Source organism: Bradyrhizobium sp. MI1.3 (assembly GCF_055811695.1).
In genome coordinates this window covers 1-57671 of sequence record NZ_JBVVPQ010000033.1, presented here as the reverse complement: position 1 = coordinate 57671, position 57671 = coordinate 1, and the positions used below count along the sequence as shown (strand labels likewise).

Sequence of the window (57671 nt, the reverse complement as noted above, 5' to 3'; positions counted from 1 at the left end):
ATGTGCAGGTGCTGTTGAGGCCATAGAGGCCGCCGGCCCACAGGATCATCATCAGGTCGGCTGCGATCCGCTCCGGCGGGATCAAGTGCGAGAATGCGACCGTCGAGACCACGAGCTTAGGCATGCCGAGCGGTAGCGCCAGCGCTACGTCGAGCGCAAGATCGGTCCCCATGGTGCCGCCGATGGCGATGACCGCATCGATTGCGTCGACCTCAGTGAGCTCTCGGGCAAGGATCGCGGCACCGCGTGCCATCGCTGACATCGCGGAGTTCTCGTCACCGCTGGCGAGGATCGCGGAGATGGTCGTCTGCGCGGCCGCGGCGACGGCATGCTTGTCGTGCTGCGGGCGGTAGGGCGGATCGCCGAGCACGCTGATGTCCATCATCACGGTCTCTCCGCCGGCCCGCGTGATACGGTCGCGCATGAAGAGTAGCTCGTCGGCCTTAGTGTCGCCGGTGCCGATCAGCAGGATTCGGGGTTTCATGGTTTCGGGCATGACCTGGCAGCTCTCACCGACGGCTGTGGGTAGAATGGAACGACGTGCCTGCATCAGAAGGCAGGACATCAAGGCTTGGCCGCACGCTATAGGCGGCGGCCGCGGGACGACATCCACCCATCGGTTGATTGCCGCTCGGCCGTCGTTTTGGCGAGGATCAGACCATGCGAGCGGCGCACCTGACGCTGCTCATGCCAGTGGACAATTCACCCGACATGCAGCAAGTCCAGATCAATCAATTGAGGTCGGCGGTCATTCCGCCCCAGCAGCTCTTTCTCGGGGGCCGGCCGACGGATGCGCTCGGTGACGCGCGGCTCGACGTGCTCTCGCCGATCGATGGCCGGTGCCTGACCACCATTGCCGACGGTGACACCCGCGATGTCGATCTGGCCGTGAAACTAGCGCGACAGGCGTTCAGCCATGGCGGCTGGTCGCGGTCGGCGCCGGCGCATCGGAAGAAAGTGTTGCTGCGCCTTGCTGAGCTGATCGAGCAACATGCGCTCGAGATCGCTGTGCTCGGCGTCCGCGACAACGGCACCGAGATCGGCATGGCCTATAAGGCGGAGCCGCTGTCCGCTGCCGGCACCTTCCGCTACTATGCCGAGGCGATCGACAAGCTCTACGGCGAGATCGCGCCGACCGGCCGCGACGTGCTCGGCCTCGTCCATCGCGAGCCGCTCGGTGTCGTCGGCGTGATCGTGCCCTGGAATTTTCCGCTGATGATCGGCGCCTGGAAGATCGCGCCGGCGCTGGCGGCCGGGAATTCGGTCGTGGTGAAACCGCCGGAGATCGCCTCGCTCAGTTTGCTGTATCTCGCGCGGCTCGCCAGCGAGGCCGGTTTGCCCGACGGCGTGTTCAACGTCGTTACCGGCCGTGGCGCCTCGGCCGGGGAGGCGCTGGCCTTGCATATGGATGTCGATGCGCTGGCGTTCACCGGCTCGGGTGCGGTCGGGCGACGGCTGCTGGAGTCCTCGGCACGCTCCAACCTGAAGCGCGTCCATCTTGAGCTGGGCGGCAAGTCCCCGAACATCGTCTTCGCCGATGCGCCCGATATCAGTCACGCGGCAAAAGTGTCGGCGAATGGCATCTTCCGGAATTCAGGCCAGGTTTGTGTCGCCGGATCGCGGCTGCTGGTGCAATCATCGATCTATGACCGGTTCATGGATGAGCTGCTGAGCGCGACCGCGCGCCTTAGGGTCGGCGATCCCCTCGATCTGAGCTCGGACATCGGCGCAATCTCCAGCGCCTCGCAATTGCGCCGCAATCTCGATGCCGTTGCGCTGGCGCAGGAGCAGGGCGCCCGGCGACTGACCGGTGGCGAGCAGATCCTGGTGGATAGCGGCGGTCACTTCATGTCGCCGGCGATCTTGGCCGATGTCGCGCCCCGGATGAATCTCTGGCGCGAGGAGGTGTTCGGCCCGGTTCTCGCCGTGGCACAATTCGAATCCGAGGAGAATGCCGTGGCACTTGCAAACGAGTCCCCCTACGGGCTCGCGTCGGCCGTGTGGACCGGCAACCTCTCTCGCGCGCACCGCATGATTCGCGCCATTCATGCCGGGGTCGTGCACGTGAACACCTATGGCGGGGCAGATATCACAGTGCCGCTGGGCGGCTTCAAACAATCCGGCTTCGGGCGCGACAAGTCGCTGCACGCGCTCGATGCCTATACCGACCTCAAGACAGCCTGGATCGCACTATGAACATCACTACCGAAGAGCGTGCCGGAGTCATCGATCGCCTGATCGATGCAGAGCAGGAACGCTTCCGCAAGATGCATCCGCGCTCCGCGGACGCCTGGCAGGAAGGCAAGCGGCACTTCCTTTACGGCGGCCCTTCGCACTGGATGCGCCGTTGGGCCGGCGGTTTCCCCGTTTATGTCGATGAGGCCAGGGGCGCACATATTCGTGACATCGACGGCCATGACTACATCGACTTCTGTCTCGGCGACTCCGGCGGCATGTGCGGCCACGCGCCTGAAGCGGTGACCGACGCGGCACTGCGTCAGTTCAAGCGCGGCGCGACGATGATGATGCCGACCGAGGACAGCCTGTGGGTCGGTGCCGAGCTGTCGCGTCGGTTTGGGCAGCGGCATTGGACGCTGACAACCTCGGCGACAGATGCCAATCGTGCGGCGATCCGGATCGCGCGGATGATCACCGGACGTCCCAAGGTGCTGGTGTTCTCGGGTTGCTATCACGGCGGCGTCGAGGAGGCGCATGTCGAAATCCGCGATGGCCGCGTCGGCTTGCGGAATATGATTCATCCCAACGGAATCGATCACGACGCCGTCACGCGCGTGGTGGAGTTTAACGATGTCACAGCGCTCGAGGCGGCGCTTGCGCATGGCGACGTCGCCTGCGTTCTGGCCGAGCCACTGATGACCAATTTCGGCATGATCCCAGTCGATCCGGGGTTTCATCTTGCACTGCGCGAGCTGACGCGGCGGAGCGGCACGGTGCTCGTGATCGACGAGACCCACACCCTGTCCTGCGGCCCTCGCGGCTACACCGGAATCCATGCCCTGCAGCCCGACATCTTCGTCGCAGGCAAGGCGATCGCGGGCGGCATTCCGGCCGGCGTGTTCGGGCTGAACCAGGAGATCTCCGAACGTCTCTGGGCCATAGTGCCCCATGTCAATCCGCGCGAGCGCCAATCCGCCCATCTCGGTTTTGGCGGAACGCTCGCCGGCAACGCACTAACGATCGCAACCATGCGCGCGGTGCTGGAAAAGGTGCTGACCGACGAGAACTATGGCCGCATGATCGCGACCGCGACCCGGCTTGCCGACGAGATCCGTGGCTTGATCGAGGCTAATCGTTTGCCCTGGCATGTCACCCAGATCGGCGCGCGTGCGGAAATCATGTTCATGGCGCAGCAGCCGCGCAGCGGCGCCGATGTTATCGCCGGCCGGCAAGCCGGCCTCGAGACGCTGCTGCACGCGTTCTACATGAACGAGGGCATTTTGGTCACGCCGTTCCACACCATGCTGCTGATGTGTCCAGCGACGTCGGATGCGGACATTGCACGGCACACCGCGGTCTTCGTCCGTTTCATCGATCTCCTGCGCAACTCCGGAGTGATCTGACCATGCCGCGTCCCTTCGACCTCTCAGGCAGGATCGCCATCGTGACCGGCGGAGGCAGAGGCATTGGCGCGGCCATTGTCACGCGCCTGGCGGAGGCCGGCGCCACCGTCGTGATCGCCAACCGCACGCGGGAAGTTGCGGAAGCCCTCGCCGCGGAGCTAGCGATCAATGGATTGACGGTGCATTGCGTGCCGTTCGATGCCCTTGACCGTGCCAGCCTGCACGCCATGGTCGACCGCGTCGCGGGACGATATGGCCGTCTCGACATCGTCGTTCACAATGCTGGCGGCTGTCCGTGGTCGTCGCTGGAGGAACTGAACGAAGCCAAGCTGGAGGAAGCGCTGGCGCTGAACCTCAATGCCAGTTTCTGGCTGGCGCAGGCCGCGATCTCGCACATGCGCGCCAATCGCTTTGGGCGCATTCTCGTGACGTCCTCGGTGTCCGCGCGTGTTGCGATGGGTGGTGGCGCGCATTACTCGGCGGCGAAAGCCGGCGTCAACGCCTTCATCCGCGGCGCGGCGTTCGAACTGGCGCGCGACGGCATCACCGTCAACGGCGTCGAGGCAGGGTTCATTGCCAAGCCCGGCCGCGGCACGATGAGTGCGCCGGAGACGCGAGCGAAACTCGAGCGTTTCGTCCCGGTCGGTCGGATGGGGAGTGCCGACGATATCGGTTACGCGATGCTCTATCTGGCTTCCGTCGAAGCGGGATACATGACCGGGCAGACCATCGTCGTCGATGGCGGCAGCACGCTGCCCGAGACCGGTTTTGCGGTGGAGCGGCAATGGGGCCTTGGATGACGGCGCGGCTCGCGGGAAAAACCGCATTGATCACAGGAGCGGCGACCGGCGTCGGTCGCGCGACCGCGCTGATGTTTGCGCAGAACGGTGCACGCGTCGTGTTGTTCGGCCTCGGTGATGCCGAACTTGACGCGGCCGCTGCCGAGGCGGGTGGAGAGCCGGTCCCGGGCGACGTTACCGAGAGCGCCGATATCGTGCGGGCCATCGAAAGCTGCGGCCAACGGCTCGACATCGTGGTCAATGCCGCGGGTCTCATTATTCCGGACCAGCCGCTGGACGTATTAGATGATGTCTGGGCGAAGACGCTCGAGGTCAACCTGACCGGAACTATGCGGGTGTGTCGCGCCGCCTTGCCGCTTTTGAAGCAGCAGGGAGGGGCGATCATCAACATCGCGTCCGTCGCAGCCTTCAATGCGAGTCCAGATAGCACGAGTTACGCGGCGAGCAAGGCGGCTGTGGTCGCCTATACGCGCTCGCTGGCTTACGCGCATGGCGCCGATTCCATCCGCGCCAATGCGGTAGCGCCGGGCTGGGTGCGGACGCCGATGAGCGCCTACGAGATGCAATTGCTGGCGGAGCAGAATGACACGACGGCCGATGCCGAATTCCGGTCTGTCGAACGGCGGATCGCGCTGGGGCGTATGGCCGCGCCTGCCGAGATTGCTGCCTGCTGTCTGTTCTTAGCGTCGGACGAGGCTTCCTTTGTCACGGGCGCTGTTCTCGTGGTGGACGGCGGTGGCCGCTCTCCCACACACAGTCGCGCTATTTGATGCAGGTAATCAGGCGAGCATGGGAGAAGAGAGTTCAGCAGGCGCTTGGGGGGGCGACCTCCTTCGCTATATGAGCGCCTCGATCGCCGACCTTGCGGACGCCTGCAGGCTGTCGCGCGGCGCGCTCTGCTATAGACCACTTTGGGTCTCTTGGTGAGGCGAGCTTGGTCAGGAGGAATTCTTGGATCTCGGGCTCCGGGTCGCGGCGGCTAGACCAGGTCGTAGTTCCAGCCACGGTCTTGAAGCCGGAGCGCGCAAGGCCTCGCAAAATACATGGATAGCTATCGATACAAACTGGTCTTCGCCTATTGCGGAAGACTGAAGCCAGTCGAGATGACCAGATCCGAGTAGTTGTGCGAGGCCGTGCCCTGCAGACCAAAGTATGCTGGTCATGATTTCGAGAGGCGCCGCCGGCAACAGGCCGGCTGTTTGACAGGCTACGATTGTCTTTGCGAACTGGCCGAATGATGTGTCCAATGCCGTTCTGACATTCTCGAGCTCGGTCCAACGCTCCCGCATAGTGGGGTCGAACATGACAATGTAAGCCGCCCTGTTGGTTCGGGCGAAATTCACATAGACAAGCCCCGCCGCAATGAGCCGTTCCCAAGGGTCATCGCCGGCTAGGTCCATTTCCCGACCCTGAATTTGGGCGAGTTCGGCAAAACCGCGGGCCGCGATATCGGCGAGCAGGGCATCCTTGCTGGCGAAATGCCGGTACACGGCCGAGTGCCCCACGCCCGTCATCTTCGCGATCTCGCGGAGATTGAACGACGGAGTCTGCCGTTGCCGCAGGAGCGACATCGCGGCTGCTAACACGGCCTCGCGCAAATTGCCGTGGTGGTGGGCGTCCGGCGTCTTCTTTCGGATTTTCATCGTCGGTCCCGCTGTGAAAACCGTTTCTGCGATACTTGACAGCCACTGTCAAAACGGCAACCCTTAGAAAGTGACCAGTGGTCACTTAACCTTGAACCTTGAGAGAGGCCGATGCGAACCGTAATTCATGGAGGTGAAATCCTTACGCTAGATGCGGCATCGCCCATGGCCGAAGCCATGGTGATCGATGGTGACACCATTCTCGCGACCGGAGATTTGGGCTCGATGCTCACAGTCGCGGGCAAAGGGGCGGGGCGTTTGGACTTGCGCGGCTCGACCGCCATGCCCGGTATTATCGACACACATCCTCATTTCATTCACTTTGCAGCCGTCCTTGGCATGTGTGTCGATATTCTCGACGCCAAGAATCATGACGACATTGCCCAACGTATCCGAGAACGTGCACGGACAGTGCCAGCAGGCGAATGGATTATTACCACCCCGGTCGGCGAGCCTCATTACTTCACCAGGAGGAGCTGGCGCGACCTCGCCGAGGGTTGCCTGCCGAACCGTACGCTACTCGACGCGATCGCGCCGAGCCATCCGGTCATGATTGCCGCGTGGGGTCCGCGCATTCCCAATGTCTGTGCCATGAATACCGTGGCGATGCGCCGTTTAGGGATAACCGCTTCACTACCGTCCCGCGTGAGCGATGTCTGGATCGAAAAAGAGCCGGACGGAGAGCCCAGCGGCATTTTTCGCGGCAGCGTCACCAGCTACTACAATCCTGATCCCTTCTGGCTGTCCCTGACGGTCAACTTTCCCATGCCGACTGCTGATGATTGGAACCGTGGTGCGCGGCTGGGACAGCTCATTGCCAACAGCCGTGGTGTGACAGCAGCCTATGAGGGGCACGTCATGGCCCCGGAGCACATCGACGCGTATCGGCTTATGCGCGAAGCCGGTGAAAGCACGCTGCGCGTCATGAGCTCGCTTGAAGCAGCGCAGTACGGCTTCGATTATGGGCTGGGGTTGTCGGAAGAGGACTGTCGCTCCAACTTTGCTTTAGCGCTTCGCTCGAGGTCTGTGGAGGACGATCTCTTTCGCATCAACGGTCTTACGCTTTCGCGCGGAGGTCCGTGCTGGCCAGGGTTTCTTCGCGCGGACCAAACGATTCGAGATCCCTACGGTCGTGCAACGCGGGGACACACCTTCGTGCCTCAGAACATCGAGCGCGAGGCGATCGAGTTCTGCCTGAAGAACGATCTACGGCTGAACATGGTTCAAGGAGCATACCAGGACCATCGCGAGTTTCTGGAATCGCTCCAGCCCTTCCTGAGTTCTTACGACATTCCATCCAAAGGGTGGATCATGCAGCACAACATCCTCATCAGGCCGGAGACGATTCGGCGCTATGCGGAGCTTGGCTTCCATCTGTCGACAAGCATGAGTTTCACTTGGGGGAAGGGCGACCTCTTCGCTGAGCGAATTGGAAGAGACTGCTTGAGCGACCTCATCCCACTGGGTCGGATGATGGACTCAGGAGCGAACGTAACGCTCGGCAGTGATTGGGGGCCGGCAAGGCCTTTCGAGCATATCGCTTTCGCTGAGACGCACGAGTTTGCAGGTTCAGGCCATCGGAACCTTCAGCCTGGCATGGCGGTGTCGCGGCTCCAGGCTCTGAAAGCCTGGACCAGCTCGGGCGCGACGCTGATGAATTGGAGCGGGATCGGCGCATTGCGCGCAGGCTATAAGGCCGACATTGCGGTCGTCGATCGCAACCCGCTGACCTGTGACAACGATGCGCTTCCCAAAATCCGGGTGCTGAAGACGATGCTCAACGGCCGCGAAGTCTACGATACAGGCGATTTGTCCTTTGTCGCAAAGGTCGACCTTCCAGAAGAGAGGCGTTCGCCGCAGGTCGACACCTTCGCTCGCGCGGCGGGTCCGGCTGCCTGGAAACATATCTGCGGTCCGGCTTGTTCCCACAGCGCGCGAGCATCGGCGGGATCGATGTCAAGTCAAGAAGTGCAGTGAGGGTGAGGGGCGACATGAAGACAATTGAACGCGTGAACGGCGTCGGCATAGTTCTGCTGTTCGGCAGCTGCATGACCATCTTGGCATCCATCCTGGTGGTCCCTATCCTGGTCAAGTTCCAGGCGGCCTACGCCTCGGTCAAACACGTCGAATTGTTGGTGGCGTTGGCGCTGATGGCGCCTGCATTCGTCACGGCGATCGCTTCACCCCTCATCGGCACAGTCATTGACCGTTGGGGGAGCCGCAAATTGTTGGTGTGGGGCACAGCGCTATACGCCGTCTCCGGCGTCGCTCCGCTCTGGCTCGATGGTATAACTGAAATCGTCGTCTCTCGGTTCATTTTCGGTGCCGCTGAAGCCATCGTGATGACGTGCTGCACGTCCATCATCGGTACTCACTTCAGAGGACAGGAGCGCGAACGTTATCTTAATCTGCAAATGCGCTTTATCGGCGTTGCCGGCACAGTTCTCTTTTTTATCAGTGGTGCTCTCGGCGAAATGAACTGGCGGCTGCCGTTCGCGCTCTATGGTCTCGCGCTGCTCCTGATTCCCTTCCAACTGCGACTGCCCCCCCCACAATACGCGCCGCGCACCGATACGCTGGGGTTCGCAGCTACACGGCCGCCAAAGTCCGCGCTGCTTCCCCAGATTACAGTCATGCTGGTTGGTATGATCGCCGTCTACTTACCGCCGGTCCAGTACCCGTTTCTGCTCGCAGATCTGGGTATAACGTCGACACAAGCCATCGGAATGGGGGCCGCTTTCGGAATTCTTTCGGCTACCGCGGGAACGTTGCTGTGGCCCGTCTTACGGAGGCGGTTCAATACGCAATCGATCAACGTCTTGGTCTTTGCGCTGCTGGCAGTGGGGATTTGGTGGCTGTCGCGCATCACCAGCTATGCCGAGAGTTTCGTCGTCCTCGCAGTACATGGACTTGGTGCCGGGATGCTGGTTCCTAATGTCATGGCCTGGACGATGGCCGCCGCAAAACCCTGGCACATGGGCAAGGCAACCGGCCAGGTATACTTCGGTCTGTATTTCGGTCAGTTCTTGAGCCCACTGCTCGTTGCGCCGCTGGCCGCGTCGGTCGGCGGTCTTCGCCCCGCATTGGTCGTCGTCGCCGCCGCGATGGCATTGTTTGCCTTAATCGCCCTCGCCATCGCGCGCGAGTCGACCTTACGCGAGCGGCGAGATACCGCAGCCTCACTCAAATGGTAACTCGACTGCATAGCCATGAAGCATCATTGGCGTCGCGTCGGCGCGATGGACGGGCGTGGCGGTCTTCGCTCAAGGTGGCTGTCACTTCGGCCGATCGGGCCGCCCCGGGAGCGCTCCGCGAACATGTGGAAGAGCGAACTGTCCGGGTGTTCTGCGCATACTTCAGGTCAAGCCGTCGTCTGCCGCTGAGTGGCTGGCATCGCCCTCGAAGTCGGATCCGACAAATCCGCGTTCGGTCGGCCGCAGCGTGACAGATCGCCGTTTAGAAGCTCAGAGCCGTAGCAGGGCTTCGCAACAGGCAGGACCAGCTGTATTCGCATAAACGCCCTTCCGGCCCGGCCCGTCACTAGGAAGCGGACAGGGATGTGATGATGCTTTCTACCTTTCTCGCCGCCGCGCCCCGATCACGTGTTCGGCCGCGCCGATCCGAAGCATGACACGCCCCTCTCTGAGGGGATGGCTACCTGGGTTTGATTCGTCGGCTGCATCTAGTTGGTTACGCTGGAAAAGCAGTGGCGGCGGCATGATGATGATGATGCAGAATTCTCGGAACGGACCGTATTTTGCTGATCTCAAACTTCTGTTCGTCACCTGTGCATGGGACAGACGCGAATCAAGTCCACTAGTAGTTTGGCTCTGAGGCGGTCGCCGGTCGAAACTTACTGCCAAATTAGAAAGGCGGGCGTTAATGGATAATCATCTGTCGCTTGATCAGATCCGCGAACTCATCAAGCCGATTTCGGGACCCGACGGGCGAGGAACCAAAGATGCCGATGTCTTGGTCGTTGGTGCGGGTCCGATCGGCCTGACGGTCGCTAACATTCTCGGCTCGCTCGGGATTTCCACAATCTTGCTGGAGCGGAATGAACTGACGTCGGACTTGCCCAAAGCACTCGTGATCGACGACGAGTATCTCCGTCTTCTTGATAGCCTGGATTTGCTCGACGACATGGAAGAGCACCTCTCGCCGCCTTTTGGAATTTTCTTTTATTCTATGCGGGGCAAGCCGGTGGTGAAGGTCAACCCCTTCTTGACGTCGAATGGATTTGGCAACCGCGCGGGATTGATGCAGCCAGTCTTCGAGAAGAAGCTGCTGCATGGCGCACGGCGCTATCCCTGCCTCGATCTGCAGTACCGGTCTACTGTCGCAGGCCTAGATCAGGATGAGAATGGCGTCAGGTTGAAGGTCGTTCGTGCCGGGCGAGAGCATCTAGTGACTGGACGATTTGTACTCGCCTGTGATGGCGCGCGAAGTTTCATCCGCTCGGCTGTCAATATTTCTTTCGCCGGAAATCGCATTGATCAACCCCATTTAGTGGTCGACCTCGCCGAGTTCCCCGACCGGTCCCCCTTCTCGCGTTTTTTTTGCAATCCTGAGCGGCCGTTCAACAGCGTGCCTGCGCCATATGGCGGGCGAAGACTGGAGTTCATGCTCAACCCAGGCGAAGATCATCACAAGATTGCCACGGCGGACAGCGTCCGTGATCTCGTGGACAGACATACTCCGTACAAAGGAACACCCCTCAAAATCATCCGGTCGGTGGTCTATGGATTTTCGGAGCGCATCGCCGAGCGAATGGGATCGAAACGGGTCTTCTTGCTCGGCGACGCAGCGCACGTCATGCCGCCGTTCGGCGCGCAGGCCATGAACACGGGCGCTCGCGATGCCAACAACATTTGCTGGAAGATTGCGGCGGTACTGCAAGGGAGGCTCAACCCCACGATCCTTGAGACCTACGAGACAGAAAGGAGGCCGCAGGTTGAGGCGATTATTCGATATTCGGTGATGATCGGAAGAATGGCAAACATTCGCAACCGCATTATTGCTGCGGCGAGGGACGCCTTCTTCCAGACATTGAACCTTATCCCCGCGATCCAGCGTTTCTTTGCCGAGATGCGCTATATGCCTCGACCATGGATTAAGGCCGGCTTCATGGTGCGGTCCAGGCGGCAGGAACTCGTTGTTGGACGGACATGTCCGCGTGTTTCGCTTTTCCTGGATGGTGGTAGCACGAAGTCAATTGATGCGATTTCGGACGGTTGGTTCCTGGTGGTAGGGATCGCTGTACCCCCCAACGATTTGCTCTTGCTTGCCGATTCGCGAGTGTTGAGCCCGCGGTTTTTGTCTATTTGCTTCAATCAAATGCAGCGTGTGAAAGTTAGTGGTGTGCACCACGCTAGACCGGCCTCGCCGGAGGCGGAAGCGTTTTTGAGACCGCTCACCGGTCGGGTGCTGCTTGTGCGGCCTGATCGATATGTCGCGGCTGTGTCGACGCTAGATGGGATTGGTGCGGTCTTGGCAGAGCTTGAGAAATCGTTTGGCCCGCTGCGGGAAGACGTCAGTTCGTCACCTATTCGCTCGAGCTAACGGAGACGCAAGTCGCTTGCGGACTTCGCAAGCGGCGGAGCGGCGAGCGCGGCGCCTCTGGATCGCAAAGCTTTGGCCGCGCCATAGCGACAGTCGGGTTTGCCGCCACTGCCGCTACGCGGATCACCGCCTGCTTCTCGCGGTTGATTACCAGCCGCACTGCGTCGGTGCGCGAATAGCGGCCGGCTGGATCCGCAGTGGATTTTGCGACCGCAAGCGCTCCGGGATGGAGATCGGCGTTGAGGATGCCTCTTGGTGGTCAGGAATACGCTCACAGAGTTTGCGGGCGTCCGGTCCATTAATCATTGAAAATCCCGCGCCTGGTTTGGACGTGCGCGGATTGAGCTAAAAGGCTTTCTGCGGCGTATCCACGACCATGCCGAACATTTCCTGGCTCACGACGGCGCAGGCGGCGAGGACATAGCGTGACCCTTCGACCGCGTAGCGAGGCTTGAGCGAGGGACCCCGCCGGCATCACCTGACCGGAGCCGATGTAGGATCGAATTTCTTTGCAAGGTCGGTCCAGCACTCGGCGTAGTCGTCGTCTCTTTCCGCCAAGTCGGCCGCATATTGCGTCAGCTTTTGCGGAAAGCGCGACTCGAACATGAAGGCGAGTGTATTGGCGATCTTGTGCGGTTTCAGTTCGACGGTGCTCGCCTTCTCGAAGGCGACGGCGTCCGGTCCATGCGGAAGCATCATGTTGTGGAGGCTCATGCCGCCTGGCACGAAGCCCTCGGGCTTCGCGTCGTATACGCCGTAAACAAGGCCCATGAATTCGGACATAATGTTGCGGTGATACCAAGGCGGCCGAAACGTGTTCTCGGCGACCGCCCAGCGCTCCGGGAAGATGACGAAGTCGATATTGGCGGTGCCCGCACTTTCCGACGGCGAGGTCAGGACGGTGTAGATTGATGGGTCCGGGTGGTCGAAGGCGATTGCGCCGACCGGCGAGAAGTGCCGTAGGTCGTACTTGTAGGGCGCGTAGTTGCCGTGCCAGGCGACGACGTCAAGCGGCGAATGCCCGATCTTGGTCGCGAACAGTTCGCCGCACCATTTGAAGGTCACGACGCTCGATGAATCAACGTCATCATAGGCTGCGACCGGCGTAAGGAAATCGCGGGAATTGGCCAGGCAGTTCGCGCCGATCGGCCCCCTTTCCGGAAGGGTGAACGACCCTGCGTAGTTTTCACATACATAGGCGCGAGCGGGCCCGTCCATAAGCTCCACGCGGAAGATGATTCCGCGCCGGATCACGCAGATCTCGCCGGGTGCGATTTCAATGATGCCGAACTCCGTACAGAAGCGCAACGCGCCATGCTGCGCCACGACGAGCAGTTCTCCGTCGCAGTCGCAGAAATACTCGTCCTTCATCGAGTGGGTGATGAAGGACAGATGGGCGGCCATGCCGCCTTGTGCTTCGGCATCGCCGGCAGTCGTCACCGTTCGCAGTCCGCTGACGAAGGTCAGTTCGTCGGCGGGGATGGCGACCGGCTGCCAGCGGTATTGCCCGATCGGCAGCTTCGATTGTCCCGTGTTGGGAGCGGTGCGGAGGAAGCCCGGCTCGACCGGCGTGAAGCGGCTGGTGTGCTTGACGCTGGGGCGGATACGGTAAAGCCACGATCGTTCGTTGGTGCCGCGCGGTGCCGTGAACGCCGAGCCACTCAACTGTTCGGCATATAGTCCGTAGGTGGCCCGCTGCGGCGAATTCCGCCCGACCGGCAGCGCGCCGGGGAGCGCCTCTGTTTCGAAGCTGTTGCCGAATCCAGACATGTATTGCGGTGTGTTCATGTTCGAGGAACCTTGCTCGTTGCCTGGCGCGTGGCGCTGCCAATGGCACGAGCATAAGCCGCCCTGTCCGCGATCCCCGTCCCATCGGCGTGTGACATGGCCTCTCTTCCGGACGGCGGTGCCGTTCTGTCAATTCAACGCAACCCACGACGGCTCACGCCGCAGTTTGATGGAGTCCGCCAATTCCGGCAGCGCCTTCCAATACAGAACCTGCCGTTCGGCGTGTTCCGGCGCACCGACCCGGCCGAAGCTCCGCCAGGTGGCATCGCGATCGGCGACATGATCCTCGATGTAAGCACATGCGCCGCCAATTTCACTGGCCTCGCGGCCTGGGGCGGTCGCCTTAGGCGGATCGAGCCTGAATGGTTCATGGTGTTGGGACCGGACAAGGTCTGAAGTTCGGCTGCAGATTTTCCGGCTACAGTATACGCAGAACGTCGCCGCCCGCGAGGGACTGTCGCCGCACTTGGTCGCGATGGCTGATGCGGAACTTCTACTAGCTGTGCGGATTGCGGTCTCCATCGATGAGGCGTGGCAGCACATCTTCGGCTTCTGCGTTCTCAACGACCGAATGTCTCGCCGTGGATCGTCACGGCGGAAGTGCTGCTTCCGTTCCGCGTGACTGCATTCCCGCGTGACGAACAAGACCCGCGTCCTTTGCCGCATCTGCACGCCCAGGCCGATAAGCAGTCCGGCGCGATCGACATCGACGTGCGTTGCGCTCTACGTGCGGCAGGCATGACCGCGGCTCTGACGGTCAGCCCCGCCTGCACTCGCGGCCTGTATTGGAGGCCTGCCCAGTTCGTCACGCACCAGACGAGCAACAGATGCAATCTAGAGACCGGCGATCTGCTTGGATCCGGCACCGTCTCCGGAACGACGCTGGGTAGTCTCGGCAGCCCGCTCGAGATCACCGCGTGCGGCCACCAAGCCGTTTGATCTCGGCGGCGAGCCCCGATCGTTCCTGGCGGACGGCGACGAAGTTCGATGATGGGATAGTGCAATCGCGACGGCTTCGCCACGATCGGCTTTGGTGAATGCACGGGGAGGGTGACACCTGCGGTCTGAGGCTTCCCTGCGCGCAGGTTTAATCCATGACAAGGCGGAGCAATTCGTTCTGCGACGAGATGCCGAGGCGGGCATAGGCGCGCTTGCGATAGGTCAGCACCGTGTTGATGCCGATGTCGAGCCGCAGCGCAATGCCTTCCGAGGTCAACCCCTCCATGATGCCGGCACAGACGTCGGCTTCCCGCGTGGACAACACGGGCGCAACCCGCAGCAATCGCGCGCGAACGTCTTGGGCGGGGCCGCGCTGGGCCGCTCGGGCATCGCGGGCATGGCGCCCGATCAACGCCAAGAGCATGTCGGCGCCACGCGCGATCAAGGCCTCGTCGGAATCCGAAAACGCGTTCCCACCGGAACGGTACAGATTGATGCGGATGGTCCGGTTCGCCGGCGCGCCGGCGATGCAGATGCGGTCGCCCAGTCCGACCGACGTGTAGCAGGCGCTGCGATAGTCGGAATGCTTAATCTCGGAGGCGCGCGTGCGGATGCACCAGGTCGCGCTCCCCGATGTTGGCGTACCGGCCATCACCTGATTGGCCAGGTCGTGACGCCAGTAGGTGCTGCGGTAATGGTTCGCAACGTCTCTGGCCACCGGTCGTTGCCCGGCGTTCTCTGCGATCAGCACAAGTGGATCAGCATCGCGGTCGAATGCGAACGCCGTAAGGTGGCCGCAGCCGGTCATCGCATGAGCCATCTTGAACAACGTGCCGGGAAACGTTTCCGCGCCTGCGAGATCGATCAGTCCAATCAGCGCCGGCGTCATGTCGTAGACGCCGGTCGGATGGTCCACCTTGTAAGCCTTCATCCCGGAACCTCGGCCAGCGGCTCTCTGTCCGCGCGCCTGCCACTTAAAGGCAAATTCGGGGTGCAGGCAATCGGCGCTTCGGCTTGGATAGTGTCCCCTATTCATGTGACTGGGCGACCGGTGGCAGCGTGTTAGCCTCCCCCCGGATCAGCGCGTGACAAGCGCCTTGCGGCGTTGTCACAAATTCAGGGTGGAACCATCGATGAACGACGCCAAACCGCTGCGCGACCGGGTCGCCGTGATCACGGGCGGCAGCAACGGTATCGGCGCCGCCGCCGTGCGTGAAATCGCCATGCTCGGCGCCAACGTCGTGATCGGCTACCACAGCAGCGAAGAGCGGGCGCGAAAGCTACTGGAAACACTCCCGCCGGCCGACCACGCGGTAGCGCGCCTGGAACTGAAGGACGAGACCTCGTTCGCAGCCTTGGCGGATGAACTCGGAATCCGCTATGGAAAACTCGACATCCTGGTCAATTCCGCAGGCTTCACCCGTGCGATACCGCATGGCGATCTCGACACGCTGACGGACCAGCTGTTCGAGGACATCCTGATCGCGAACGTGTGCGGTCCGTACTCCGCTGTCCGGGCGCTCCGCCCCTTGCTACGCGCATCGGGTGACGCCGTCGTCATCAACGTCTCGTCCATCTCGGGCTTCACCGCGTCCGGCAGTAACGTCGCCTACTGCGCATCGAAGGCCGCCCTGGACAACATGACCGCCTCTTTGGCACGCGTGCTCGGCCCGGAAATAAGGCTACTGGCGGTTTCGCCCGGCGCCGTTGCAACCGACTTCGTTCCGGGTCGCGATCGCAGCGCTCTCGAGGCGGGCGCCAAGGCGACGCCGCTCAAGCGCGTCATCGAACCGGATGACGTGGCCGCCGCCATCGTTGCCTGCATCACCCATCTCAAGGCCAGCACCGGCACGCGCATCGTCGTCGATGGAGGGCGTCACCTGTGATCGCCGCCCGATTGCAATCTCGTTCGCGTTGGCCTGTGCGTCGTCCCAGGACGCCCAGCAGACCAAGATCGTCGCTGGCTTCGCGGCGGGCGCCGTCGCGGACGTTCTGGCGCCCATCTATGCGGATTCAAAGAGGTGTCTCAACAGCGTCACCATGTCGAGAACCGGCCGGGCGGTGTCGGGCATGGTCGTGGTCGCCGCGGTGTCCCTCTCGCGATTGCGGACAGCGCGTACTTGCTTGCCGCGCGCCAACCGGTGTTTTGCCGTTGCTCCGCCCACTTTTCCCGTAATTTCCAGTACCCATACATGCGTTTTTTCCTGATCCTGGGGGACAATACGATGCCCCGGTTGGTTCAGTGGATGAGTGGCATAATGGCGCGGATACCACAAAGATATCCAACACGTGGCCGAGCACTCGTGGGGAAAGACCAAGTCTCCGACCAATTCATTTAGGGCAAAGTAAATTGGAATATAGATGAGGTTAGCCGATCGATACGTCTCAATTACGGAACGGGGCATTCCAGTCGCGGAACTGGACGAGCAATATCGAAACGCTGTTGAGTAGGCCGCAAGCGACCTTCGGCGCCGGAAGCAAAGTTGGCAATGCCGGGCGACGCAGACGTGGCACCCGAGACACGCAGGAGGTGCAGAGAGTCGAAAGCCGTTCTGATGGTTGTATGCGTCTGATCCGGGGCTAGCTTCGGCGTTGAATTGTTGGAGACGAGAAATGGTTGGAGTTGAGCGCAGCGTGGATCATATCGAGTTGGAAACACCTTTCGGCTGCCTGCGGGGCATCACGGTGGACGGTGTTACCGCGTTTCATCGAGTGCCATACGCAGAGGCTCCGATCGGGCCGCGGCGTTTCGAGTTGGCGGGATCGGCTCTCCGATGGCGAGATACTCGCGACGCGACCGTACCTGGCCCCGTTCCCCCACAGTTACCCTCGCGCCTGGACAGCGTTATGGGTACCTACGAGGTGGAGCAAAGTGAAGACTGTCTCCATCTCGATATATGGACGACGCACCGGGCCGGCGACAATGCGCCGGTCTTGGTCTTCCTCCACGGAGGCGCCTTCATGACCGGCGGCGGGTCGCTCCCTTGCTATAATGGAAGCGTTCTCGCAGGGGAGAATGGTCTTGTAGTCGTGAACATTACCTCTCGCCTTGGTCTTCTCGGCTTTTGGCCTGGACCTGATTTCGGCGAATTGAATCTGGGCCTCCACGATCAAGTTGCAGCTCTGCGTTGGATCAGGGAGGCGATCAGTTGCTTTGGAGGCGATCCCGCGCGCATCACACTTATTGGGCAGTCGGCTGGCGCCTTCAGCATCGCTGCGTTTCTCGGGACTGATCTTGGGCGCGACCTCTTCAGCCGAGCGATCATCATGAGCGCGCCTGTCGGCGTAGAGCTGCGCACAGTCGAAACGGTGAGGCCGCTGGCCAAGACACTTCTAGACGTTCTTGGATTGGCCGACCAAGATGCCAACAGACTGCGGACGATGCCCGTTGACCAAATTCTTGGATTACTACGTGGGTTGCAAAACAGACCTCCGGCGATACCGGGGGACATCAGCCCGCCGTTCATGCCCGTTCTGGATGGCAGCCTTATCCCGAGAGATCCTGTCGCATCCATTCAAAACGGTAGCGCACAGTGGTGCGACATCATGATTGGTGTAACACGCGAAGAATACGCTGCGTTTTCGCTATCCAATCCGACCTTGAACGACCTGTCTGAAAACGAAGTGAATGACATATTCAAGTTACAAATAGGAAGCGGCGCAGCGGATGCGATCATGAAGATCCGATCAGCGCGCGTTCCCGCGATTCCTCGGACGATAGTGGGAGATCTCTACACAGACACGATCTTCACGGACGCGAGCCTGGCTGTCGCAACTGCCCAAGCGAAGGCTGGCCGGAATGTGTTTTCCTATCGTTTCGATTGGCAGTCGCCAGTCCCAGGACTAGGCGCCTGCCACTGTATCGATCTTCCGTTTCTTTTCGGAAATATCGACGTGTGGCGGAACGTTCCGATGCTCAAGGGAGCAGATTGGCGAGAGGTGGAAGAGCTGAGCCGACGATTTAGAGGTGCGATTGCGGCATTTGCGAAGAGCGGCGAACCAAACGGGACCGATTTGCCGTATTGGCCCGCGTACACACACAACCGTGCGGTGCTCCACTTTGATAGGCGCATTCAGGCCTTTGGCTGGGTCGCCTGATACTCTTTAGCCGGTTGAGTCGCGCGACCGAGGAAAGTCTGTCGCGCGCGCCGCTTGCCCAAGTCGCTTAAAGCGGGCTGTTGAAGGATGTTGCATTGCTTGAGCTTACAAGTTGTACGTCTGGAGCGTTCCTGGGACAGAGCTTTGATCGTGTTCAGCTCGGCCCTGATCTTGCACGTTGGTAGATCAACGAGTTCATTTCAGTCGCCGCGAAGTTGGGTGATCCACGTCGCAAATGTGGGCGCCGAGCCGATGCTTGAACTCGCCAATCCGGCCACTCAATCTTGATTTCTCTCGTCGTTCGGCTTGCGGCTGAAAGGCTGTCCCGCTCGTCTGCGCCGTTACCCGAACGTCGTCCATGAAACGCGCGAAATAGAATGATCGTCCCATTCTTGGAACGCGATCGTGCCAACTGCGGTGCTTTTGCTTACCCGCTCGACGCTTATGCTGCCAACCGTTGGATTTTGGAGAATGGCCTGGGTACAGCGCTGTTCGGCTGGCTAGGCAGAACATTGGCGGGGGAAAATGAAGCGTCAAATTCAGATAATGCTAACAGTACTGCCCTTGGTTTCCTTTGGTAGCGCGGCAGGTCTGGCGGGAGATCTGCCGGTCAAGGCCCAGCCAGCGCCGCCCGATCTGCCATTCTTCCTGGTGATCGATGACCGTGTCACCTTTTCGTATATACCAAAAGCAGCAGACCCGGGTGTGTACTCTGTAAATCCGAACGGTTCGCTCAACAGCAACACCGCGGTGCAGGTCTATTCGTTCACGCATTTCGACGCCTGGCGATACGGCACGAATTTCCTGAACCTATCAATGTACAAGGCCGATCAAAACGATCCAGCCAGCCCTTGCACCAACGCCGGCAGTATCTTCAATCCTGGCACGCGTGTTACCACTCCTGCAAATTGCGCAGGTGCTATTTCTGGCGTGGGCCAGCTTCGCTCGACATTTGGCTGGAACGAAATCTTCGGGGCCAAGACTTTCACTGTCGGGCCGCTGCGCAACATCTCGTTCGAGATCGGCCTTGATGCGGCGGCCGCGAACTATTATCGGGCGTCCGCAGGGCAGGCCGTCTCGGCGGGCTTGCAGTTCCAGTTCGATCTTCCCTACAAGGGCTACGTAAATATTGCCCCTCTGGCGACCTGGGTCTACAGCTCCCACATGGGCTTCCTGCAGTGTGGCGGAGGGTTCGCTCCCAATACACCAGGCGTCGGCTGCCTTACCGACGGCAACAGACAATATCAGCCGACTTGGGCAATCGAAACCAACTACTACATGAATCTCGATTTCTTGCCCGAGAGCGTCCGCTACTTTTCTATCAGCGGCCGAGCGGCTTGGACTGGGACGATGGGGTCGGAGAATAGTCCACTTCCTTACAACCCTTTGCCACTAGCTAGCCCTGCCAACTCGATGACAGCGGTTCAGCTAAATTCCGAGCCGATCCGTCTGACCTTCGATGCATCGAAAGCGATGTGGGGGCCAAAGTATTCGCATTACGTCGACGTGTGGGTCGCCTATCGCTATTGGCAAAACAAATACGGACTGGATCACAACGTCAGTCGGCTTTGCAACCTCTCACCGGGTGTGAGCAACAATACCTGTACCGAATCAAGTCTGTACAGCGGCGTCACGATGAAGTTCTAGCTTCATTTACCTCCCGAAGGTCAATTCTGGCCGCATGCCCCGCGGCACAGTTTTCGGATGCTTCCATGGCGGACAGTGCGCAAGCTTCTTCGAGGCTGCGTTGCTGGCCGCCTCTTCGTGGGCCATGAACTGAGAAGGAGAGGTTGCGATGAAGTTTGTGAAGCGGCTGGCGTACACGTGGATCATTGTGGGTCTGCTTGGAAGCTCAACATGGTCCGCTGCAGAGGCCCAGCCGGCGATAGCCGATACCATTTATGTTAATGGCAAAGTCTACACCGCTGATGTGAAGAACACCGTGGTGGAGGCGTTCGCGTTATCAGGCGATCGCTTTCTCGCCGTTGGCAGCAACGAGGAGATCAGGAAGCTCGCGTCCACCGGCACCCGTGTGTTCGACTTGAAGGGACATTTCGTTAGCCCTGGCCTTGCCGACGCGCATTTCCACAATGAAGGCGGCGGTACCGGTATTGATCTGTCTCATACCCGTAGTCTCGCCGAACTCATGTTGGCGGTAGCCAACGCCGCCGCGGGGGCCGCGCCGGGCGCGCTGCTCGTTTCGAACGGAGATTGGCACGAAGCGCAGTTGAGAGAACAGCGCCTGCCAACGGCGCGACAGTTGGACGAGGCGGCGCCGAACAATCCTGTGGTGCTAGTGCGAGGCGGTCATTCCTACATCCTCAATGGGCGAGCGCTGGCGCAGTTCAATATCACTAGCCAGACGCCGGTGCCGGCCGGGGGACAGATCAGTCGTGACGCAAATGGTGAACTGACCGGAGAGTTGTTTGACGCGGCCAAGGCGCTTGTGCCGCTACCCGCTCCAAAGCCGCTCGCGATGGAGGACATCCTCGCGACGCAGAGAGCGATCAATCCTTTCGGCCTCACGGCGGTTCGAATTCCGGGTGCCTACCGGGGCAACCTGGTGGAGGCGCTGAAGCTGATGCGGCAGGCCGACGCCGAGCACGCGCTCACCGTGCGCTATACCGTCTATATGCCGGGGTTCGGGTTCAGAACCCCGCAGCAGGTCGACGATGCGGTCGCCCAATGGGGTGTGACGCAGGACGAAGGCAGTGATTTCGTCCGCGTAGGCGGCATCAAGCTCGTGGTGGACGGTGGTTTCGAGGGGGCTCACCTCACGCGCGCATATCAAGAGCCATTCGGGAAGGGCGGAACCTATTCGGGTCTTACCCTTTCACCTCCCGAGGCCTACAATTCTGTCGTGCGCGAGATCAATCGCCTGGGTTGGCGCGCCGCGACGCATGCCGTAGGGGATGCGGCCGTGGACGAGGTTCTCACCGCCTACGAGATCGCCCACAATGACAAACCGTTGACCGGGAAGCGATGGGCCATCGAACATGCCTTCATCGCGCGGCCCGATCTCGTCAAACGCATGCAGAACCTGAAACTGATGGTGTCAGCGCAGGATCACCTTTATCTCGCCGCGCCAGTCTTGAAAGGATATTGGGGTTGGGATATCGCCAGCGAAGCGACGCCGCTCAAGAGCTATCTCGACGCCGGATTGCTGGTCGCCGGCGGCACCGACTCGCCGGTCGTTCCGTTCAACCCATTTTGGGAACTCTACCATTTTGCGAGCCGCGATACGATGTCCGACGGTGTTTACGGGGCCGACCAGAAGGTTACCTCGCGAGCACAACTGCTGCGATTGGTCACGATTAACTTTGCCGTGTTGATCGGAGAGGAGAATCGTCGCGGCTCGATCGAGCCAGGCAAACTCGCCGACTTCGCGGTACTGACCGACGACTTCTTGACCGTGCCGCTCGACGCCATTCCCAAGATGAAGGCATTATTGACCGTAGTTGGCGGGAAAGAAGTCTATCGCGATCCCAATATGCCTTGACGATCGGAGCGGTCCTCCGCCCCATCGTCGGTAAGCATTCATCAAGGGCGAACACCCACTTCTGGATCGATCCCAAGGCCAAGCTGGCTGCTCTCTTCATGACGCAGTTAGCGCCCCTGGGCGATCCGCGTCTTATGTCGGCCTTCGTCGAATTCGAGCGAGCTGTTCATGCCCATGGATGATCTCTAGCCACCCACGTGAGCGGGTCGGCTTGCCCGTTAGGGCTTCGAGCACGTGCTGGTTGGGCCGATTGACCGGTGAGGCATCAGGGCAACCTTGCTCCCGCTCCTCGTCAAGAAGTCAGCTACGCGGCAATTCCTTTTGCCAAAGTGGCTGTTGTCTTCGGAGCCAATGCGCGGAAGTGTTGGGGACCATTCGAATGCAAAGCATTCAAATTACCCCTTAGCCAGGAGCAGCGTATGAATCGCGGTGGAAACCGGCCTTTCACGGGCGCCGAATATCTTCAGTCTCTACGGGACGGCCGCGAGGTGTGGATCTATGGCGAGCGTGTCAAGGACGTTACAACTCATCCAGCGTTTCGCAACGCGGCGGTCTCAATCGCCAAGCTATATGATGCGCTGCACGACAAGTCCCTCAAGCAGGTGTTGACGACCGAGACCGACACGGGAAGCGGCGGCTTTACACATCGGTTTTTCCGCTACGCGCGGTCGCGCGAAGATCTGATCGCGCAGCGCGATGCAATCGCAGCCTGGGCGCGCCTGACATATGGCTGGATGGGACGAACGCCCGACTACAAGGCAAGCTTCACGAACACCCTGGGGGCGAACGCAGACTTCTACGGCAAGTTCGCCGACAATGCGCGTGGCTGGTACAAGCATGCGCAGGAAACGGTGCCATTTATCAATCACACGCTCGTCAACCCGCCGATCGACCGGAACAAGGCCGCAGACGACGTTAAGGATATCTACGTCCGCATCGAAAAGGAGACGGACGCAGGCATATTCGTCTCGGGTGCGAAAGTCGTCGCAACCTCGTCGGCGCTGACCCACTACAATTTTCTCGGCCAAAATATGGCTGCAGAAATCACGGATGACAGTATGGCGGTGATGTTCATGGTCGACATGAACAGCCCCGGGATCAAGCTGATCTGCCGAAATTCCTATGAACTTGCGGCCGCAGCGACCGGCTCGCCGTTCGATTACCCGTTGACCAGTCGATTCGACGAAAACGACGCGATGTTCATTTTCGACAACGTGTTAGTCCCCTGGGAGAACGTCTTCGTTCACCGCGACATCAACATGTTGCGTACCTTCTATCCGAAGTCGGGCTTCCTCAACGGCTTCACCTTTCAGAGTTGCACCCGTCTGGCCGTGAAGCTCGACTTCATTATCGGCCTGCTCCAGAAGGCCCTCCGTGCCTGCGGCACCGATGAGTTTCGTGGCGTTCAGGTGCAACTCGGCGAGATCGTGGGTTGGCGAAACCTGTTCTGGTCGCTGACTGACGCGATGGCTGCCGCGCCAGATCGCTGGGTCAACGATGGCTTCCTGCCGAATATTCGCGCCTGCACTTCTTTCCGGATCTTCGCCACGGAAGCCTATCCCGCTATCCGGTCTATCATTCAGCAGATCGTAGCGTCCGGCCTGATTTACCTCCCTTCGAGTGCCAGGGATTTGAAGGTGCCGGAGATCGAAAAGTACCTCGCGCGCTATGCACGCGGTTCGAACGGCATCGATCACGTCGAGCGCATCAAAATCATGAAGGCGCTCTGGGATGCCGTCGGATCCGAGTTCGGTGCGCGTCACGAACTCTACGAGCGCAACTATGCCGGCAACCATGAGGCTATCCGACTTCAGGCGCTCATCCACGCCAAGGTGTCGGGTACCATGGGAGAAATGGAGGCTTTGGCGACTTCATGCCTCGCCGACTACGATGAGAACGGCTGGCGCGATTCCGCATATCACAACGGCGACGACGTCTCTGTGCTCGATTATCTCGCAAGGAGCCGCTGATGTCCGTCGACCGCGTTGCCTTTCGGGACGTGATGTCCCGGTTCGGCGTCGCCGTTTCGGTGATCACAACCGATGGCGCCGCCGGCCAGTGTGGCTTTACCTGCACGGCCGTTTGTTCGGTCACGGACGAACCGCCGACGATCCTGGTCTGCCTCAATCGCAAGAGTCAGATGAACGCTGTCTTTCGTCAAAACGGTGTCCTGTGCGTGAACGTCCTGAGCGCGGAACAGGAAGACCTTTCCGCAACGTTTGCCGGACGTCGTGACATCGGTATGGCTGATCGATTCGCCGTTTACCCTTGGGATCGGGTCGCCACCGGCGCTCCCGCGCTGCGAGACGCTCTCGGAGCGATCGACTGCGAGATCTCCGAAACGCAGGATTACGGCACACATACCATCTTCTTTGGACGGGTGGTGGCGATAGCACTCAACCAAGCCCGCGACGCGCTGCTTTATCTCAACCGCGAATATCGCGTCGTGCCCTTTCTGCCGCCGGCTGGGGTCGATCAAAGCGCAGCCCGTACGCGCTAACCAAGAACCTGGAGAAACCTATGAAACACGCGTTGGAGAATCCACCAATCAATCTCGACGATTGGATCGAAAAGAACAAGGCAACGCTCAAGCCCCCGATCGGTAATCGTCAAATTTGGAAGGGCTCTTGGGAGACGACCCTCGTTATGATGGTTGGTGGGCCGAATTACCGACCGGACTACCATGACGATCCAGGCGAAGAACTGTTCATTCAACTGCGCGGTGACGCCACGCTCAAGCTGATCGACCCCGCGTCGGGCGAGCGCAGCGAGGTAGTTGTGCGGGAAGGAGAGATGTATCTCCTGCCGTCGCACGTCCGCCATTCGCCGCAACGGCCTGAGGGGTGCATCGGGCTCGTCATCGAGCGCTACCGCCAGCCAGGGGAGGTTGACGCCTTGGAGTGGTATGACGAGAAGGGCTGTCTGGAATTTCGTGGCGAGTTCCTGGTAAAGAATATCGAGGAAGATCTCGCCAAAGTTCAGGCGGCCTGGAAGGCTTGGTCAATAAATCCGGATCGGCTGATCCCCACGACGTGGAGGGTTGGAATGCCGGTGCCAACTTAGTAGGCACCGTCAGCTAGTAAGGAGACGAGCATGAAGCGCGATAAGGAACCTATCGAGGTGCCTAATCATGACCAGCCGACGCAGGTGCTTAACGTTCCTGCCTATTTCCTTTATGGGGAAAACTGGTCGGGCTCCATCTTCGGCTTCTTCCATATCGAAGAACTGTTCGTTCGGAACGCTCCGAACAAATGGCACATTGCGCTGCACCGGCATTTGGACTTTGACCAGCTTTCCATTCTTCTCAGTGGACATTGCACATTTGAACACGATGGTGTTTCGCGGCGGGTCGAGGCGCCAAACTGCGTTTATACGCCGGCCAACGTTGTGCACCAATTTGACTATTCATCTGCGGCGGTTGGATTTGTCATCAGCGTTTCACCAGACTTCGTCGTGGGTTTGCCTTCCGTCGAGGGAGCGACGAATACAGTTCTCCTGCGCTTGGCCGAAGAACGGGTCGTCGCCTTGGAAGGCGACCAGGAGGTTACGACGGTCCGAAAGTTACTCGAGTTGATCTCCGAGAAGGCAACCTCGCGCAACCCCTATCGTCGCGACGCATTGCGATATCTCTTCGGAAACCTACTCCTCGAACTCGGCGGGACATTGATGTCCCCGTCTCAGAACAAGATGCCGCAAGCATCCACATTCGAACTCGATCTATTCAAACGCTATCGTGAGTTGATCGGCCTAACACTGAATGCAATTGGCTTCGCCGACGACCAGAGAACCAATCCTCTCACTGTCGAACTCTTCGCACAACGCCTCTCGGCCACTCCATATACGCTCAATCTCGCTTGCCAGCACATTTCCGGCATTCCGGCTCGCGACGTCTTGCAAGCTGCCGTCTTGGAGCAGGCAACGCGCCTGTTGTTGTACACGACAAAGCCCGTGAAGGAGATCTCGTTCCTTCTTGGTTATTCGCACGCCTCCCACTTCGCTCGCTTCTTCAAACAACGACGCGGGACGACGCCAGAAGCCTTCCGCAAGGCTTGCACCGACGGCTCGCCCGGCGAGGCCGCAATTGATTCAAACGTACATGGTTCGACCGCCAACTATGAGAAGGATGCCTGATGACACGAACGATCTTCAACAATCCCAACCTACCACGGTCGAAGTCTCCGCATTCGAACGCGGTGAAAATTGGAAATCTGATCTTTGTCTCGGGCTTTCCGGGTTACGACGATAACGTGCAGATTCCGAAGGGTGATTTCGCAGCTCAAATGCGGCTTGCTCTCAAGCACGTCAAGGCGACGCTCGAATATGCCGGCAGCTCAATCGACAAGATCGGCAAGGTGAACATCTATCTCGATCGCAGAGCCGACTTCGATCAAATGAATGAGATCTATCAGGAGTTCTTCGGAACCGATCCCTCTGGCTGGCCTGCGCGCACCACCGTCGAAGCCAGGCTACCACGGCCCGATTTTCTTCTTGAAATTGATTGCGTCGCGGAAGCATGAGCGCGATTCAGGCGGCCTATGAGGCCGTTGGACCAATCTCGTGCGCGTGTCAGCCGCGCGCGCATCTTCAGAGCTGCAGGAAAGTGCACATATGCTAACGGACCAACAGCGCCACCAAGCCGCAGACGTTCTCATGGAGGCCGAGGGCGTTCGTGAGCAGGCGGGGCAGCTCTCGACTGAGTGGCCGTCGATCGGCTTTGATGACGCGTATGCGATTTCGGCCGAGGTCAACAGGCGTCGCCTCGAAGCGGGCGCAAAGCTGATCGGCTATAAGGTTGGCTTGACCTCGAAAGCGATGCAGAGGTCCTCCCAGATCGACGAGCCTGATTACGGCTATCTCTATCAGCACATGATGATCGCGGACGGCGGAAAGACGCCTCGCGAAAAATACTGTGTCCCACGAGTTGAAGTCGAACTCGCTTTCGTGTTGGGCAAGCCTCTCAAGGGCCCCGGCGTCGGGATATTCGAAGCCCTGGATGCTTGCGATTATGTCTGTCCCGCGATCGAGATCGTTGATGCTCGCGTAAAGGATCCGCGAAAGATTTACGATACTATCTCCGACAATGGGGCGGCGGCAGGCCTTGTGCTTGGCGGACGACCCCTCCGACCCAGCGAAGTCGATCTGCGCTGGACCGGCTGCATCCTCTATCGCAACGCCGAGATCGAAGAAACGGGGCTCGCGGCCGGTGTGCTTGGCCACCCGGCCCTCGGCGTCTCGTGGTTGGCAAACAAGCTTGGTGCCCAGGGCATTACCATGGAGGCCGGTCATATCGTCCTTACTGGCTCATTTACCCGGGTGGTGTTCGCCCAGCAAGGTGACAGCTTTCACGCAGATTTCGGTGCGCTCGGCGGCGTTGCGGTTCAATTTAGCTAAGCGAAGTCGATGCTGAATCAGCCAGAACGATCGCGCTGGATCTTCTAGTAGCACTTGGCGCAAAGGAAACATGACGGAAAATCCGAAGAACCGGGGGATTCCGTGGATCGAGTAGGCGCGATCTCACCGGCGCGGGTAAGTGGTTAGCGATTTTCCACAAATGGCTGTTGTGCAGACCTCACTCCACCTCTCTTATTTCGTCGGCCCCCGTTGTCGTAACTCGGGGCCTTTAGGAAGTGTAACGAAAGGAGAAGAGGATGCTCGTCCGTCTCATGGCGTCGCTGATGATGCTCGCCCTGTTAAGTTGCGCGGAGGCGTCCGCTCAGGTCCAAGCGGATTACAAGAAGGAGAGCTTCAACTACAGTGAATGGACCAAGGGGAAGTTCTCGGAGGTCGTGACTGTCACAAACGCGAACAAGTTCATCTTTCTTTCCGGGACGGGGGCAGAGCGCGAAGGAGACGGCGAGATTCTATTTCGCGACGACTTCATGGCGCAATGCACATACGCATACTCGAAGATCAAGAAGGCCCTGCAGGCTCAAGGCGCCACAATGAATGACGTGGTGCGGACCGTTACTTACACCACTGACGTAAGGTTCTTTCGGGATGCGCTAAAATGCAGAGCGGATGCCTTCGGGAGCGCTCCAATTCCCGCCTCGACCTTCTTAGTCGTCAGTCAGCTCGCGTGGCCGTTCATGACCATAGAGATCGACGTAACCGCCGCCCTCGGAAAATAGCGCCTCTTTCGGCGACTTGGTCGTCATCGACAGTCGGATTCGATCATCGTGACGACTGCCCCGCTGCCGTCTCGGTGATAGGTCCATCGACCGGCGACGCTTTAGGATATCGCTCGCGGCACTGCGGTGTTCGCTCCTCGTGAACGTCTCCTGAATTGTCGTCTACGCCTCGCGCTGCTGCTATTGCCGACCGGTTCGCGATTTTCCGGAAATGGTCATTGTCAGCTCGCGGACGCGACTTCAGCATGAAGGAGTAAGAACCCAAAGCGAGCGCGGCACCTGGCCTCTCAAGGGATGGTGCGCAACCTGTGAGGGCCACGAGGGGCTATGTTTCGTGGCGAGGAGAAGGGCTGCAGCGATGACGACAACTCGTCGAATTCCAGAACTCGACATCGATCCGTTTTCAATGGAGGTCTTCGACGATCCATATCACACGCACGATCTTCTACGCGAAACCGGACCGGTCGTCCGGCTTTCAAAATGGAACGTCTACGCGGTTGCCCGTCATCGGGAGGTTCGAGCCATTCTACATGACCACGTCAGCTTTTGCTCGAGCCGCGGTGCCGGACTGAGCGATTTTGCAAAGGAAGCGCCGTGGCGGCCGCCTAGCCTTATCCTTGAAGCAGATCCTCCGGAACATACCAGAATCCGCGCCGTCTTCGATCGAATACTGTCGCCGGCTCTCGTGAGAGACCTGCGGGAGCACTTCACAAGTATCGCTGAACTGAAGGCGGAGGAGGTGGTCTCAAAGGGCAATGTCGATGCTGTTTCCGATATTGCCGAGGCGTTCCCACTCTCAGTATTTCCTGATGCGGTTGGGCTGAAAAAAGAGGGGCGGGAGCATCTTCTTCCGTATGCCGGGGTCGTATTCAATGCTTTTGGCCCCCCGAATGAGCTTCGCCATCAGTCGCTGGAGCGGTCAATGCCTCATCAGGCTTATGTTCAAGAGCAGTGTCAACGGAAGAACCTCATGCCGGGAGGCTTGGGCGCGTCCATTTATTCTCGCGTTGAACTTGGCGAGATCAGCGATTTGGAAGCCCCATTGTTGGTGCGGTCACTGTTAAGCGCGGGCCTCGACACAACCGTCAATGCGTTAGGAGCAGCGTTGTATTGCCTGGCGCGCTTTCCGGACCAGTGGAGCCGGTTGAAGGGAGATCCCACACTGGCGCGCAAGGCGTTTCAGGAGGCAATCCGCTTCGAATCGCCAGTGCAAACCTTCTTCCGAACGACCACGCGCAAGGTCGAGATAGACGGCTTCGAAGTTCCAGCGGGCGAAAAGGTGCTGATGTTCCTGGGCGCCGCTAACCGCGATCGACGCAAATGGGACCGTCCGAATGAGTACGACATTTGTCGGCAAACGAGCGGGCACGTCGGCTTCGGTTCGGGAGTACACATGTGCAGCGGCCAATTCCTCGTACAGCTCGAGGGAGAAGTCATGCTGTCGGCTTTGGCGAGAAAAGTGAAATCAATCGAAATCTCGGGAGCGGTTCGGCGCCGCTACAATAACACGCTGCGCGGCCTAGACAGCCTTCCCGTTACCCTCAAAGCAATGGATTGACGCATGCCTTCCATAAAGTTCGTTCAGCCGTCCGGGAGCTCGGAATTTGTACAGGCACGCGAGGGAGAGAGCGCAATGGAAGCGGCTACCCAGAACGCGATACCGGGCATTCTGGCTGAATGCGGCGGAAACGCCATGTGTGCGACGTGTCACGTTTACGTCGATGATGAATGGCTCGATCGACTGCCATCAGTCTTAGAGCAAGAGGAAGCGCTGCTCACCGAAGTCGCGGCCGAACGCCGCCAGACGAGCCGGTTGTCGTGCCAGATCCAGATGACGTCAGACCTCGACGGACTACTTCTCCACATTCCGAATAAGCAGATCTAAGTCCGAAGAAAGCCAGTCCCGCTATTGCTGAACCGAAGGGTAACGAGATGAGAATGCGCGTGCTTACTTTGCTCATCATGGCCGCATTCGCCGCGCCGCAGATGGCGAACGCCGAATTGTCGGACAAGGTCGTCCGGATCGGCGTGCTCACCGACATGTCGGGACTTTATCAGGACACAAATGGTTCGGGGTCGGTCGAGGCTGCCAGGATGGCAGCGGAGGACTTCGAGAGTGCTCATAAAGGTATAAAGGTCGAGGTGATCTTTGCAGACCATCAGAATAAAGCCGATGTGGCGTCAGCGATCGTACGAAGATGGCTTGATGTCGACCGGGTCGATGCAGTGGTCGATGTGCCAAATTCGGCGGTCGGACTGGCGGTGAACTCGCTGCTGCGCGGTACAAGGGCGACTTTTCTCGCTGCGTCGACAGCCACATCCGAGCTTACCGGCAAGGAGTGCTCTCCCAACACCATCCAATGGGTCAATGACGTCTGGGCCACTGCGCATGCGACCTCGGCGGCAATGATGGAGCGTGGAGGCAGGGACTGGTATTTCATCACCGTGAACTTCGCGCTCGGCCAAGGCCTCGAGTCAGAAGCGACGAACTATATCGAAAAGCACGGAGGCAAAGTGTATGGCTCCAGCAAGCACCCCATCGGCACGTCGGACTTCGCGTCCTTCCTTTTGCAAGCCCAGAATTCCAAGGCGAAGGTAATCGGGTTGGCAAGTGCCGGCGGCGATACGATCAACACGATCAAGCAGGCGTCTGAGTTCGGTATTCAGCAGGGCGGTCAGTCTATGGTCGCCTTCCTCCTCTTCATCAACGATGTTCACGGAATGGGTCTTAAGGTCGCGCAAGGTCTGCAATTGGTCGAGGCGTTCTACTGGGACGCAGACGATGACACGCGAGCCTTCGCGAAGCGGTTCGCTGCGCGCGCCGGCATGAACGGAAAAATGCCGAGTGGAAACCAAGCCGGCGTCTATTCGTCGACGTTGACGTTTCTCGACGCGGTTGCCGCCACGCAAAGCGACGATTCGAACGCTGTGGTGCCGGAAATGAAGAAAGTGAATGGACGGGATAAGTTGTTCGGCGATATCAGAATTCGCGACGACGGTCGCGTGATACATCCGATGCACTTGTTCGAGGTGAAGCGTCCAGAAGAATCGAGATATCCGTACGACTATTACAAGCATCTCTCGACCATCCCTTCGGAACGGGCATTTCGTCCTTTGGAAGCCGGTGGGTGTCCCTTGGTGAAATGAGCCTTCGCTTCCCCTTGCTCGACAATAGGACTGCTGGCGCCTGCCTTCGGCTGGGAATATGGTCAAGGCCGCCGCCGGCAAGGCACGCTGACCAGACGCCATGGCGGCCGAGGTGATCGAAATGGGGATCGTTGACGACCTTACGCTTTTCGTGGAGACGGTCAGGGCCGGCAGCCTTTCTGCTGCAAGCCGTAAGACCGGCATTCCGAAGTCCAGCCTAAGCCGTCGTATCGGCGATCTCGAGAGCCAGCTTGGCGTGCACCTGCTTTACCGGGGGCCGAGAAATTTCTCCGCAACCGAAGTCGGAATTTCGATCTATGAACGGAGTGAGCGGATCAAGGAGGAGTTAGATGCCATTAAGGCGCTGGCGGAGAGCTTTTCAAATCACCCGTCAGGCAAGCTCCGCATCTCTTGCCCGGCCGTGCTGGCCGAAAGTCTGGTTTCCGAATTCGCGATCGGATTCTCGATCGTGCATACCGACGTTCGCATCACCCTGGATAGCGCGGTCGGTGCTTTCGATACCGCGATCGGCGACTATGACCTGATGATTCACCCGGCGCGCGGGGACACCATGGCCGACTCCGAGCTGGTCCGGCAAAAGCTTGCCGCCGCAAGCTACCGGCTCGTTGCCTCGCCTGGCTTCATGAAGCCACTCGGAATGATCAACGATCCATCGGAGCTTCAGGACCGGAACGGAATTGGCTGGGCGGCAGACGGCCATCTGGCACGCTGGACGCTCGTCAACCGAAACGCAAACACGACCGAATTGAACGTCAATCTGAAGTTCAGCGCGAACAACCTCAACGTGATCAGGCAGGCGGCGTTGAGCGGCGCCGGCTTGGCACGGTTGCCGCTAACGATGTGCGAAGCCGACCTCGTGGAAGGACGTCTGGTGCTTCCGCTGCCCGATTGGGCGCCGCCTTCTGTTACCGTTTATGCTCTTTACCCTTCGCGGCGGTCATTAACGCTTGCCGGCCGCCTGTTTGTGGCCGGATTGGCTCGTCATTTGCAGGACAGGATGCCGGCAGCCTAACCGAGTCGTGGCGAACAGCCCGCGGCCGACGAGACCTGATCCGCAATCATCCTGGGAACGCGGCTTGCAACGTGTCGCTTATTGCTTCGGCTGGCGATCAACGGACAAGAGGTTGGGAACTCCCGCGGCTATGCGAGCTGCCCGTTGCGTCCTCCATCCCGCTGAGAGCCGCCTGTCCCGGATTCGGAATGCACGGTCCCATTCCTGGGTCTCGACAAGCCCCGAACGAAATCTTTTAACAAACGAATGCGCGAGACAACGTAGTCATCGGGGGATGAGCTTGACGAACAAGATGGATGTGATTGGAAGGGGCGATGCGGCAAGCGTCGCAAGCGCCTCTCCGGCTGTTTCCGAAAGTCTTCAGCCGTCCTTTCTCAAAACCTTGCTGTTGTGTTTCCTAGCGATATTGCTCGATGGCCTTGATACGGGCTCCATCGGAGTCGCCGGTCCGGCAATCGCGGCTCACTTCGGCGTGTCGACAGCGTCCTTGACACTGCCATTTATCATGACAAGCATCGGAGCCGTGTTAGGATATCTGGCTTCCGGCTATCTGGTGGCCCGATGGCGGGCCCGACGTGTGTTGATTTTCAGCGTGATTGGATTCGGGGTGCTCACCTTGGCAACACCCTTTGCGAGTTCGATTATTGTCCTGTCCATCCTCCGCCTTGTCACGGCCATAGGACTTGGCGCTGCACTTCCCTCGGCCGTGGCGATCGCGGTCTTGCAGGCACCCGTCACGCTGCGAGCTGCCGCCACGATCGTGGTCGGAACGGGACTTGCTGCGGGTGGGGCCCTAGGCGGTGCGCTTGGCGGCCTTCTGACCAGAAAGTATGGCTGGGAGTCACTGTTCTACTTCGGAGGCGCGCTTCCATTGTTGCTGTCACTTGTACTGTTGCGCTGGCTGCCTGCGTCAGATGAAGCCGATGCTGCGGCAACGGCGGCGGGCGACAAGCGTATGGCGGGAAATCTGAAGCTCATCTCAAACATATTTGCCGGTTCGCTCGGCGGTCGAACCGCAGGTCTCTGGGTCTTTTCATTTCTCATCTTCGCCGACGCCTATGCACTCATCTTCTGGCTGCCCCCGCTGCTGATCGGGTTCGGCTTTCCGGCCGCGGACGGCCAGTTCGCGGTCGGCTTCTTCAGCGCCGGCGGCCTCTTCGCCAATTTGATTGTCGTGCCGCTGGTGGGCCGCTTCGCCGTCACCAGCGTGATGAGGATTGCCGCGTCGACGGCTGGGCTATGCGTGACTGGAATCGCGCTTTGGGCGACGACGTCGTGGGTCTGGGCGCTGATTCTAGGTGCCGGCGCCGGGCTTATCGCCTGTTCGGTCGGCCAGTCGGCGCTGGCCGTCTCAATCTATCCCGCGCCATTGCGAACCAACGGCGTCGGCTTCTCTGCGGCAGCGGGGCGGATCGGTTCGATCGTCGGGCCTGCTTTCGTTGGTCTGCTGTTCTCGCTTGGCTGGTCTCCGAAATCCATCGTCTTGGCGGCGGCCGTGCCGATCCTGGCCGCGATTCTCGTGCTGTTGCTCCTCCCGCGATCGGTTCAGGGCAGTGAGCTTTGGGATGTTTCCGCAGGGAAGCAGGGCACCTGATCACATTTCGCGAGGTGCACCAAACAGGCATTGTCATGCAATGTTCAGGCTGCGCCCTTCTTCTACATGCCCTTCGCCTCGCTGCCGATCGACCGTGGACTTGTCGAAGCAATTAAGTGAGCGTGGAGCAAACGGAAGGTCTCAATGCGAAACGACGGCTCTGTAGCGCGAAAGTTCGAGCCTGCGGAAGCGGGCAGCATTCGAGACCCGGCCAATGTCCCTCTTATCCAAACACCAGGGGTCGGGAGTTAAGCTGCTCCCGGTACGAGAACAGCGCCTCCACGACGGTGGTTTAGCAACGTGGCGGTCTAGTGACTCGAATCCCCGACAGATCATGGCATAGTCTAATGCGCTTACCCTCGCAGGCCTCGGCTGCTCGGCCGCCAGTCCAAGATCCCAATGACGCCGAGCGCCGTTCTCCCTGGCTGCCGCCGCAACGAAATCGCAATGAATTGGACGAAACGAACGTGAACAAAACGGGTCGAAAAGGCCATCCAGATCAAGAAAAATCAACGACTTAGAAATTGTTCACTGCGTTCGGGACGCAGGGCATCCCTCAGTCAGATCGCAACTTGGACCGAATGTCGGTATCGGTGGTTGCGCCTCCCCGCAACCACTTTCATTATAACTCACTCACCGTCCCGGTCTAACCACCGGGACGGACTCAGATTTCTCTCAGGAACGTCTGATCGGTGCCTTTTACCCAAACGGACGTGACGACCCCGCGCGTTCTTGTTTTGGCTGCGCCGGCTAAGCCACAGCTTTCGAAATGGCATCCAGCAAGACATGCTGAGCGAACGGCTTGCGCAAATAGGCGATGCACCCGGCGTCCATCGCCTCACTGCGCGTGGCCTCGTCGTCGTTCGCGGTCATGAAGATGACGGGCCACTTCGATCCCGATGCCGTAAGCCGACGCTGCAGCTCAATTCCCGAAATTCCCCCGAGGTGAATGTCAAGCAGCAAGCAAGTTGCCGTCTGCACGCAGTCGCTCTCAAGCAACGCCTCGGCCGAGGCGAACGTACGGCTCTCGATGCCGTGGTGCGTTAACAGCCGCGCCACGCTCTTCAGAAGGCCCGGATCGTCATCGATCACGATCACGAATGTCTGCTGCGCCATCATATCCGTGTCCAGCCCTTAGGCCGTAGATGGCCCCCAAAAGGGGTCGGCCAAACGTTGATCTGGATCAATGGAATCGAGTCCGCAATGAACCTAAGACGAACGGATCGTGGCCTGTAGAGGCACTAGCGTAGGACTAGGCGCGAACGCAGGTGTGGCTTACGCATGTACACTTCCGCTGATCGCACTAAAAAGCGCAAGAAATGTCGCGAGGATCAACTCGCCAACCAGCAGGGAGATTGTCCCGGACAGCCAGCCCCATCGCACCAGTTTGAATTTCGAGAGCAGGGGCCCACAGCGCGAACGACATAGAGGCACAAAATAATGATCATGGCTGGCCCTCATCATTTGGTTGTGCTAGCGTTCCATTCGCGAGGAGGTTTCAAGAAATATCTAATATCGCCTCATAGCAACGTTTTTCACCGCGCCTAATTTCGATTCCACATACGCCGTCAGGCGTTTGATCCAGCTACGTTGCGCGTTCTCTTGCAAATGCGCGCCCAAGCTCGTGCATATGCGCTCCCTCGTGCGACCAAGCGCGAGTGCTTCAAGTCGTTCCGACGGTTTTTGACGGGGAATGATGTCATGCGTATCACAATATTGAATCAGATCTTCGGAATGCTGGCCGTGACCGCAACGCTGTGCGGGGGCGAAACAGCGCTTGCTCAAAACGGGGCTGCTCCGCCTTCCATGAAAATGATCGGCACGCCATCTGCTTCGGCCAAACCTGAAATTGTGCCCTCGCTGTTCGTGCTCAACTCCCGCGGCGCGACGTTGCAGGGCGACACTCTCACCTTGACCGGCGTAACACCCAGTTCGATCATATTCGCCGACCGTCCGGTAAGATCCGCAGGCCACCAGCCCACCGCTGATGTGATCGCAGAATGGGGATCGGGCGACGACAGCTTCGCCAAGAACCCGCCGAACGCAACCTTGTCCGTGTTCGGCAAGGACGGTTCGGTGAAGGACGCCGTCGTTGTGCTGAAAAACCCGAAGCTCGAAGGTGACAAGCTGACGTTCAACGTTCAGACCCTCGAGGGAGACATCACCGGCGCGGATGGTGGGGCAGCACTCTTTATTGATATCATCGGCCGGCCGTTCACGCCGATGTCGTTTGCCGGCGTCGCTCGCCGTTCGGCGTTTCGCGGCGCCATGTATGCCGGCGCCGCCGGTGCCGCCGCTTATGGAGCGGCTGCCTACCCTGCACCTTATGGCTACGCCCGTCCGGCCTGCGGCTATTATCCTTATCCACCCTGTTACTAAAACGAATGAATACACGGAGAGGCGCGCGCTTCCCCGCATTCAATCGACCGATTCACTTTCGATCCGCGACTGAAGGATCCTGAGCGGAAGCTGGAAACTTCCACTGGTGGTCAAGGTGAACTGAGACGGAGGCGTCATGACAATCGCCGATGCGATCTCGTCGTCGAGCCGCGAACAGCTGCTGGAGCGTTCGACCGATTTGGGCATGCTCTACGTCCCAGGCGGCACGTTCCGCATGGGTTCGGATCGACACTATCCGGAGGAGATGCCTGTCCATCGCGTGACGGTAGACGGATTCTGGATGGACCGTACGCCGGTGACCAATCGGCAATTCCGGCAGTTCGTCGAAGCGACGGGCTATGTCACTTTTGCCGAAACAGCACCGGACCCCAAGGACTATCCGGGCGCGCTGCCGCATATGCTCAAAGCGGGCTCCCTCGCATTTGCGCCGCCCAAGCGGCGCGTTGATCTGCGGAATTGGGGCGAGTGGTGGACGTTCAAATTTGGCGCCAATTGGCGGCGGCCTTACGGACCCGGCAGCTCGATCCGCGAACTGGACGAGCATCCGGTCGTGCATGTGGCTTTCAAGGACGCCGAGGCTTATGCCAAGTGGGCAGGCAAGGAGCTACCCACCGAGGCCGAGTGGGAATTCGCGGCGCGCGGCGGTCTCGACGGCGCGGAGTACGCCTGGGGCGACGAACTCATGCCCGGCGGACGCCAGATGTCCAACACCTGGCAGGGTGAGTTTCCGCACGAGAATCTGGCGACCGGCGGCTATGAGCGCACGTCACCGGTGACGGCGTTTCCGCCGAACGGCTATGGCCTCCACGACCTGATCGGCAATGTCTGGGAGTGGACGAGCGATTGGTACGTGGCGAAGCATAAGGCCGATGCGCTGAAAGCCTGCTGCATCCCGGAGAACCCGCGCGGCGGGCGCGAAGATCAGAGCTACGATCGCTGCACGCCCAATATCAAGATCCCGCGCAAGGTGCTCAAGGGCGGGTCGCATCTCTGCGCGCCCAACTATTGCCGTCGCTACCGGCCGGCGGCACGCCATCCCGAGCCGGTCGACACATCGGCAAGTCACGTTGGATTCCGCTGCATCAAACGAGAGGGCAAATCCCATGATCGATGAACAAAACAGGCTCCGATTGAAACAGAGGTGGCTGTTGGCCACCGGTCTTGCGAGCCTGCTCATCACTTTGCCGAGCCTCCTCGCAGTGACGGCAGCGGCCCAGCAAATTACGGGTACGCCGGGCACACCCGGCGCCACGATGACACTCGACGGCAAGCAGCTTCCGCCCGAGCCTCCGAAATTCGGTGGCGTGATCAAGGAGGATGCCACGGATTCCAAGCCATACTGGCCACCGTCGGTCGTGCCGCCTAAAGGCGCGCCAAACGTGCTGTTGATCATGACAGACGACCAAGGTTATGGCGTGTCCGGCACGTTCGGCGGCGTCATTCCGACGCCGAGCATGGATCGCATTGCCAACGCGGGCCTGCGCTATACCCAGTTTCACTCGACGGCGCTTTGCTCGCCGACGCGGGCAGCGCTGATCACCGGCCGCAACCACCATTCGGTCGGATTTGGCGTGATCGGCGAGATGTCCACCGGCTATCCGGGCTATGATTCCGTCATCGGCCCCGAGAGCGCGACGATCGGAACGATTCTTCGCGACAACGGATATGCCACGTCGTGGTTTGGCAAGAACCACAACACCCCGAGCTACCTGTACAGTGCCGCGGGCCCCTTCGATCAATGGCCAGTCGGAATGGGGTTCCAGTACTTTTACGGATTCATGGGCGGCGAGACCGACCAGTGGACGCCTTATCTCTTCCGCAACACGACTCAGATTTCTCCATGGCTTGGCAAGCCCGGCTACAACCTAATCACCGACATGGCGGACGAGGCCATCGGCTACATGAACAGCCTGAACGCGGCCGCGCCCGACAAGCCGTTCTTCGTCTATTACGTGCCTGGCGGCACCCATTCGCCACATCAGCCAAAGAAGGAATGGATCGACAAATTCAAGGGTAAGTTCGACATGGGTTGGGAGAAGTTGCGCGATCAAATCTTCGCCAACCAGAAGCGGCTTGGAGTCATCCCGGCGAACACCCAGCTCACGGCCTGGCCGGATACCCTGCCGAAATGGGACTCGCTCTCATTGATACAAAAGAAGCTGTATGCGCGCGAAGCCGAAGTGTTTGCCGGCTACGCGGCCTATACCGACAACGAAATCGGCCGCGTCATCCAGGCGGTCGAGGACATGGGCAAGCTCGACAACACGCTGATCATCTATATCAGCGGCGACAACGGTACTAGCGCCGAGGGTACGCTTGAGGGCACCCCGAACCAGATGACGGCCTACAACGGCGTTCTGAAACTCCCTGAGGCCGAGCTGATGCTACATTATGAGAATTGGGGCTCCGACAAGACGTACCCGCATATGTCGGTGGCGTGGTCATGGGCATTCGATACGCCCTTCATGTGGACCAAGCAGGTGGCCTCGCATTTCGGCGGCACCCGGCAAGGCATGGCCATCTCGTGGCCCGACCACATCAAGGACGTCGGCGGTCTCCGCAGCCAATTCCATCACATCATCGACATCGTACCGACCATCCTAGAGGCCGCGGGCATCCCGGCGCCGACGACGGTGAATGGCATAACGCAAAAGCCCATCGAGGGCATCAGCATGGCCTATACGTTTGACCGGGCCAACGCCAACGCACCGTCAAAGCGCGATACGCAGTATTTCGAGATGTTTGCAAATCGCGGCATCTACCACGATGGCTGGTATGCATGCACGACGCCGCCTGCGCCGCCATGGCTTCTGGGAACGGCAAAGCTGCCTGACATCAACAATTACAAATGGGAGCTTTACAATATCGCCGAGGACTTCTCGCAATCCAACGACCTCGCAGCCAAGAATCCCGACAAGCTGAAGGAGCTGCAAGCAGTGTTCATAAGTGAGGCTGCAAAATACCAGGTCTTGCCGTTGGACAATTCGGTCCTGCCGCGACTCGTCACGCCGCGTCCGAGTGCGACCGCCGGGCGAACTGAATTTACCTACAAGGGCGTAAATCCCGGCATCCCCGCCGAGAACGCACCCAGCATCATGAACAAGGACTACAAGATCACCGCCGATATAACGGTCTCAAACGGTGGCGCTGAAGGAATGATCGTGACCCTCGGCGGCCGATTCAGCGGCTATGGCCTCTATCTGCTGAAGGGCAAGCCGGTCTTTGTCTACAACATGCTGGATTTGAAACGCTACCGCTGGGAAGCCGGCGTGGGCGCGCGGGACTGGTTGGGCTCGGCGCTGAAACCGGGCAAGCACACCATCGTGTTCGATTTCAAATATGACGGGCCGGGCTTTGGCAAGGGTGGCACCGGGGTACTCTCGGTGGACGGCAAGGAGGTTTCCCGCCAGTCGATCCCGCACTCGATTGCGTTCCTGATGGCGATCGACGAGTCCTTCGACGTCGGCCTCGACAGCCGCACCGGAGTGGATGACAGCTACAAGCTGCCGTTCCAGTTCACCGGGAAGATCGACAAGCTGACGTTCAAGCTTGGACCAACGCAGCTGTCTGGTGATGATCAAAAGCTTATGCGTCATGCACTCGAAAAAGCGAGGGACTGAGCGAGACAAGCTCACACAATGCTTGCCCTACATCTTGGACAGAATAGACTGAGCAGCGAGCACGTGCGCGAAATATAACCACACAGCTTTTACATGGAGTGCTGGCGGTGGATTCTTCATTCGGCGCGTTGGATGCGTTCGCGTTTGTCGTGTTTGCTGTTCTGATCCTTGTTGGCGTCATCATTGTCGTCAATCTGGGCAAACTTCCAGGTCAGCTCGCACACAAATGGAATCATCCGCAGGCCGGCGCGATCAATGCCATGAGCTGGATCGGGATCGCGACCGGCGGGTTGCTGTGGCCGGTGGCGTTCATATGGGCGTTCACGACGCCCTTTGGCACCAAATCCCCGGTCGGGGACGGGAGACAGCCGGGTCGCGCGGCTGAATCCGAGGTCGCAGCAGCGCCTTTAGCGGTACTGCGCAAAGCTCCGGACAAGGAGACGCGCCCGTGATCGCATTTCTGATCATTGTCTACGTTGCCGTCGTTCTCGTGCTGTTCAAGGTGCTGCGCATCAAGCCCACGGCTTATATAATCGCAGGCATGATCGTGGCTGGCGTATTCATGATCGGCGGCGTCGTGGTGGTCTGGACGCAGTCGGCGCCGATTACGGACAAGATGGTCACCAGCCAATACGTGGTGCAACTCGTCCCTTACGTCAAAGGGCAGGTCAAGACGATCTACGCGCAGGCAAATCAACCGTTGAAAAAAGGTGATCTGCTGCTGGAGGTCGATCCGGCTCCCTACCAGTACACGGTCAACCAGGTCGAGGCGCAATTAACGGCAGCGAAGGCAAACGTAAAACAGGCCGAGGCTGCGCTCACGACCGCAAACGCAGCGATACCGAATGCGCAGGCCACTCTCGCGAAGGCGAAGGCTGCGGACGAACTGGCCAAGACCCAGGAACAGATTGCGCTCAACATTCAGCGCGCGGACAAAGCTGCCATTAGTCAGCTTAACGTAGCCAAGGCGACGCAAGAACGTCAGGAGGCGGACGCCGCCGCTCAACAGGCCGAAGCGGGCCTCGCGCAAGCGCAGGCTTCGGCTCAACAGGCTGCCGCCGCGTTGGTGACGGCCCAGAGCAATGTTCCTGCTGTCGAAGCTCAACTGGACGACGCGCGCTTTAACCTCTCGCAGTGCAAGATGATGGCACCTGGCGATGGCTACGTCACGAATTGGCAGGTGCAGGTCGGAACCATGCTGGTGCCGCTTCCGCTTGCCCCTGCTGGAACATTCGTCAACGTGTCAGATACCGCGGTCGCCGCGGTGTTTCCGCAGAACTGGCTTTCGAATGTCGAACCGGGCGATGAGGTGGAGATGGTGCTCAATCCCTACCCGGGCCGTCTGTTCCTTGGAAAAGTGGACTACGTGATTCCGGCCACTGGAGGCGGTCAGTTCACAACCAGCGGCACAATCCCGAACGCGGCCCGGATCGGATCCGACGGGCTTTATGCGGTGCGGATCAATTTCAGCGACGATGCCGTCGCCCACAAGCTGTCCCTCGGGTCAGGCGGATCGGCGGTAATCTACACGCAGAAGGGCAAGGCCACGCATGTCATTTCGAAGGTCGCGATCCGGATGAAGAAGTGGCTGTTGTACGTCGTGCCCACTGTGGAAAAGCCGCCATCGTAACGTGCAGTGCGACAATGAAGGGATACAGTCAGGTCAACGTGCGTGGGGAGCGAAAGCCTTGGAGACGCAGCATCGGGCACCATTTGGGCGGCGGCATAACGTCGGCGCTGATCTTGGCTGGTCATTTCATCGGTTGCTTGTGGCTGTGCTTCTCCTGCCAACTGCGGCATGTACGATTGGGCCGAATTTTACAACACCTGTCGCTCCGCTTGCCGAAAAGTTTCGCGGCGCAGACAATCGCTCGGTTAAATCCGGCCCCCTTGAGTACGTACACTGGTGGACGGGCTTTCATGACCCGATCCTCAACAAGCTGATCCAGATTGCGTATGGCCAAAACCTGACGCTGGAGAGCGCAGGGACTCGGGTGCTGCAGGCACGTGCGGCGCTGGGAATAGCTATCGGCATAACTTATCCGCAGGTGCAGCAAGGCGTGGGCTCGGTCATCTACAATCGAACCAGCGCGGCGACGCCGCTGGCCGGTCCGAATGCGACGCCTGCATATTTCTGGACCGATGCTCTTGCTGCGCAGGCAGCTTGGGAGCTGGACTTCTGGGGCAAGTTTCGCCGCGGTGTTGAATCCGCCGATGGCGTGTACCTGGCGTCGATCGCGACTTATGACGGCGTTCTGGTGTCGCTTCTCGCCGATGTTACCGCAACTTATATCGGTATCCGCACAACGGAGCAGTTGATCGGAATTGCACGGGCCAATGTCCGCAGGCAGGAACAGGCGCTTAGCATCGCAAAGGCAAAGTTCACGGGCGGCGGGACTTCAGAGCTTGACGTCTTCCAGGCGACAAACGTCCTCGAGCAGACACATGCGGCAATTCCCCAATTGACGATACAATTGCAGCAGGGGCAAAATGCGCTCTGCGTCCTGCTTGGCGTTCCGCCGCAGTCCCTCGGTATGATGCTTTCACGCTCGGTAGGGCGAATACCATCGCCACCTCGCACAGTCGTTGTTGGAATCCCTGCGGATTTGTTGCGCCGCAGACCGGACGTCCGCGCCGCTGAACTCGCCGCGCTGGCGCAGAGTGCGCAGATTGGAATTGCCACGACGCAGCTCTATCCGGCCATCAGCATCACGGGCACGTTCGGCGGTTCGGCCAGTACTGCCAACGGCCATACCCTTGGCCAAGTCGTCAGTTGGAAGGGCGTGGCGTATGCTGCGGGCCCGTCGTTTCAATGGAATCTGCTGAACTACGGGCAAATCACCAACAACATTCGTTTGCAGGATGCCAAACTTCAGCAGTTGCTGATCGACTATCAGAACGCCGTGTTGAGTGCCCAGCAGGAGGTGGACAACGGTCTTGCGGCATATCTGCAATCACAGAACCAAGCCGCGTATCTGCGTCGCAGCGTTGACGCGGCAAATGGTGCCCTCAGAATCGCGCTTGAGCAATATGAGCAGGGTGCGACGTCATTCACCACAGTACTGACCGCGGAACAGAATCTCTTTCAGGCGCAGAACAGCCTGGCCAGCGCAACGGCCAGCGTTCCGCTCGGCCTCACCGCGGTGTTTCGGGCCCTCGGCGGCGGGTGGCAGATACGGGAAGGCGGCAACTTCGTGAGCCCGGCAACGGTTGACCAGATGCGTGCGCGAACGGACTGGGGCAACTTGCTTCCGCCCGCGAATGCGCCGCAACCGCCGGCGCCGGGCCTGCCAGGTTCTGAGGACATCGGGCCGACAGTCCGGCCTCCGGAGTGGTGATTGTCGCTGGCGAAAGCGTCGCATCTTCGGAGATGCCGATGTCCGCTACTAGCCGATTTTGTTGAATAAGTTTTTTGAGGTGACGAACGAAAATGTTCAGGACGCTGAGGCGCGTCTGGAGTGACGGATATGATGTCGATAAGATTGCCGCTCTGGCTTCGCTTTCTCCTGCTCATCGGCGTCGCTGGCTTTGCGGCGGGCGCAGGTCTCCTTGCGTATCGGTACTACACTCGCCCGGTAACGCTGACCGTGGCGGTGGGCTCGATCGACGGCGAGGCCGCCAAGGCAATGTCCGCGATGGCAAGCGAGTTCGTTTCAACGAACGCGCCGGTCCGGCTCAAGGTCGTCGACAGCGGCACCGCGCTTGAGGCCGCTGCCGCTTTCTCCGCGGGTAAGGTAGATCTCGCTGTGGTTCGCGGCGATGTCGGCGACTTGTCCCAGGCGCAAGCCGTCGTCGTCGTCAGCCACATGGTCGTACTGATCATCGCGCCGCCGGGATCGTCCATCGATAGCATTGCCAGCTTGAAGGGACGCACGGTCGGTGTGGTCGGCGGAGCAGCGAACGCCAAGATTGTCGATGTGTTGACCAAGGAATATGATCTTGCGAGCGCAAAAGTTGTATTCAAGAACGTTGCTTTGACGGATGTCCGGCAAGCCATTCAGTCAAAACAGGTCAGTGCCCTGCTTGTCGCCATCCCGCTCGCCGAAAAATACCTCTCGCTCGTTCGCGGATTTTTTCAACTCGACCATAAAAAGGTCCCGATACTGATCGCAATCGAGTCCGCGGGGGCAATTGCAGAGAATGAACGCGCCTTTGAAAGCTTCGACGTCCCAAAGGGCACGCTGCGGGGATCGCCGCCGGTCCCGGATGATGACCTGACAACCCTGAGGACCTCGCTGTACCTGGTTGCGCAAAAGAAGCTCGGCACTGATCTTATAACCAGCCTCACGCAGGCGATCATGAGCGCCCGCAGGAATCTTCTGCGCGAGCAGCCGATTTTCGCGCAGATCACGGCGCCCAGCACCGACCAGGATGCCTACCTTCCGCTGCACCCTGGCGCGGCAGCCGTCTACAACAGCACCACGCAGAGCTTCATGGATGAATACGGCAACTGGATCTATTTGACGCCGATGGTACTGGGTGGTGCGATTACCATGCTTGCGGCGGCGTGGAAATTCCTGGGTATCGGCAACCGTGCAACCGAAGGCCCGCTCGACTCTCTCTACGCCCTGGCGCGCCGGATTCGGAAAGTCGATACGGAGGCTGAGCTTTCGGATATCGAAGAAGAAATCGACGGCCTTCTAAAGGCGGAGCGTGCCAAATCCGCTGGTGGAGACGAGCGCGCGGTGGATGATGCCACATTGACCGTGGCAGCGCACCGGCTGGAGAGCTTGATTCACGACCGACGCACATTGATCGCTACGGGACCCGCAGTTGCCTCCGCGGCCAAGGCGACACACCGCTAAGCCGCAACACGCCGCGGTACCGCGATTGCTGGAACCCACAGAATAACCACCCAAGGGGAAAGCCGTCATGAAACATCTGATGATTTCCGTAGTCCGGCCGGTCCGGTCGCCGCGCCGCGGGCGTCCGTTGTTCGGCGCAGGGTGTACTGATGAGGGGCCACGACGCGTCAGGATACCCCGTCAACGATACGCGGCAGAGACCGAGGCTGCGCTCAGGCGAACGAGCTTGAACGGCCTGTCAGGCTCGTCGCTCTGTTGTTAAACTGGACGACCAACAGAGAGACGGCCGCTGCCTCGCGAGACCGGTGAATCATGAATGCAATCGCGTTATCGTGCATCACGTTTGTATGCATCTCAGGCGGCGCCTTGCTCGGTATGTTCCTTCCTGGGCATCACCTGAGCCCTGATGACAAGGATGTGGTCAGGCTGGGCACGGGCCTCATCGGGACGATAGCCGCGCTTGTGCTCGGGCTGCTGATCGGCTCGGCGAAGGGCTCCTACGACACGCAGAGCACTCAAGTCACGCAGATGACGAGTAATGTTGTCGTGCTCGACAATCTCTTGGCGGAGTACGGACCGGAGACGAACGACCTACGCAATCTATTGCGGCGCAGCATCGTTGTATTAGCCGATCGAATGTGGCGCGAGAAAAGTTCCGAGGTTGCCAGGGCGAACCCCTTCGAGGCGAGCGCCGCAAGCGACGCATTCTTTGCGAAGCTTCAGCAGCTTTCGCCGCAGAACGATTCCCAGCGCTCCCTGCAAGCCAGGGCCATACAGATCGCCACCGACATTGCGCAAACCCGCCTGCTGCTGTTCGCACAGACGAACAACTCGATCCCGATGCCGTTCCTGGTGGTGCTGATTTTCTGGCTCACCATCATCTTTGGAAGCTTCGGCCTGTTTGCCAAACCCAGCGCAACCGTTTTCGGCTCGCTGTTCGTTTTTGCACTGTCGGCTGCCGGGGCGATCTACCTGGTCCTGGAGCTGGGTCAGCCATTTGCGGGTTTGATGCAAATTTCCAGCGCGCCGCTGCGCAGCGCCCTCACGCCGCTCAGTCCCTGAGCCATTCGCATGATCGGGATGGCAGCCCAGAGCAAGCCCCGACCGCTATCGCGGTTGCCGCGACCTGCTGCAGCGGCTTTTCGAATTGATCAAGATGCGCGCTGTGCTGAGATGTCCGAATCTGCCCCAATGCGAAGTGCAGCGATGTCCGTTACACTTCCGTTACTGGGTGAAAAGCGGAAGTGAAACCGGCTATCTCAAACCCGTAGATGATGCGGTGTACGGCGCCCCCAACACCGTCCGATTGTCATCCGCCCCGCTGGTCGACGCACTGTTTGCAACGGTCGCACTAACAGCGCGACGGCGGTCGATCGATGCATCGGCGAGCAGTACACGTGCGGAGAAATCGCGGACCGGCTGAGGCGTGAAGCACGGTCTCGGAGAAGGGACCAACGGACGAATGTCGTCTCGGTAACCCGACGTTGTAGTAGCGACGCTGCGACAGACCGCTGCGCCGCCATCGACCACCACTCGCATCTGGCTTTGTTCTGGAAATGTTTTGGACCCATCGGAGACTCTCCACTGCCGCAGAGAGCCCGAAATGGAACGAGAACACACTTTCGAAAAGTCGTGCAAGATCCGGACGCTTACGATGCCTCGAAGCCTGGGAGTGACGGCTCTTCAAATCGGGCTTCGAGAAACCGGTGCACGGGGATAACGCGGCCGTGGCCGAATCTGGAGCCTGATGCAACGACTTTGGTGGTCGTTGGCACAATGGAGTGCTCCGATGAAAAGTTACGTTCGATTGGACGACGGTCTTGAGGAAACCAGTCTTTGCGTTGTCGACAGCGAAGGCCAAACGGTGCGCGAGATGAAGGTTAGCACGGAGCCGGAGGCGATCCGCTGCGCTCTTGAAGGCTCCGCGGATCGCCTCGATCGCGTCGGTGTCGAAGCATCGTCGCTGGGCATCTGGTTGTGCCGCGAACTACAGCCAGCCGGGGTCGCGATCGTTGTTGTCGAACCCCGCCATATGCGCGTTTCGCGGTCGACGATGCGCAACAAAACTGACCGAAACGACGCGCGTGCCATAGCGCAGACGATGCGATGGGGATGGTACCGGGCGGTCCACGTTAAGAACATCGGCATGCAGAAGACGCTCACTTCTGGCCAACGGGAAGCTCTTCAAGCGCAAGCTGATCGATGTGGAGAATCACATTCGTGGCAGGCTGCGGCGTATGGCTTGCTGATGGGAGCCGTTGGTCGTGGGAGCTACGAAGCACGCGTCCGAGAGCTCCTCGAGCACAGCGATTCGATATTTTCTGTGATGATTAGGCAATGCTGGATGTGCGGCGGGCGATCTTCGAAGGCGATGAAAGGCTGCATCGCGTGCTTCTTCAGGTGGTTCAGCATGATACGGTTTGCCGCCGTTTGATGACGGATGCTTGGGCGTCGGCCCCGTCGCCGCCCTTTCGTTTATAGTGGGAGTAGATGATCCCCGACGCTTTGCGCGATGTCGAACGGTTGGAGCTCATTTTGGCCTGACGCCGAGACGTCACCAGTCTGGAACGTCGATCGACTATGAAGGACGGATCAGCAAGCAGGGCGACGTAACCGTTCGCGAGGCGCTATGCAAGGCGGCTGCAAGCCTTCTGTTGCGGGTCAGGAAATGGTCGGCATTGCGGGCGTGGGGCCTGCGGATCGCCAAACGGTCGAGCATGTTGTGCGCGATCACTGCGGTCGCGCGCAAGCTCGCGAGCATCCTGCATCGGATGTGCGTCAGTGAGACCGACTTCCACATCGGCTTCGGTGCCAAGGTTACACGGCGGCTGTGATTGAAGCCGGTGCAGTAACTGCTGCACGGATTACAAGGAATTGGCGCTGGCGTTGCGTCCAGAATGTCGGCCGCCGCCCTTCGGGGACGGCCGGACTGCTTCGACAGCCCTGTTTACGAACGCGATGAAGAGCATGCGGTGGCCCAGGGTGCTGAACGCGAAGGAACGCATGGACCCGCCTGGTGAATGCAGATGATGATCGCGCTGATGGCAAACGCTGCGCGCAATCGAAGCAGCGAGATAAGTAGTACTGCTTGTTTGGAGAAATCGCAAAAGGCGTAGGCGGGAGTTGACTTTCACGCCCGATTAGGAAGGCAAATCGGGCTTCGAGAAACCGGTGCACGGGGATAGCCGCGGCGGACGTCATCGCCGGCGCTGCGGTACGGGGACATGGTGGTTATCGCGACGGGCAAGCCGCGGCGCTGCCGCCGGTTCCCTCAATCGATGAGGTTGCGTCAGGTGAGATCTGGCAGGGCGCCGTTCACTGAGATGGTGTTGTTGGTCATCTGTGTTGGTTTCCGCTAATACCGGTTGCGGACGATGTGGTGGCGAGTTTTTCGTAACAGCAGTCTCCACGGGTCGTGAAGGCGATGCCGACTCCCGGTCCAACCAGAGCTACAGGTTGGTCACGTTATACCGAGACATAGGTCCGCCATGACGTCGTCCAAGCGGCGTTTGAGGGCTCTCGGCATTCGCTGCTCCGGCCAGGCTGCTCACCGGTTGGATGACGCGCCGCGTATGACATCGTTCCGGCAACGCGGACTTTCCCGGTCGAGGCAGCCCAACTGACCCGTTTTCGAAGGCGCAAAGCGGAGGGAACGATAACGCGACAATATCTTTGACTCGGTGGACCACCGCCCGCCGTTTGAGAACGGCGCCTGTAGCGGATAACCAAGGGCTCAAAGGCCCGCTGCTCAAAAACATGCGCTCGCGCGGATAGCCAAAGGCGGTGGTCCCGTTCCGAGCGGTGAAAGAACCAGCTTGAAAAAACCGGCAAAAACGGGCGAAGAACTCGACGCGGCGATCAAGCTGGAGATGGAAGACATCTGCGAGTTGCCCACGGATATCACCGTCTCGGTCGTCCCCTGTCAGGATACTTGGAAGGTCGCGATCATGACGGACGGACAGCGGGACGCGGGGCGGTCCGAGATGATCGAAACGATCGCAGACCGGCTGCGGACCGAATTCGACTTGAAAAGCTGAACAATCGGCTCTACCGCCCGGGTCATCCGGCACGTCGCCAAACTTGCTGATCACGGTTGCGTCTCCGAAGTTGCCCGTCGCCAGATCTCCGCTGCGGCTGAAGGCCAACCGCGCCGACAATGCCGAGCTTCCGCGAAAGCGCCTCAGCTTTCATAGGCGGCGTTCGGGTTGACGTATTCGACCGCCTCGCCGGCGGCAATGCCGTCGTCGGCGGCCACGAAGTGCAGGGCGACGCAGTAGGTGACCTCGGACACCCGATCGCGATTGCTTTCCACCACGAAAATTTTGTATCGCACCATGCCAGTCCTACCCAAAGGGACCGCTACCGTAATCCGATGGCGGTCTGACGTCGCGCAAAAGCGAAAGGGAGTGCAGTCGTGCGGAACCGTTGTACGTGCGGTTGAGCTCCAGGAGGAGTTGTTCTTGAGAGCTGCGGCAGGTTTGCACCTCGCGCGGACAGCGTCGTTCCCCTAGTCCGCCCCTAGCCGATCTGTAGAGCGCCGCAGAAAAAGCTGGATGTGGACCTCGAACGGACGATCAGCGGAAGCGTCTGACGCCGCGGTCCAACTTAAGAGGAATTTGCTACCGAATTGACGGCTTGGGCAATGACGGCAGGATCTGCATACGTCACCATATGTCCTGCATTCGAAACCAGATGAAGCAGGGAGCGATGCAGCGCCTGATGTAGATTTCGCGCCTGTGTGGGTTCTATCACTTGGTCCTCTGTTCCGTGGAATATGCGTATTGGCAGCCGATGCGTGAATAGCAAGCTTGGAATTGCACTGCAGTTGGAACGAGGAGTGCACTTTCCTCCGCAGCCGCTCTCAGTTGTTTGGGCCTGAGCGTTAGAGAAGCTGGAAATTCATTCTTAAACGTTTGCGGGACAGAACGGGGCGCGAAAATTTGCGAATGGTCCCGGGCAAGATGGCCCACGAAATGATCGGTGCGACAGTGTAACTCACCAAGTCGCCCAACACCGGTACGGCCGAACCCGACATCAGCCATACGTCCCATCGCACGGTCGGGAAGTAGTACCCGGACGCAAGCACAAGTGCCCCGGATGGGACAATCCTTTCGCAGGCTGAGAGTGATCGCGACAAGAGCGCCTCAGGAATGGCCCAGCACCACAGGATCGCGAACCCCGAGTTGATTTAGCGCCTTCGCCAGCAAAGCGGCTTGAGCTGCTGCGGTCCAGACTCGGAGCCGCGGCCGTTGACTATGCCCGAAGCCTGGACGGTCGAAGCAGACCACATGATTGCCTTGCGCAAGAAGGTCGACAAGCCCGTTAGTCGTGAAATCCTGGATCATGGATCTGTTGCCATGGAACAGCACGACGCAAGGAGCCGCAGGATCACCCCGCTCGATATAGTGGAGACGCACACCCGCGCATTCGAGGAACTTGCCGACTGGCGGATTCTTCCACTCCGCCAGTTTGGAGAAGCCGACGGTACCGATGGCGAGAAGTACGAACAGCGAAGCCGCGATGAGCAATACGGTTTCCGCAGTAGTCATGACTGAGCCTTGATGACGCGGGTTCGGCAACATCGTGAAGCCGAGCGGTGCCGGACCTATGAAGCCAATTCACAAAATAATTGGAAGTTGAAGCGCTCGTTCCTGCGCGTGATCCCGGAGCATGATTAAAGTTGCCTCGCCCCGGAACGGGCAAAAAGCGAGCACGTTTGCTTGCCTAGGATCGCACTTGTGACGGACACGCACAGGACCCGATCTCACCAACAATAACATCGATGGAGCAACAAAAATGGCCAATGCACGCCCGGAGGAAAAGCCTACTCAAAATGCTGAAGAGACAATCCGACGCGCTGGCGAAAGGAGCACTGAGCAAACCAGACGGATCGGATTAGCCGCGGCTGAGGCCGGCGAGGAGGTGGCTCAAGCTAGCAGCCATTTGCTGCAACAAAATGCCGAGATGCTGAAAAACACTTGGCGTCTTGGCGTCGACATGGCCACGGCGCTGTTGGGTCGCTCCACTGACCAGCTTGGCCGAACACTCGGTGTGACAGGTGACGAAGCGCAGCGGGCAACGGAACGCTCCGCCCGCAACGCCGAAGCCATCATGTACTCTGCCACAGCTGTCGCAAAAGGCGTGAATGGTGTCTCACGCGAGTACTTCGATTTCGTGCGACAGCAGATGGAACTGAGCATGGACCGCATGAATGAACTCTGGCGCTGCCGAACTCCTCACGATCTCGCAGTCGTGCACACCGATCTAGTGCGCGACACGATCAGTAGCGCCTTAGATACTAGCCGTCGGATTGCCGACATGTCCCTCAAGGTGGCTGACGACGCCGGAAACCATATAAGTCAGACCGTCGAACGCATGAAGCGTGCTGCCTAGCTGGAGCTGCCGCTTCGGTGGCGCGAGCGGCCGAGCCGCTCGCGCCTTGCAGAGAACCTGCCAATGGCAACGATACTGACATTTCAAAATGGCGCTGTTTTCATAAGAACAAAGACAGCTAGACGAGGTTAGAGAGCAAACCCGCGAGGTGAGATCATGCGCCGATCAGATATGGCTTCCATCCTGCTCCTGGTCTTTGGTTTGGTGCCCCTGGCTGCCTCTGCTCAGCAAACAGCACCAGATCCCAACGAAGTCCCGGCCCAAGTCCGGCCGGAGCGACCATCACCACAGTCAGGCCAAGGCCAAACGCAAACGGCTCCCGTCCAGCCAGAGCGGACACCGCAGCAATCAGATCAAGCGCGCGACTCAGACCGTCAGAGCGCCGAGGACACACGGGTCAACCGAGATTGGACGGCCCGGCGGCAGCGTAGCGAGGATCGAATGGATATGGACCGTATGCGTCAGCGACAGATGGGCCGTATGATGGAGCAAGATGAGGATCATCGAACCACCGGCCGAAGCTGGCGTCGCAACGATGACGATATGGACCGCGGTTCTAGATATGGGTCAGCGGACCGCAGCGAAGGCCGCTACTATAACGAAATGCGGCCTCATGCTCGCGTCAAGACCTGCATTGAATATGAAAACGGCGACGAGTTCTGCCGGTACCGAGATTGAGGCGGTACTTGGAACCTGCCGCGTGCTGCGTCGGCGTTGCCCATACGGTCCGGTGTGATCTCCTGGGCATCTTGCGGCGCAACTTGAAGCTCGGCACAAGTGTAATTCAGCACACACCTGTCGTTCGCCGCACGATCATGGTGCGGGAGCGCGTCCAGGGAGGTGCCGGCGACCGGATCCGCTGGATCGTCTGCTCCGGTTCGCCGTGATGGCCGTGTCGGCCATAAGACGGTTAATTTTTCCTGTCGCCGATTTTGGCGAGTTGAACCGCCCTGCCAGAAATCGCGGTCCAGAGCTGCAACAGCAATTGAAGGCACTTAACTTCGCGCTACCAATCGTCTTCCTCACTGGCTACGAAGAGACTTCCTCACCAAGCCGGTTACACCGGAGCAGTTGCTCGGCGCCATTGAACAGGCAGGGGCCCGCCACGCAATTATGCTTAACGCGCGACGCGGGCTGCAACAGATGCAGGCGCTGCTGGCGACACTGACTGCGCGTGAACGGCAGGTATTCGAGCTTGTCGTGCGCGGAAGACTCAACAAGCAGATCGCGTCTGAATTGGGAGCGACGGAGCGGACAATCAAGGCACATCGTCATCGAGTGACGGAGAAGATGAAAGTGCGGTCTCTGGCAGAGCTGGTCACGATAGCTCAGCGGCTCGGATTGCTTGCTTAACGAATGTGGCCGCGATGAACGTGCTCTTCCAACTTAGACACCGCAAGGTAGCAAAGGCCAAGAAAATCATAACCACAAAAAAGCCCCGGCGTGCCGGGGCTTTGGTTTGCGAAGATGGGGGATCAGTATCTGGCCGCGACCGGTGCGCCGTATCCACCGAAGCGGTAGTTCAACCGAAGCGTGACCATATCCACATCTTGGCTGACGCCGCTGCCGGTGAGGACAAACCCTCCGGGAGTGACTACGCCTGCGAAGCCGGCATTATCACGCCCCATCCAGAGATGGTCGTATTCGATACCGAACGACCAGTTGGGCGTGAAGCCGTACTCCCAGCCCACGCCGAGGGCGCCGCCCCAGCGCGTGTGGCCAGCCGATGCCAGGCCGACCCCGGTGACGTTGTTGAATATATCGAACCGATTGCGCGTCACGGCGCCGCCGCCCTTCACGTAAAACAGCGAGGCATTCCACGCCCAACCGAGTTGCGCCGTGAAGAGCCCGATGGCGTCAATCTTACCGGTTGTCGAAATCAGCGGGTCGATCAGACTGACGCGCGTGTTCTTGATTTCGGCCCAATCTCCTTGCGCTTCCAAACCGAGCACAAATTGATTGGTTTGCCAGCGGTACCCGATCTGTCCGCCAGCGAGGCCCCCGGAGCGATCCGCGCAACCACCTGCGACTGTACCTGCGGGCGTCACGAAATCCACACAACCGTGGCTTTGCCCCCAACCGCCGTTGGCGCCGATGTAGAAACCGGTCCAATCATAGATCGGCGCGACCACCGGGGGCGGGGCCTTGACGTAAGGCTTAGCCGCCAGATCAGCCGCTGATGCAGGTGCCGCCATGCTCACGGCCAGCAAAGCCACGCCACTCAACCAAATCTTCTTCATTACTTGCGCTCCATCCACGTTTCAGCCCAAACGACGCCGGTTCTTTTGCTGTCCGGAATTCCAGCCTTAAGGTAGCTGATTCAATCAGCAGGCGGTGTGCCTAGGCTGCAACAGCCGGGAAAATTCGGCAATACGCGCGCTTCAGTTGTGTCAGCGCTATTGACCGATCAAACTAAGGATCCAAGTCTTCGAGGCTGCGCCCGCGGTGTCGCCAGTTGGCCCAAACGTGAAGTGCACGATCTCCCCTAGTCGGATCGCGGGGGAAAAGCGGACGTTGCACAGAATTCGCGGCCGGTCTTACTGCGCTAGAAATCCGACTACGACAACCAGTGCCACAATGCTTCCGAAAATTAGCAGTGCCGGGAGGGATTTTCGGGTCATTGGCCTCGTCGTATGGCGCGCAGCCGATTGACCGGGTTGAGGTCCAAGCGGTCTCTGGGACCGCACGAGTTTGCCCTCTGTCGTAGGCGTTCGAGCCTTTGGTTCCGGAGCCGCGCCTACGCCTCCCATCTCGCTGTAATAAGCGCTGTAGACCTCGCGAACGGCTAGAGCGGTGGACTCGGCCTCGCTCATTGTCTCGAGCCGAGTTTGATAATTTGTCGGAAAGCTTTGGGCGCTGGACGGCAGGTCGTCCACTCCTCCACATTCAAACGACTATCGCATTGAAGCTTCGTTCTAATTCTGGCTCGATAGTGAGTGCGCTACCGCCTACCTACGGTGCCAACCTACGGGTCATCGAAAAAACTGCCAAGACGCGCAGCATGGTGTGACAATAACGCATTTTTCTTATCGGCCTGCGACCGCGAATACCTGGAGCGATGTTGGTTCAATGCCAGCATTGGGCGAAGCTGGAGGCCGGAACGCTGGAGAGCGATGGGGTGTGAAAATGAAAGCTGCCCCGCCTCAATTGGCGTAGTTGCAATGTACCGAACAACGCTCGTCGGGCGGATCAGGCTGTATGTCGAAGAGAACTTACATAATGCTTGAAGAAGTGATCAAGCTTCACTGGTTCGCCGGTATCTCGCCAGAACAGTTTTTTACCGAGGCTGGCCGCCACCGCGAGGCGGTGGTGGCCGCCGATTAAAGTATGATCATCCGATGCTATGGCGATGACTTCGCCGTCTTCGTCCATGATTTTCATGTGCCGCCTCGAATTCAGCGCCCCGGTCAGCGCCGCCGCGATGGTGCGCAATGTATCTAACCTCTTGCGCGCTCTGGGCGTTCCAACCCATGAAGATCACAGCGGCGGCCATCTGCGGCTTTTGACGCCGGCCCTTATGCACGAGTGAACGCAGCCAGTGCGCCAGCCACTTCGCAACCCACGCCGGTTCGGCGCGCGGATGATGCGTCGGCTGGGAACAGTGTCAGGTGTAATCGCTTGGCAGTCATCAGTCCTTTCAACTCTTGCGAGCTACGATCACCGAGCTGGACGTTTTCGGCAGGGAGACTGCGACTGTAACCGACAACAATGCCGACCTTTCGAGGGAGTTTGCCACTCTTCGAAAGCATGGCGACCGCAGCAAGGCCCTGGCGGGGGTGCAGCAATGAGCGAGGTTGTCCAATTCCCCGGAGCCCAGCTGCCTGCCGCCGGGTATTCCGAAGAGCATATCGAAACTCCACTCGCTGGCGTTCCGTGATTTGGAAGGACGGATTTCCGACTGCGAGAGCATGGCCCAGATCGCCGCGCAACTGATGTGCAAGCACGCCAGCGGTTACGGCAAGCTCGTCTTTGCGGTGTGCAACACGGGACGAATGCTGAAGGCGCTCATGGCCGACTACTATGCCGCTTGGCACAACGAAAAGCCGATCGAGCCATGAAGCGCCGGCAGCGAATGAAGAAGCGCGACCGGCAGCGGCTGAGGACGCATCGCCGAAAGGGGCCACGTTTTGCGGCTAGAAAACAAACCGCCGCTGTCGCCGTAATCGGCGACGCATCGCCGAGACACCTGTGACTTTTGAACGTTTGCCGACTTTTCGTTCCTCGGCTTGCTCAACCCGGCTGCGAAGGTTCTGAAGCTCTGTCAGCTGAGATCTTAGAAACCAAACGCGTTCGTGCAGAACCGTCATGCGGTTGTGCCCCTGACCACGCCTACTCATCAACGCCCCTTATTATGAATATTTAAAAACCACCGTTATCAGGCCGAGAGACATAAAATGATCTATTAAGTTCAACTAATAGTAGCTCAGGTTTGTGAAAGTGCTGTGAAATACTTCACTTTCGCGGAAAAAGACGTGTCCTTGAGCGGTTTCATTTGCTTGTAAGGTGGGCACCAACGTCGGCGGATTAACCACGCGGTCTGGTTTAATTTTAATGAGACAATAATACTGCTTGTTACCCTGGGCCGGGCAGATCAACGTGCAGATATTGCCGTTTTCCGGGCTCGGCGGGATCGGAAAACGTAGAGGTGCAATCGCGATCGCTGCGATCGCTCGATTGGAAGTTACCTCTTCATTTGGAGAATCTCGCCATGGTCGAACGTCGGGCAATGGAGCGGATACCGATCAACCGGGCGGCGCGGCTATCGTTTGGTGGATTGAGTGGGACCCATCCGTGCGTGGTGCGCGACATCAGCACCCTGGGAGCCTGCATCTCCACGCCGTACTACATATTCGCCAGCGAATTTGCGCTATCGTTCGACGAACATTCCGAAACCTTCACCTGCCGCGTCATGTGGAGGAAGGAGACACTTTGCGGCGTGTGCTTCGTCCTGCGCCGCAGCTCGCCGAAATTGGCGAATGATTGCAGCAACACCACAACGTGGTGCGGCTTGACTACCAATCATGTGCTGCCGCTCTGAGCATCCTTCGCTCATGTTTCGACATAAGTCTCGCGTGCGCTGAGAAGCGATTGGATAGGGCGGCCGTTTTGGGTGTTGGCCAATCGGCAAAGTCGCGCCCCTCCACGAGGTCCGCTCACCGAGGCATGACGGACCAGATTTGCTCACCTTGAGTTTTTCGCATCCTGACCCATTGCGGGCTCCAGCGTGTCGACGCGCCCTGAACGCGGGCATCGTCTTGTGTTAAATCAAGGCGTCACGATCCATTGTGTGTAGGCAACAAGTGCCACGCTGCTGAAGCAATGTCGCGGAACGCAAGCAGGTCGTCGCCGAAGGGTCAATTTCTCAACGAGGATCAGGCGCTAAGAAACCACAAAAAAGTTCCAATGCTGGAACCTAATTTTCCGTTGTTTCCTCTGTTAAAGGGAGCAAGATATGAAACCGTCTAGGGACACCTTGGCGCAGATGTCCATCGACCAGCTTTGGGATCTCTACCGCCAGACCGAGGCCATTCTCCCAGGAAAACTTGCGGCGAAACAAAAGGCTCTAGAAGAGCGGTTGGCTAAGCTCGGCGGCGCGGTTGGGTCTCTTACGCGGCAAACTGTTCGCGCCCGACGGCGCTATCCCAAGGTCCTTCCAAAGTATCGAAACCCACTAAATGGATCGGAGACTTGGGCCGGACGCGGTAAGCAGCCTCGCTGGGTAACAAACCTATTGAAGTCTGGAAAACGGATCGATGACTTACGTATTGATCGGACCGCGACGTAGCCCGTTCAATGCCGGCGTTGGATTTCCGCTTTCCTAACTTGCTCTCGGAGTGCTTGCACTTCGTCCCAAAGTTTTTCGAGGTCGGTTGCTGATGCGTGCTTTCGTTTCAGCCTCTCAAGCTCAGCAGCCAGGATCAGTAGGTCCGGCGTAACACGCTTTTGCTTCTTTGAAGCCCGGACCTTTCGTCCCATCTGGGAACAACTCCGCAAGCACTAATCGGCCTCCCGCACTGTAGCAAGTATTGTGCCGTGTCGGATGTATGGTGGATGAACGAGAGATCGTTCAGCTCGGCCCTATGGATCACCCCAAGTGCAGCCGCGCAGGGCGCCTGCCATGTCGTCCGTGCTATGTTGCTTTCCGGGCATCGAACGGCGGCAGGATGCTTGATAGGTCGAGATAGCGATACGGCATACTGTGCGTTACCTGTGATCCGCGAGAAAGCCAGCAACGAAGGTCCGGTTCTGGTCCCTAAGCCGAAGAGCAGTTCAGCCGCCGTGATGTCCGCTATCGCTGGGATTGTGTTGCAAAAGTCGAAAGTTGCAGGGTTCAAGATTTTTCGCGAAACCACTACGCAGCGAGCGACCGCTGATTCGTATGACCTCAATCGCGTTACCGAAGTCGCCTGTGAATTTTGCGTGAGGCCGTGAGGTCCCCCGCATCTTGTACGCGAAAGTCGCGCCCACGGCCCGCGGATAATTTTGGTCATCGGCGAAAAACGACTTTTGCAACAATATCGCTGGTGAACCGGACGCCGAGCTGAACTTGGCTCGCCAGCCGCTTTTGTGAAGGGTTTCGGATGCCGGCCCCATGACGGTGTTGCCGCGCACACGGGGGCCGGCGTCCGAAAGCCTCCAAA

Annotated in this window: 51 protein-coding genes (1 of these 51 running past the window's edge); 41 read left to right on the top strand and 10 right to left on the bottom strand. The window is 59.4% G+C overall.

Annotated features, from left to right (window positions below):
* Window positions 1-496: the 5' portion of a Tm-1-like ATP-binding domain-containing protein gene (locus AC0L3A_RS23405; RefSeq protein ID WP_473255300.1), read on the bottom strand. Its footprint begins 767 nt before the window's first position; the window shows 496 of its 1263 coding nt (coding positions 1-496); its start codon is at window positions 494-496; the stop codon falls past the left edge of the window.
* A 215-nt stretch (window positions 497-711) separates the two neighbouring features.
* On the opposite strand from AC0L3A_RS23405, the gene AC0L3A_RS23400 reads away from it, so the two are divergent.
* From AC0L3A_RS23400 to AC0L3A_RS23385, 4 genes are read left to right on the top strand one after another with little or no spacing between them, the layout of a single operon-like run.
* On the top strand, window positions 712-2196 hold the full coding sequence (locus tag AC0L3A_RS23400) for an aldehyde dehydrogenase (protein WP_473255318.1): 1485 nt from the start codon (window positions 712-714) through the stop codon (window positions 2194-2196).
* Window positions 2193-3581: a transaminase gene (locus AC0L3A_RS23395; protein WP_473255299.1), complete on the top strand. Its 1389-nt coding sequence runs from the start codon at window positions 2193-2195 to the stop codon at window positions 3579-3581. Before AC0L3A_RS23400 ends, AC0L3A_RS23395 begins: the two co-directional genes overlap by 4 nt.
* A gap of 2 nt (window positions 3582-3583) precedes the next feature.
* Window positions 3584-4381, top strand: a complete 798-nt coding sequence (locus tag AC0L3A_RS23390) for an SDR family oxidoreductase (protein ID WP_354110632.1) — start codon at window positions 3584-3586, stop codon at window positions 4379-4381.
* The gene (locus tag AC0L3A_RS23385) at window positions 4378-5151 is read left to right on the top strand and encodes an SDR family NAD(P)-dependent oxidoreductase (RefSeq protein WP_473255298.1); all 774 of its coding nucleotides are present in this window, start codon (window positions 4378-4380) and stop codon (window positions 5149-5151) included. Before AC0L3A_RS23390 ends, AC0L3A_RS23385 begins: the two co-directional genes overlap by 4 nt.
* Window positions 5152-5319: 168 nt before the next feature.
* Here the strand turns inward: AC0L3A_RS23385 and AC0L3A_RS23380 are convergent, their stop codons facing one another.
* Window positions 5320-6024 carry a TetR/AcrR family transcriptional regulator gene (locus AC0L3A_RS23380; RefSeq protein ID WP_354110630.1) on the bottom strand — a complete coding sequence of 235 codons (705 nt, stop codon included), beginning with the start codon at window positions 6022-6024 and terminating at the stop codon, window positions 5320-5322.
* A 165-nt stretch (window positions 6025-6189) separates the two neighbouring features.
* Here AC0L3A_RS23380 and AC0L3A_RS23375 point away from each other — a divergent pair, with 165 nt between their 5' ends.
* The 3 genes from AC0L3A_RS23375 (at window position 6190) to AC0L3A_RS23365 (ending at window position 11586) form a co-directional block, all read left to right on the top strand.
* Complete coding sequence (locus AC0L3A_RS23375; RefSeq protein ID WP_473255297.1) at window positions 6190-8001, top strand: amidohydrolase; 1812 nt, start codon at window positions 6190-6192, stop codon at window positions 7999-8001.
* Window positions 8002-8015: 14 nt separating this feature from the next.
* Window positions 8016-9218 (top strand): MFS transporter, encoded by a 1203-nt coding sequence (locus AC0L3A_RS23370; protein ID WP_473255296.1) that lies wholly within the window; start codon window positions 8016-8018, stop codon window positions 9216-9218.
* Between the two features lie 688 nt (window positions 9219-9906).
* The gene (locus tag AC0L3A_RS23365) at window positions 9907-11586 is read left to right on the top strand and encodes an FAD-dependent monooxygenase (RefSeq protein WP_473255295.1); all 1680 of its coding nucleotides are present in this window, start codon (window positions 9907-9909) and stop codon (window positions 11584-11586) included.
* Between the two features lie 474 nt (window positions 11587-12060).
* Here AC0L3A_RS23365 and hmgA read toward each other — a convergent pair whose 3' ends face one another.
* Window positions 12061-13374 carry a homogentisate 1,2-dioxygenase gene (gene hmgA / locus AC0L3A_RS23360; protein ID WP_473255294.1) on the bottom strand — a complete coding sequence of 438 codons (1314 nt, stop codon included), beginning with the start codon at window positions 13372-13374 and terminating at the stop codon, window positions 12061-12063.
* A 96-nt stretch (window positions 13375-13470) separates the two neighbouring features.
* Between hmgA and AC0L3A_RS23355 the strand changes: the two genes are divergently transcribed.
* Window positions 13471-13770 (top strand): hypothetical protein, encoded by a 300-nt coding sequence (locus tag AC0L3A_RS23355; protein WP_473255293.1) that lies wholly within the window; start codon window positions 13471-13473, stop codon window positions 13768-13770.
* Window positions 13771-13905: 135 nt separating this feature from the next.
* Window positions 13906-14313, top strand: coding sequence for a fumarylacetoacetate hydrolase family protein (locus AC0L3A_RS23350; protein ID WP_354128425.1), 408 nt, complete (start codon window positions 13906-13908; stop codon window positions 14311-14313).
* 148 nt (window positions 14314-14461) lie between these two features.
* Here AC0L3A_RS23350 and AC0L3A_RS23345 read toward each other — a convergent pair whose 3' ends face one another.
* A complete protein-coding gene (locus AC0L3A_RS23345) occupies window positions 14462-15244 on the bottom strand; it encodes a helix-turn-helix transcriptional regulator (protein WP_473255292.1) in 783 nt (260 codons plus the stop codon).
* A 202-nt stretch (window positions 15245-15446) separates the two neighbouring features.
* On the opposite strand from AC0L3A_RS23345, the gene AC0L3A_RS23340 reads away from it, so the two are divergent.
* The 16 genes from AC0L3A_RS23340 (at window position 15447) to AC0L3A_RS23265 (ending at window position 33812) form a co-directional block, all read left to right on the top strand.
* A complete protein-coding gene (locus AC0L3A_RS23340) occupies window positions 15447-16199 on the top strand; it encodes an SDR family NAD(P)-dependent oxidoreductase (RefSeq protein ID WP_354128423.1) in 753 nt (250 codons plus the stop codon).
* 727 nt (window positions 16200-16926) lie between these two features.
* Complete coding sequence (locus AC0L3A_RS23335) at window positions 16927-18411, top strand: carboxylesterase/lipase family protein (RefSeq protein ID WP_473255291.1); 1485 nt, start codon at window positions 16927-16929, stop codon at window positions 18409-18411.
* A gap of 525 nt (window positions 18412-18936) precedes the next feature.
* Window positions 18937-20058: a hypothetical protein gene (locus AC0L3A_RS23330; RefSeq protein WP_473255290.1), complete on the top strand. Its 1122-nt coding sequence runs from the start codon at window positions 18937-18939 to the stop codon at window positions 20056-20058.
* Between the two features lie 148 nt (window positions 20059-20206).
* Window positions 20207-21910, top strand: a complete 1704-nt coding sequence (locus tag AC0L3A_RS23325) for an amidohydrolase (protein ID WP_354110625.1) — start codon at window positions 20207-20209, stop codon at window positions 21908-21910.
* Window positions 21911-22329: 419 nt separating this feature from the next.
* The gene (locus AC0L3A_RS23320) at window positions 22330-23880 is read left to right on the top strand and encodes a 4-hydroxyphenylacetate 3-hydroxylase N-terminal domain-containing protein (RefSeq protein WP_473255289.1); all 1551 of its coding nucleotides are present in this window, start codon (window positions 22330-22332) and stop codon (window positions 23878-23880) included.
* Complete coding sequence (locus AC0L3A_RS23315; protein ID WP_473255288.1) at window positions 23880-24410, top strand: flavin reductase; 531 nt, start codon at window positions 23880-23882, stop codon at window positions 24408-24410. Before AC0L3A_RS23320 ends, AC0L3A_RS23315 begins: the two co-directional genes overlap by 1 nt.
* 20 nt (window positions 24411-24430) lie before the next feature.
* Entirely contained in the window at window positions 24431-24973 is a 543-nt protein-coding gene (nbaC, locus tag AC0L3A_RS23310; RefSeq protein WP_354128418.1) for a 3-hydroxyanthranilate 3,4-dioxygenase, read from the top strand.
* A 30-nt stretch (window positions 24974-25003) separates the two neighbouring features.
* Entirely contained in the window at window positions 25004-26041 is a 1038-nt protein-coding gene (locus tag AC0L3A_RS23305) for a helix-turn-helix domain-containing protein (RefSeq protein WP_473255287.1), read from the top strand.
* On the top strand, window positions 26041-26427 hold the full coding sequence (locus AC0L3A_RS23300; protein WP_007601662.1) for a RidA family protein: 387 nt from the start codon (window positions 26041-26043) through the stop codon (window positions 26425-26427). Before AC0L3A_RS23305 ends, AC0L3A_RS23300 begins: the two co-directional genes overlap by 1 nt.
* A gap of 91 nt (window positions 26428-26518) precedes the next feature.
* Window positions 26519-27301, top strand: coding sequence for a fumarylacetoacetate hydrolase family protein (locus tag AC0L3A_RS23295; RefSeq protein ID WP_354128415.1), 783 nt, complete (start codon window positions 26519-26521; stop codon window positions 27299-27301).
* 257 nt (window positions 27302-27558) lie between these two features.
* Entirely contained in the window at window positions 27559-28038 is a 480-nt protein-coding gene (locus tag AC0L3A_RS23290) for a RidA family protein (RefSeq protein ID WP_354128414.1), read from the top strand.
* A gap of 358 nt (window positions 28039-28396) precedes the next feature.
* Window positions 28397-29596 carry a cytochrome P450 gene (locus AC0L3A_RS23285; protein ID WP_473255286.1) on the top strand — a complete coding sequence of 400 codons (1200 nt, stop codon included), beginning with the start codon at window positions 28397-28399 and terminating at the stop codon, window positions 29594-29596.
* Between the two features lie 3 nt (window positions 29597-29599).
* On the top strand, window positions 29600-29923 hold the full coding sequence (locus AC0L3A_RS23280) for a 2Fe-2S iron-sulfur cluster-binding protein (protein WP_473255285.1): 324 nt from the start codon (window positions 29600-29602) through the stop codon (window positions 29921-29923).
* A 53-nt stretch (window positions 29924-29976) separates the two neighbouring features.
* On the top strand, window positions 29977-31185 hold the full coding sequence (locus AC0L3A_RS23275; RefSeq protein WP_473255284.1) for an ABC transporter substrate-binding protein: 1209 nt from the start codon (window positions 29977-29979) through the stop codon (window positions 31183-31185).
* A gap of 100 nt (window positions 31186-31285) precedes the next feature.
* Complete coding sequence (locus tag AC0L3A_RS23270; RefSeq protein WP_473255283.1) at window positions 31286-32218, top strand: LysR substrate-binding domain-containing protein; 933 nt, start codon at window positions 31286-31288, stop codon at window positions 32216-32218.
* Between the two features lie 280 nt (window positions 32219-32498).
* Window positions 32499-33812 (top strand): MFS transporter, encoded by a 1314-nt coding sequence (locus AC0L3A_RS23265; RefSeq protein ID WP_473255282.1) that lies wholly within the window; start codon window positions 32499-32501, stop codon window positions 33810-33812.
* A gap of 750 nt (window positions 33813-34562) precedes the next feature.
* Here AC0L3A_RS23265 and AC0L3A_RS23260 read toward each other — a convergent pair.
* Window positions 34563-34931, bottom strand: a complete 369-nt coding sequence (locus AC0L3A_RS23260) for a response regulator transcription factor (RefSeq protein WP_473255281.1) — start codon at window positions 34929-34931, stop codon at window positions 34563-34565.
* A gap of 582 nt (window positions 34932-35513) precedes the next feature.
* Between AC0L3A_RS23260 and AC0L3A_RS23255 the strand changes: the two genes are divergently transcribed.
* The 11 genes from AC0L3A_RS23255 to AC0L3A_RS23205 all read left to right on the top strand — a co-directional run bounded on the left by AC0L3A_RS23255 (window position 35514) and on the right by AC0L3A_RS23205 (window position 48674).
* A complete protein-coding gene (locus AC0L3A_RS23255; protein ID WP_473255280.1) occupies window positions 35514-36191 on the top strand; it encodes a hypothetical protein in 678 nt (225 codons plus the stop codon).
* 136 nt (window positions 36192-36327) lie between these two features.
* The gene (locus tag AC0L3A_RS23250; protein WP_473255279.1) at window positions 36328-37326 is read left to right on the top strand and encodes a formylglycine-generating enzyme family protein; all 999 of its coding nucleotides are present in this window, start codon (window positions 36328-36330) and stop codon (window positions 37324-37326) included.
* Window positions 37316-39832: an arylsulfatase gene (locus tag AC0L3A_RS23245; protein WP_473255278.1), complete on the top strand. Its 2517-nt coding sequence runs from the start codon at window positions 37316-37318 to the stop codon at window positions 39830-39832. Before AC0L3A_RS23250 ends, AC0L3A_RS23245 begins: the two co-directional genes overlap by 11 nt.
* Before the next feature lie 107 nt (window positions 39833-39939).
* Window positions 39940-40284 (top strand): DUF3302 domain-containing protein, encoded by a 345-nt coding sequence (locus AC0L3A_RS23240; RefSeq protein ID WP_473255277.1) that lies wholly within the window; start codon window positions 39940-39942, stop codon window positions 40282-40284.
* Window positions 40281-41462, top strand: coding sequence for an HlyD family secretion protein (locus AC0L3A_RS23235; RefSeq protein WP_473255276.1), 1182 nt, complete (start codon window positions 40281-40283; stop codon window positions 41460-41462). The genes AC0L3A_RS23240 and AC0L3A_RS23235 overlap by 4 nt, the downstream gene beginning before the upstream one ends.
* A 58-nt stretch (window positions 41463-41520) precedes the next feature.
* The gene (locus tag AC0L3A_RS23230; RefSeq protein ID WP_473255275.1) at window positions 41521-43170 is read left to right on the top strand and encodes an efflux transporter outer membrane subunit; all 1650 of its coding nucleotides are present in this window, start codon (window positions 41521-41523) and stop codon (window positions 43168-43170) included.
* A 129-nt stretch (window positions 43171-43299) separates the two neighbouring features.
* Entirely contained in the window at window positions 43300-44637 is a 1338-nt protein-coding gene (locus tag AC0L3A_RS23225; protein WP_473255274.1) for a TAXI family TRAP transporter solute-binding subunit, read from the top strand.
* A gap of 312 nt (window positions 44638-44949) precedes the next feature.
* Window positions 44950-45699, top strand: a complete 750-nt coding sequence (locus AC0L3A_RS23220; protein WP_473255273.1) for a bestrophin-like domain — start codon at window positions 44950-44952, stop codon at window positions 45697-45699.
* A gap of 727 nt (window positions 45700-46426) precedes the next feature.
* The gene (locus tag AC0L3A_RS23215) at window positions 46427-47071 is read left to right on the top strand and encodes an IS110 family transposase (RefSeq protein ID WP_473255272.1); all 645 of its coding nucleotides are present in this window, start codon (window positions 46427-46429) and stop codon (window positions 47069-47071) included.
* 10 nt (window positions 47072-47081) lie between these two features.
* On the top strand, window positions 47082-47471 hold the full coding sequence (locus AC0L3A_RS23210) for a transposase (RefSeq protein ID WP_473255271.1): 390 nt from the start codon (window positions 47082-47084) through the stop codon (window positions 47469-47471).
* A 981-nt stretch (window positions 47472-48452) separates the two neighbouring features.
* Window positions 48453-48674: a hypothetical protein gene (locus AC0L3A_RS23205; RefSeq protein WP_473255270.1), complete on the top strand. Its 222-nt coding sequence runs from the start codon at window positions 48453-48455 to the stop codon at window positions 48672-48674.
* Window positions 48675-48817: 143 nt separating this feature from the next.
* Here the strand turns inward: AC0L3A_RS23205 and AC0L3A_RS23200 are convergent, their stop codons facing one another.
* On the bottom strand, window positions 48818-48973 hold the full coding sequence (locus AC0L3A_RS23200) for a hypothetical protein (RefSeq protein WP_473255269.1): 156 nt from the start codon (window positions 48971-48973) through the stop codon (window positions 48818-48820).
* An 808-nt stretch (window positions 48974-49781) separates the two neighbouring features.
* Window positions 49782-50186 (bottom strand): alpha/beta fold hydrolase, encoded by a 405-nt coding sequence (locus AC0L3A_RS23195; protein ID WP_246649563.1) that lies wholly within the window; start codon window positions 50184-50186, stop codon window positions 49782-49784.
* 247 nt (window positions 50187-50433) lie between these two features.
* Here AC0L3A_RS23195 and AC0L3A_RS23190 point away from each other — a divergent pair, with 247 nt between their 5' ends.
* Both AC0L3A_RS23190 and AC0L3A_RS23185 read left to right on the top strand, forming a co-directional pair.
* A complete protein-coding gene (locus tag AC0L3A_RS23190) occupies window positions 50434-51030 on the top strand; it encodes a phasin family protein (protein WP_354171681.1) in 597 nt (198 codons plus the stop codon).
* A gap of 1143 nt (window positions 51031-52173) precedes the next feature.
* A complete protein-coding gene (locus AC0L3A_RS23185; RefSeq protein ID WP_473255268.1) occupies window positions 52174-52383 on the top strand; it encodes a response regulator transcription factor in 210 nt (69 codons plus the stop codon).
* Between the two features lie 122 nt (window positions 52384-52505).
* Here AC0L3A_RS23185 and AC0L3A_RS23180 read toward each other — a convergent pair whose 3' ends face one another.
* Window positions 52506-53270 carry an outer membrane protein gene (locus AC0L3A_RS23180; RefSeq protein ID WP_473255267.1) on the bottom strand — a complete coding sequence of 255 codons (765 nt, stop codon included), beginning with the start codon at window positions 53268-53270 and terminating at the stop codon, window positions 52506-52508.
* A 949-nt stretch (window positions 53271-54219) separates the two neighbouring features.
* Window positions 54220-54462: a hypothetical protein gene (locus AC0L3A_RS23175; protein ID WP_473255266.1), complete on the bottom strand. Its 243-nt coding sequence runs from the start codon at window positions 54460-54462 to the stop codon at window positions 54220-54222.
* Between the two features lie 476 nt (window positions 54463-54938).
* On the opposite strand from AC0L3A_RS23175, the gene AC0L3A_RS23170 reads away from it, so the two are divergent.
* From AC0L3A_RS23170 to AC0L3A_RS23160, 3 genes are all read left to right on the top strand, one after another.
* Entirely contained in the window at window positions 54939-55088 is a 150-nt protein-coding gene (locus tag AC0L3A_RS23170) for a hypothetical protein (RefSeq protein WP_354171679.1), read from the top strand.
* 650 nt (window positions 55089-55738) lie between these two features.
* Window positions 55739-56068, top strand: a complete 330-nt coding sequence (locus tag AC0L3A_RS23165) for a PilZ domain-containing protein (protein WP_009859189.1) — start codon at window positions 55739-55741, stop codon at window positions 56066-56068.
* 414 nt (window positions 56069-56482) lie between these two features.
* On the top strand, window positions 56483-56815 hold the full coding sequence (locus AC0L3A_RS23160) for an H-NS histone family protein (RefSeq protein WP_009859190.1): 333 nt from the start codon (window positions 56483-56485) through the stop codon (window positions 56813-56815).
* A 485-nt stretch (window positions 56816-57300) separates the two neighbouring features.
* Here AC0L3A_RS23160 and AC0L3A_RS23155 read toward each other — a convergent pair.
* Window positions 57301-57671, bottom strand: a 371-nt coding sequence (locus AC0L3A_RS23155; RefSeq protein ID WP_473255265.1) for a hypothetical protein, incomplete at its 5' end; no start/stop codon positions are given.

What these genes read in the sequence shown, in the direction of transcription:
- AC0L3A_RS23400 (WP_473255318.1), top strand. Translation starts at nt 712, where the DNA reads ATGCAGCAAGTCCAGATCAATCAATTGAGGTCGGCGGTCATTCCGCCC.
- AC0L3A_RS23330 (WP_473255290.1), top strand. Translation starts at nt 18,937, where the DNA reads ATGAAGCGTCAAATTCAGATAATGCTAACAGTACTGCCCTTGGTTTCC.
- AC0L3A_RS23395 (WP_473255299.1), top strand. Translation starts at nt 2,193, where the DNA reads ATGAACATCACTACCGAAGAGCGTGCCGGAGTCATCGATCGCCTGATC.
- AC0L3A_RS23250 (WP_473255279.1), top strand. Translation starts at nt 36,328, where the DNA reads ATGACAATCGCCGATGCGATCTCGTCGTCGAGCCGCGAACAGCTGCTG.
- AC0L3A_RS23190 (WP_354171681.1), top strand. Translation starts at nt 50,434, where the DNA reads ATGGCCAATGCACGCCCGGAGGAAAAGCCTACTCAAAATGCTGAAGAG.
- nbaC (WP_354128418.1), top strand. Translation starts at nt 24,431, where the DNA reads ATGAAACACGCGTTGGAGAATCCACCAATCAATCTCGACGATTGGATC.
- AC0L3A_RS23160 (WP_009859190.1), top strand. Translation starts at nt 56,483, where the DNA reads ATGAAACCGTCTAGGGACACCTTGGCGCAGATGTCCATCGACCAGCTT.
- AC0L3A_RS23380 (WP_354110630.1), bottom strand. Translation starts at nt 6,024, where the DNA reads ATGAAAATCCGAAAGAAGACGCCGGACGCCCACCACCACGGCAATTTG.
- AC0L3A_RS23295 (WP_354128415.1), top strand. Translation starts at nt 26,519, where the DNA reads ATGCTAACGGACCAACAGCGCCACCAAGCCGCAGACGTTCTCATGGAG.
- AC0L3A_RS23370 (WP_473255296.1), top strand. Translation starts at nt 8,016, where the DNA reads ATGAAGACAATTGAACGCGTGAACGGCGTCGGCATAGTTCTGCTGTTC.
- AC0L3A_RS23315 (WP_473255288.1), top strand. Translation starts at nt 23,880, where the DNA reads ATGTCCGTCGACCGCGTTGCCTTTCGGGACGTGATGTCCCGGTTCGGC.
- AC0L3A_RS23325 (WP_354110625.1), top strand. Translation starts at nt 20,207, where the DNA reads ATGAAGTTTGTGAAGCGGCTGGCGTACACGTGGATCATTGTGGGTCTG.
- AC0L3A_RS23170 (WP_354171679.1), top strand. Translation starts at nt 54,939, where the DNA reads ATGGCCCAGATCGCCGCGCAACTGATGTGCAAGCACGCCAGCGGTTAC.
- AC0L3A_RS23290 (WP_354128414.1), top strand. Translation starts at nt 27,559, where the DNA reads ATGCTCGTCCGTCTCATGGCGTCGCTGATGATGCTCGCCCTGTTAAGT.
- AC0L3A_RS23300 (WP_007601662.1), top strand. Translation starts at nt 26,041, where the DNA reads ATGACACGAACGATCTTCAACAATCCCAACCTACCACGGTCGAAGTCT.
- AC0L3A_RS23200 (WP_473255269.1), bottom strand. Translation starts at nt 48,973, where the DNA reads ATGGTGCGATACAAAATTTTCGTGGTGGAAAGCAATCGCGATCGGGTG.
- AC0L3A_RS23165 (WP_009859189.1), top strand. Translation starts at nt 55,739, where the DNA reads ATGGTCGAACGTCGGGCAATGGAGCGGATACCGATCAACCGGGCGGCG.
- AC0L3A_RS23270 (WP_473255283.1), top strand. Translation starts at nt 31,286, where the DNA reads ATGGCGGCCGAGGTGATCGAAATGGGGATCGTTGACGACCTTACGCTT.
- hmgA (WP_473255294.1), bottom strand. Translation starts at nt 13,374, where the DNA reads ATGAACACACCGCAATACATGTCTGGATTCGGCAACAGCTTCGAAACA.
- AC0L3A_RS23280 (WP_473255285.1), top strand. Translation starts at nt 29,600, where the DNA reads ATGCCTTCCATAAAGTTCGTTCAGCCGTCCGGGAGCTCGGAATTTGTA.
- AC0L3A_RS23180 (WP_473255267.1), bottom strand. Translation starts at nt 53,270, where the DNA reads ATGAAGAAGATTTGGTTGAGTGGCGTGGCTTTGCTGGCCGTGAGCATG.
- AC0L3A_RS23255 (WP_473255280.1), top strand. Translation starts at nt 35,514, where the DNA reads ATGCGTATCACAATATTGAATCAGATCTTCGGAATGCTGGCCGTGACC.
- AC0L3A_RS23355 (WP_473255293.1), top strand. Translation starts at nt 13,471, where the DNA reads ATGGCCTCTCTTCCGGACGGCGGTGCCGTTCTGTCAATTCAACGCAAC.
- AC0L3A_RS23195 (WP_246649563.1), bottom strand. Translation starts at nt 50,186, where the DNA reads ATGACTACTGCGGAAACCGTATTGCTCATCGCGGCTTCGCTGTTCGTA.
- AC0L3A_RS23390 (WP_354110632.1), top strand. Translation starts at nt 3,584, where the DNA reads ATGCCGCGTCCCTTCGACCTCTCAGGCAGGATCGCCATCGTGACCGGC.
- AC0L3A_RS23215 (WP_473255272.1), top strand. Translation starts at nt 46,427, where the DNA reads ATGAAAAGTTACGTTCGATTGGACGACGGTCTTGAGGAAACCAGTCTT.
- AC0L3A_RS23365 (WP_473255295.1), top strand. Translation starts at nt 9,907, where the DNA reads ATGGATAATCATCTGTCGCTTGATCAGATCCGCGAACTCATCAAGCCG.
- AC0L3A_RS23185 (WP_473255268.1), top strand. Translation starts at nt 52,174, where the DNA reads ATGCAGGCGCTGCTGGCGACACTGACTGCGCGTGAACGGCAGGTATTC.
- AC0L3A_RS23320 (WP_473255289.1), top strand. Translation starts at nt 22,330, where the DNA reads ATGAATCGCGGTGGAAACCGGCCTTTCACGGGCGCCGAATATCTTCAG.
- AC0L3A_RS23335 (WP_473255291.1), top strand. Translation starts at nt 16,927, where the DNA reads ATGGTTGGAGTTGAGCGCAGCGTGGATCATATCGAGTTGGAAACACCT.
- AC0L3A_RS23305 (WP_473255287.1), top strand. Translation starts at nt 25,004, where the DNA reads ATGAAGCGCGATAAGGAACCTATCGAGGTGCCTAATCATGACCAGCCG.
- AC0L3A_RS23245 (WP_473255278.1), top strand. Translation starts at nt 37,316, where the DNA reads ATGATCGATGAACAAAACAGGCTCCGATTGAAACAGAGGTGGCTGTTG.
- AC0L3A_RS23220 (WP_473255273.1), top strand. Translation starts at nt 44,950, where the DNA reads ATGAATGCAATCGCGTTATCGTGCATCACGTTTGTATGCATCTCAGGC.
- AC0L3A_RS23275 (WP_473255284.1), top strand. Translation starts at nt 29,977, where the DNA reads ATGCGCGTGCTTACTTTGCTCATCATGGCCGCATTCGCCGCGCCGCAG.
- AC0L3A_RS23260 (WP_473255281.1), bottom strand. Translation starts at nt 34,931, where the DNA reads ATGATGGCGCAGCAGACATTCGTGATCGTGATCGATGACGATCCGGGC.
- AC0L3A_RS23340 (WP_354128423.1), top strand. Translation starts at nt 15,447, where the DNA reads ATGAACGACGCCAAACCGCTGCGCGACCGGGTCGCCGTGATCACGGGC.
- AC0L3A_RS23345 (WP_473255292.1), bottom strand. Translation starts at nt 15,244, where the DNA reads ATGAAGGCTTACAAGGTGGACCATCCGACCGGCGTCTACGACATGACG.
- AC0L3A_RS23225 (WP_473255274.1), top strand. Translation starts at nt 43,300, where the DNA reads ATGATGTCGATAAGATTGCCGCTCTGGCTTCGCTTTCTCCTGCTCATC.
- AC0L3A_RS23375 (WP_473255297.1), top strand. Translation starts at nt 6,190, where the DNA reads ATGGCCGAAGCCATGGTGATCGATGGTGACACCATTCTCGCGACCGGA.
- AC0L3A_RS23285 (WP_473255286.1), top strand. Translation starts at nt 28,397, where the DNA reads ATGACGACAACTCGTCGAATTCCAGAACTCGACATCGATCCGTTTTCA.
- AC0L3A_RS23385 (WP_473255298.1), top strand. Translation starts at nt 4,378, where the DNA reads ATGACGGCGCGGCTCGCGGGAAAAACCGCATTGATCACAGGAGCGGCG.